This is a genomic window from Hyphomicrobium sp. 01T421 (assembly GCF_056398805.1).
Genome location: NZ_JBFTQC010000001.1, coordinates 1,865,001 through 1,921,494, shown reverse-complemented (window position 1 = coordinate 1,921,494; position 56,494 = coordinate 1,865,001). Strand labels below are relative to the sequence as shown.

Annotated in this window: 53 protein-coding genes, 2 rRNA genes and 1 riboswitch (2 of these 56 only partly in view); of the genes, 22 read left to right on the top strand and 33 right to left on the bottom strand. The window is 60.7% G+C overall.

What is annotated here, in order from left to right; all coding sequences use genetic code 11:
- The 6 genes from AC1DK3_RS08780 to argH all read right to left on the bottom strand — a co-directional run.
- Positions 1–778 carry the start of a TIGR02302 family protein gene (locus AC1DK3_RS08780; RefSeq protein ID WP_477191847.1) on the bottom strand. 1,868 nt of this gene lie to the left of the window's left edge, so only the first 778 of its 2,646 coding nucleotides appear in the window; it begins with the start codon at positions 776–778; the stop codon falls past the left edge of the window.
- A gap of 431 nt (positions 779–1,209) precedes the next feature.
- Entirely contained in the window at positions 1,210–2,070 is an 861-nt protein-coding gene (locus AC1DK3_RS08775; RefSeq protein ID WP_477191846.1) for a VWA domain-containing protein, read from the bottom strand.
- Between the two features lie 12 nt (positions 2,071–2,082).
- Complete coding sequence (locus AC1DK3_RS08770; RefSeq protein WP_477191845.1) at positions 2,083–2,436, bottom strand: helix-turn-helix domain-containing protein; 354 nt, start codon at positions 2,434–2,436, stop codon at positions 2,083–2,085.
- A gap of 62 nt (positions 2,437–2,498) precedes the next feature.
- The gene (lysA, locus tag AC1DK3_RS08765) at positions 2,499–3,764 is read right to left on the bottom strand and encodes a diaminopimelate decarboxylase (RefSeq protein WP_477191844.1); all 1,266 of its coding nucleotides are present in this window, start codon (positions 3,762–3,764) and stop codon (positions 2,499–2,501) included.
- Between the two features lie 82 nt (positions 3,765–3,846).
- A complete protein-coding gene (gene lptM / locus AC1DK3_RS08760) occupies positions 3,847–4,071 on the bottom strand; it encodes an LPS translocon maturation chaperone LptM (RefSeq protein ID WP_477191843.1) in 225 nt (74 codons plus the stop codon).
- Between the two features lie 60 nt (positions 4,072–4,131).
- Positions 4,132–5,541: an argininosuccinate lyase gene (argH, locus tag AC1DK3_RS08755; RefSeq protein ID WP_477191842.1), complete on the bottom strand. Its 1,410-nt coding sequence runs from the start codon at positions 5,539–5,541 to the stop codon at positions 4,132–4,134.
- Between the two features lie 40 nt (positions 5,542–5,581).
- Between argH and AC1DK3_RS08750 the strand changes: the two genes are divergently transcribed.
- Positions 5,582–6,229, top strand: coding sequence for a TlpA family protein disulfide reductase (locus AC1DK3_RS08750; RefSeq protein WP_477191841.1), 648 nt, complete (start codon positions 5,582–5,584; stop codon positions 6,227–6,229).
- Positions 6,230–6,304: 75 nt separating this feature from the next.
- Here AC1DK3_RS08750 and AC1DK3_RS08745 read toward each other — a convergent pair whose 3' ends face one another.
- The 3 genes from AC1DK3_RS08745 to AC1DK3_RS08735 all read right to left on the bottom strand — a co-directional run bounded on the left by AC1DK3_RS08745 (position 6,305) and on the right by AC1DK3_RS08735 (position 7,600).
- Positions 6,305–6,979 carry a type II toxin-antitoxin system HicB family antitoxin gene (locus tag AC1DK3_RS08745; protein ID WP_477191840.1) on the bottom strand — a complete coding sequence of 225 codons (675 nt, stop codon included), beginning with the start codon at positions 6,977–6,979 and terminating at the stop codon, positions 6,305–6,307.
- Positions 6,980–6,988: 9 nt separating this feature from the next.
- Positions 6,989–7,177, bottom strand: a complete 189-nt coding sequence (locus tag AC1DK3_RS08740; RefSeq protein ID WP_477192891.1) for a type II toxin-antitoxin system HicA family toxin — start codon at positions 7,175–7,177, stop codon at positions 6,989–6,991.
- A 174-nt stretch (positions 7,178–7,351) separates the two neighbouring features.
- Positions 7,352–7,600: a hypothetical protein gene (locus AC1DK3_RS08735; RefSeq protein ID WP_477191839.1), complete on the bottom strand. Its 249-nt coding sequence runs from the start codon at positions 7,598–7,600 to the stop codon at positions 7,352–7,354.
- 240 nt (positions 7,601–7,840) lie between these two features.
- Here AC1DK3_RS08735 and dapD point away from each other — a divergent pair, with 240 nt between their 5' ends.
- From dapD to dapE, 3 genes are read left to right on the top strand one after another with little or no spacing between them, the layout of a single operon-like run.
- On the top strand, positions 7,841–8,683 hold the full coding sequence (gene dapD, locus AC1DK3_RS08730; protein WP_477191838.1) for a 2,3,4,5-tetrahydropyridine-2,6-dicarboxylate N-succinyltransferase: 843 nt from the start codon (positions 7,841–7,843) through the stop codon (positions 8,681–8,683).
- A 23-nt stretch (positions 8,684–8,706) separates the two neighbouring features.
- Positions 8,707–9,471, top strand: coding sequence for a hypothetical protein (locus AC1DK3_RS08725; protein WP_477191837.1), 765 nt, complete (start codon positions 8,707–8,709; stop codon positions 9,469–9,471).
- Complete coding sequence (gene dapE, locus AC1DK3_RS08720) at positions 9,471–10,643, top strand: succinyl-diaminopimelate desuccinylase (RefSeq protein WP_477191836.1); 1,173 nt, start codon at positions 9,471–9,473, stop codon at positions 10,641–10,643. The genes AC1DK3_RS08725 and dapE overlap by 1 nt, the downstream gene beginning before the upstream one ends.
- Before the next feature lie 206 nt (positions 10,644–10,849).
- On the opposite strand, the gene AC1DK3_RS08715 is transcribed toward dapE, so the two are convergent.
- Together AC1DK3_RS08715 and AC1DK3_RS08710 are read right to left on the bottom strand one after the other, a co-directional pair.
- The gene (locus AC1DK3_RS08715) at positions 10,850–11,203 is read right to left on the bottom strand and encodes an HU family DNA-binding protein (protein ID WP_477191835.1); all 354 of its coding nucleotides are present in this window, start codon (positions 11,201–11,203) and stop codon (positions 10,850–10,852) included.
- 257 nt (positions 11,204–11,460) lie between these two features.
- Positions 11,461–12,600, bottom strand: a complete 1,140-nt coding sequence (locus tag AC1DK3_RS08710) for a 2'-deoxycytidine 5'-triphosphate deaminase (protein WP_477191834.1) — start codon at positions 12,598–12,600, stop codon at positions 11,461–11,463.
- A gap of 136 nt (positions 12,601–12,736) precedes the next feature.
- A riboswitch (SAM riboswitch) is annotated at positions 12,737–12,815 on the top strand.
- Between the two features lie 72 nt (positions 12,816–12,887).
- Here AC1DK3_RS08710 and metZ point away from each other — a divergent pair.
- From metZ to AC1DK3_RS08690, 4 genes are all read left to right on the top strand, one after another.
- Positions 12,888–14,099 (top strand): O-succinylhomoserine sulfhydrylase, encoded by a 1,212-nt coding sequence (metZ, locus tag AC1DK3_RS08705; RefSeq protein WP_477191833.1) that lies wholly within the window; start codon positions 12,888–12,890, stop codon positions 14,097–14,099.
- A gap of 10 nt (positions 14,100–14,109) precedes the next feature.
- Complete coding sequence (apaG, locus tag AC1DK3_RS08700) at positions 14,110–14,562, top strand: Co2+/Mg2+ efflux protein ApaG (protein ID WP_477191832.1); 453 nt, start codon at positions 14,110–14,112, stop codon at positions 14,560–14,562.
- Positions 14,563–14,577: 15 nt separating this feature from the next.
- Positions 14,578–15,747 (top strand): acetylornithine deacetylase, encoded by a 1,170-nt coding sequence (gene argE, locus AC1DK3_RS08695; protein WP_477191831.1) that lies wholly within the window; start codon positions 14,578–14,580, stop codon positions 15,745–15,747.
- 207 nt (positions 15,748–15,954) lie between these two features.
- Complete coding sequence (locus AC1DK3_RS08690) at positions 15,955–16,518, top strand: EF-hand domain-containing protein (protein ID WP_477191830.1); 564 nt, start codon at positions 15,955–15,957, stop codon at positions 16,516–16,518.
- A gap of 36 nt (positions 16,519–16,554) precedes the next feature.
- On the opposite strand, the gene AC1DK3_RS08685 is transcribed toward AC1DK3_RS08690, so the two are convergent.
- The 3 genes from AC1DK3_RS08685 to AC1DK3_RS08675 are packed head-to-tail and all read right to left on the bottom strand — an operon-like array spanning position 16,555 to position 19,697.
- Complete coding sequence (locus tag AC1DK3_RS08685) at positions 16,555–17,526, bottom strand: Hsp33 family molecular chaperone HslO (protein WP_477191829.1); 972 nt, start codon at positions 17,524–17,526, stop codon at positions 16,555–16,557.
- Between the two features lie 15 nt (positions 17,527–17,541).
- On the bottom strand, positions 17,542–18,525 hold the full coding sequence (gene argF, locus AC1DK3_RS08680; protein ID WP_477191828.1) for an ornithine carbamoyltransferase: 984 nt from the start codon (positions 18,523–18,525) through the stop codon (positions 17,542–17,544).
- Positions 18,522–19,697, bottom strand: coding sequence for an acetylornithine transaminase (locus tag AC1DK3_RS08675; RefSeq protein ID WP_477192890.1), 1,176 nt, complete (start codon positions 19,695–19,697; stop codon positions 18,522–18,524). Before AC1DK3_RS08675 ends, argF begins: the two co-directional genes overlap by 4 nt.
- Positions 19,698–20,360: 663 nt before the next feature.
- Between AC1DK3_RS08675 and AC1DK3_RS08670 the strand changes: the two genes are divergently transcribed.
- Positions 20,361–20,924 carry a GcrA family cell cycle regulator gene (locus tag AC1DK3_RS08670; protein ID WP_477191827.1) on the top strand — a complete coding sequence of 188 codons (564 nt, stop codon included), beginning with the start codon at positions 20,361–20,363 and terminating at the stop codon, positions 20,922–20,924.
- A 251-nt stretch (positions 20,925–21,175) separates the two neighbouring features.
- On the top strand, positions 21,176–22,189 hold the full coding sequence (ppk2, locus tag AC1DK3_RS08665) for a polyphosphate kinase 2 (RefSeq protein ID WP_477191826.1): 1,014 nt from the start codon (positions 21,176–21,178) through the stop codon (positions 22,187–22,189).
- A gap of 34 nt (positions 22,190–22,223) precedes the next feature.
- On the opposite strand, the gene AC1DK3_RS08660 is transcribed toward ppk2, so the two are convergent.
- Entirely contained in the window at positions 22,224–23,081 is an 858-nt protein-coding gene (locus AC1DK3_RS08660; RefSeq protein WP_477191825.1) for a hypothetical protein, read from the bottom strand.
- Entirely contained in the window at positions 23,078–24,790 is a 1,713-nt protein-coding gene (locus AC1DK3_RS08655) for an AAA family ATPase (protein WP_477191824.1), read from the bottom strand. The genes AC1DK3_RS08660 and AC1DK3_RS08655 overlap by 4 nt, the downstream gene beginning before the upstream one ends.
- 116 nt (positions 24,791–24,906) lie before the next feature.
- On the opposite strand from AC1DK3_RS08655, the gene AC1DK3_RS08650 reads away from it, so the two are divergent.
- Positions 24,907–25,404 carry an MmcB family DNA repair protein gene (locus AC1DK3_RS08650; protein ID WP_477191823.1) on the top strand — a complete coding sequence of 166 codons (498 nt, stop codon included), beginning with the start codon at positions 24,907–24,909 and terminating at the stop codon, positions 25,402–25,404.
- 64 nt (positions 25,405–25,468) lie between these two features.
- On the opposite strand, the gene AC1DK3_RS08645 is transcribed toward AC1DK3_RS08650, so the two are convergent.
- Both AC1DK3_RS08645 and AC1DK3_RS08640 read right to left on the bottom strand, forming a co-directional pair.
- Entirely contained in the window at positions 25,469–26,035 is a 567-nt protein-coding gene (locus AC1DK3_RS08645; protein WP_339081214.1) for an ActR/PrrA/RegA family redox response regulator transcription factor, read from the bottom strand.
- 158 nt (positions 26,036–26,193) lie between these two features.
- Entirely contained in the window at positions 26,194–27,591 is a 1,398-nt protein-coding gene (locus AC1DK3_RS08640) for an ActS/PrrB/RegB family redox-sensitive histidine kinase (RefSeq protein ID WP_477191822.1), read from the bottom strand.
- Positions 27,592–27,725: 134 nt separating this feature from the next.
- On the opposite strand from AC1DK3_RS08640, the gene AC1DK3_RS08635 reads away from it, so the two are divergent.
- Complete coding sequence (locus tag AC1DK3_RS08635) at positions 27,726–28,337, top strand: SCO family protein (protein WP_477191821.1); 612 nt, start codon at positions 27,726–27,728, stop codon at positions 28,335–28,337.
- 182 nt (positions 28,338–28,519) lie between these two features.
- Positions 28,520–29,311, top strand: coding sequence for a M48 family metallopeptidase (locus AC1DK3_RS08630; protein ID WP_477191820.1), 792 nt, complete (start codon positions 28,520–28,522; stop codon positions 29,309–29,311).
- Here the strand turns inward: AC1DK3_RS08630 and AC1DK3_RS08625 are convergent.
- Positions 29,291–31,666 carry a transglycosylase domain-containing protein gene (locus AC1DK3_RS08625; protein ID WP_477191819.1) on the bottom strand — a complete coding sequence of 792 codons (2,376 nt, stop codon included), beginning with the start codon at positions 31,664–31,666 and terminating at the stop codon, positions 29,291–29,293. The two genes, AC1DK3_RS08630 and AC1DK3_RS08625, sit on opposite strands and share 21 nt — an antisense overlap.
- 275 nt (positions 31,667–31,941) lie before the next feature.
- Here AC1DK3_RS08625 and AC1DK3_RS08620 point away from each other — a divergent pair, with 275 nt between their 5' ends.
- Positions 31,942–33,732, top strand: a complete 1,791-nt coding sequence (locus AC1DK3_RS08620) for a cation:proton antiporter domain-containing protein (RefSeq protein ID WP_477191818.1) — start codon at positions 31,942–31,944, stop codon at positions 33,730–33,732.
- A gap of 81 nt (positions 33,733–33,813) precedes the next feature.
- Entirely contained in the window at positions 33,814–34,284 is a 471-nt protein-coding gene (locus AC1DK3_RS08615) for a DUF4112 domain-containing protein (protein WP_477191817.1), read from the top strand.
- 234 nt (positions 34,285–34,518) lie between these two features.
- Here AC1DK3_RS08615 and gyrB read toward each other — a convergent pair whose 3' ends face one another.
- The 7 genes from gyrB to rpsT all read right to left on the bottom strand — a co-directional run bounded on the left by gyrB (position 34,519) and on the right by rpsT (position 43,541).
- Positions 34,519–36,972, bottom strand: coding sequence for a DNA topoisomerase (ATP-hydrolyzing) subunit B (gene gyrB, locus AC1DK3_RS08610; RefSeq protein WP_477191816.1), 2,454 nt, complete (start codon positions 36,970–36,972; stop codon positions 34,519–34,521).
- Between the two features lie 147 nt (positions 36,973–37,119).
- The gene (gene recF, locus AC1DK3_RS08605) at positions 37,120–38,310 is read right to left on the bottom strand and encodes a DNA replication/repair protein RecF (RefSeq protein ID WP_477191815.1); all 1,191 of its coding nucleotides are present in this window, start codon (positions 38,308–38,310) and stop codon (positions 37,120–37,122) included.
- Positions 38,307–39,107, bottom strand: coding sequence for a TIGR02391 family protein (locus AC1DK3_RS08600; RefSeq protein ID WP_477191814.1), 801 nt, complete (start codon positions 39,105–39,107; stop codon positions 38,307–38,309). The genes recF and AC1DK3_RS08600 overlap by 4 nt, the downstream gene beginning before the upstream one ends.
- A 16-nt stretch (positions 39,108–39,123) precedes the next feature.
- Positions 39,124–40,242, bottom strand: a complete 1,119-nt coding sequence (dnaN, locus tag AC1DK3_RS08595; RefSeq protein ID WP_477191813.1) for a DNA polymerase III subunit beta — start codon at positions 40,240–40,242, stop codon at positions 39,124–39,126.
- 329 nt (positions 40,243–40,571) lie between these two features.
- Complete coding sequence (gene dnaA / locus AC1DK3_RS08590; RefSeq protein ID WP_477192889.1) at positions 40,572–41,990, bottom strand: chromosomal replication initiator protein DnaA; 1,419 nt, start codon at positions 41,988–41,990, stop codon at positions 40,572–40,574.
- Positions 41,991–42,201: 211 nt separating this feature from the next.
- Positions 42,202–42,645, bottom strand: coding sequence for a rhodanese-like domain-containing protein (locus AC1DK3_RS08585; protein ID WP_477191812.1), 444 nt, complete (start codon positions 42,643–42,645; stop codon positions 42,202–42,204).
- Positions 42,646–43,274: 629 nt separating this feature from the next.
- Entirely contained in the window at positions 43,275–43,541 is a 267-nt protein-coding gene (rpsT, locus tag AC1DK3_RS08580) for a 30S ribosomal protein S20 (protein ID WP_092862473.1), read from the bottom strand.
- 291 nt (positions 43,542–43,832) lie between these two features.
- Between rpsT and AC1DK3_RS08575 the strand changes: the two genes are divergently transcribed.
- A complete protein-coding gene (locus AC1DK3_RS08575) occupies positions 43,833–44,417 on the top strand; it encodes a hypothetical protein (protein WP_477191811.1) in 585 nt (194 codons plus the stop codon).
- A gap of 42 nt (positions 44,418–44,459) precedes the next feature.
- Positions 44,460–45,077 (top strand): hypothetical protein, encoded by a 618-nt coding sequence (locus tag AC1DK3_RS08570; RefSeq protein ID WP_477191810.1) that lies wholly within the window; start codon positions 44,460–44,462, stop codon positions 45,075–45,077.
- A gap of 9 nt (positions 45,078–45,086) precedes the next feature.
- On the opposite strand, the gene mutM is transcribed toward AC1DK3_RS08570, so the two are convergent.
- Positions 45,087–45,968 (bottom strand): bifunctional DNA-formamidopyrimidine glycosylase/DNA-(apurinic or apyrimidinic site) lyase, encoded by an 882-nt coding sequence (gene mutM, locus AC1DK3_RS08565; protein WP_477191809.1) that lies wholly within the window; start codon positions 45,966–45,968, stop codon positions 45,087–45,089.
- Between the two features lie 89 nt (positions 45,969–46,057).
- Between mutM and ubiE the strand changes: the two genes are divergently transcribed.
- From ubiE to ubiB, 3 genes are all read left to right on the top strand, one after another.
- Complete coding sequence (gene ubiE, locus AC1DK3_RS08560; RefSeq protein ID WP_477191808.1) at positions 46,058–46,894, top strand: bifunctional demethylmenaquinone methyltransferase/2-methoxy-6-polyprenyl-1,4-benzoquinol methylase UbiE; 837 nt, start codon at positions 46,058–46,060, stop codon at positions 46,892–46,894.
- Between the two features lie 126 nt (positions 46,895–47,020).
- The gene (locus AC1DK3_RS08555) at positions 47,021–47,314 is read left to right on the top strand and encodes a hypothetical protein (protein ID WP_477191807.1); all 294 of its coding nucleotides are present in this window, start codon (positions 47,021–47,023) and stop codon (positions 47,312–47,314) included.
- 262 nt (positions 47,315–47,576) lie between these two features.
- Positions 47,577–49,169, top strand: coding sequence for a 2-polyprenylphenol 6-hydroxylase (ubiB, locus tag AC1DK3_RS08550; protein ID WP_477191806.1), 1,593 nt, complete (start codon positions 47,577–47,579; stop codon positions 49,167–49,169).
- Positions 49,170–49,181: 12 nt separating this feature from the next.
- Here the strand turns inward: ubiB and AC1DK3_RS08545 are convergent, their stop codons facing one another.
- Complete coding sequence (locus tag AC1DK3_RS08545; RefSeq protein ID WP_477191805.1) at positions 49,182–49,502, bottom strand: carboxymuconolactone decarboxylase family protein; 321 nt, start codon at positions 49,500–49,502, stop codon at positions 49,182–49,184.
- A gap of 113 nt (positions 49,503–49,615) precedes the next feature.
- Here AC1DK3_RS08545 and AC1DK3_RS08540 point away from each other — a divergent pair, with 113 nt between their 5' ends.
- Positions 49,616–50,086, top strand: a complete 471-nt coding sequence (locus AC1DK3_RS08540) for a nuclear transport factor 2 family protein (RefSeq protein WP_477191804.1) — start codon at positions 49,616–49,618, stop codon at positions 50,084–50,086.
- 73 nt (positions 50,087–50,159) lie between these two features.
- On the opposite strand, the gene AC1DK3_RS08535 is transcribed toward AC1DK3_RS08540, so the two are convergent.
- Both AC1DK3_RS08535 and AC1DK3_RS08530 read right to left on the bottom strand, forming a co-directional pair.
- Positions 50,160–50,990, bottom strand: a complete 831-nt coding sequence (locus AC1DK3_RS08535) for an FTR1 family iron permease (protein ID WP_477191803.1) — start codon at positions 50,988–50,990, stop codon at positions 50,160–50,162.
- Positions 50,991–50,996: 6 nt separating this feature from the next.
- Complete coding sequence (locus AC1DK3_RS08530; RefSeq protein WP_477191802.1) at positions 50,997–51,386, bottom strand: cupredoxin domain-containing protein; 390 nt, start codon at positions 51,384–51,386, stop codon at positions 50,997–50,999.
- Between the two features lie 231 nt (positions 51,387–51,617).
- On the opposite strand from AC1DK3_RS08530, the gene AC1DK3_RS08525 reads away from it, so the two are divergent.
- Positions 51,618–52,445, top strand: a complete 828-nt coding sequence (locus AC1DK3_RS08525) for a hypothetical protein (protein ID WP_477191801.1) — start codon at positions 51,618–51,620, stop codon at positions 52,443–52,445.
- 9 nt (positions 52,446–52,454) lie between these two features.
- Here the strand turns inward: AC1DK3_RS08525 and AC1DK3_RS08520 are convergent, their stop codons facing one another.
- The 3 genes from AC1DK3_RS08520 to AC1DK3_RS08510 form a co-directional block, all read right to left on the bottom strand.
- Positions 52,455–53,339 (bottom strand): hypothetical protein, encoded by an 885-nt coding sequence (locus AC1DK3_RS08520; RefSeq protein ID WP_477191800.1) that lies wholly within the window; start codon positions 53,337–53,339, stop codon positions 52,455–52,457.
- A 103-nt stretch (positions 53,340–53,442) separates the two neighbouring features.
- Positions 53,443–53,557 (bottom strand): 5S ribosomal RNA (gene rrf / locus AC1DK3_RS08515).
- 226 nt (positions 53,558–53,783) lie between these two features.
- Positions 53,784–56,494, bottom strand: a 23S ribosomal RNA gene (locus AC1DK3_RS08510) (it continues 92 nt past the right edge of the window).

The window sequence follows — 56,494 nt, the reverse complement described above, 5'->3', positions numbered from 1 at the left end:
TCTTCGATTTTTCGGGAGGCACGATGACCGGCGCAGTTGCGCCATCGGTCAAGACTTCAAGCGCGATCCCATCCGCGCCGAAGCCGACACCCCGAAGCGTCAGCAGGCTGCGATCGGGCACCTCGAAAAATTTGATCCTGTCCTTGCCGTCGTCGGCATTTTGCTGCGAGCCATCGGCCAGCAGCACCGGCGGCAGCGCCGTATAAGGCGGCGGCGTGACCCAGGCATCGACACGCGCCGGCGGTCCGGACTCGCCAGTACCGAAACGGAAAGCGGCAGCCAGGCGATCGCTCAGGCTTCCTGTCGCCAGAACCGCGATCGGCACGAACATGACGAGCAAAAGCCCGCGGACGGCCCAGGGATCGAAGCGATCGGTTCTGGGCGCCGGACGCCCGACCCGGAGACGCGAAATCGCCCGCGCCAGTCGTTCCCGATGCGCCTGCCAGATCGCAAACGTGGTGGCGTTCTGGGCGCCGGACGTCAGCGTGTCCTCGTAGGACGTCGCGGGACGGTGCGGAACGTTGGAGCGGCGCTCGATCCGCCGGATCGCGTCTTCCCGCGTCGGCCAGGGAATGCGAACCGCGTAAATGCCAGCCGCGACGGCTGCCAAGGCGAAGGCAGCCAGAAGAATTTTATGAGGGAGCGGGTCTAGGTAAGGCCACAGGCCGAGGAACGACAGCATGACGAACACGAGCGCCACGCCGATCAGCAGCCAGAGCCGCGGCCAAAGTCGCTCGAAAAACAGCGCGATCGTGCTGAGACGGACCTTGCGTGCCAAGGATCGCGAAATATCGGGACCGGGATCCCTGTTCTGGGGCTCTACCATGCGCGCCTAAAGTATCACGGGCCTCTGACCCCGCACGTTAACAAAATGCAACCATGAGGGGCCGAATGACCCGCCTATTCGGCTTTTCTACGGCCTTGTTGTGCACCGGAGACCAACTTGTACGTTAGAGACCAGCCGCGAGGGAACGTACCCGGCCGTTACCCACACTGCGTCATGCCGGCGAAGGCCGGCACCCAACAACGGTCCGCAATCAGCCTCAGCCGGGATGACGGTAGTGGGAGGGGTCTTGGAACGTGAAGGAGAACGACGAAGTCCTCCCTCGCAAGCCAGCGAACAATGAGGTCTTGAGCCGGGCGCCGGCATGATCCACCGACCTGATCCATCGACGCCCGCAATCACAATTACTTCCCTGGAGGGCCGCGTTATTCGCTCCACGCGTCGCCGCGCGGCTTCGACCAGGTGTCCTGATCGGCCGGTGGCGGCACCGGCGCCGCAGTCGGATTTTTGACGCGCTGGAAAAGCTTCTTCAGGCCGCTCGGCTGGTCTTCGTCTTCGTCGTCGACGAGTCCTTTGCCGCCGGTGGCGTCGCCCATAGCCATGCGAAGCTTGGGCGAGAACTTCGGGCTATCGACAAATGCCCGTCTGACGCCCGGAGTGGGAGCCGCCGAATAGGTGGCATTCACGTCAACCACCGCGGCCAATGAGGCTTGCAAACATACCTCGTCGAGAGCGATGCTTGCGACGTTGGCACTTTGAACACCCATGCGAATGCCCTCGCGCGCGCTCTCGAGCCCGGCGCCGAGAAATAGCACGAGCCAGCCGTTCTTCTGCCGTTCCTCGAGAAGCGCCTTGATACTTTCGTAGGTATGTTTGCGGCTCGAATTCTCGAGCCCGTCCGTCACGACGACGAGGATGGCTTTGTCGTCGACAGCGCGTTTGTCGAGGCCGTCAATACCGCGGCCGACGGCGTCGAGCAGCGGCGTGCCACCGCGCGGCTCGAAGTCGGCCGGCGAAATATCGGCTGCCGCAGATAGGGTCGATTTCCGGATGATCTCGTAAGCTTCGGTGTCGAAAATCGCGAGTTCGAAATCGGCGTCCTTCAGATTGACGTCGTTGCGACCCTTCGCGAGATAGGCATTTACGCTTTCGATCGTTGCGGCGCGGCAGTCTTGCATCGACCCCGAACGGTCGAGCACCATGGTGATTGCGGTTTTGGTCGGTTGGGCTTTGGCCTGAGTTTGAGACTGAGCTTGGGACTGATCTTCGGGAGTGGCTTCCGTCATGTCGTCGTCCTTTCAGCTTTCCCAGATGTCCTTGTCGCTCTTGAGCATCCGGGTAATGGCCGCCAGTTTTCCCTCGGACGCGCGCAATCGCGTCTGGAGGTCGGCAGCGTCAGTGTCGACGTGACTCGCGAAAAGCTCAGCAGGATCGAGGCGAACCTCTTCGCAGGCGGCGAGGAACTGCCTGAGCGTCATCTCTGTCGCGCCGTTCTCGATGCGCGAATACTGGCTGTTCGACAGTCCCATCGCTTCCGCGACGGTCGATTGCGTCAACCCGGAAAGCTTGCGCGCTTCCGCTAGACGCCCGCAGATCTCTGCGAGGCGTTCGTCAATGCTTCTGGGTTTCGGGCGTTTCGACACGTATTGCATTTAGTGCAACATGCAATTGCGTCAAGTGCAAGTCGACGGCCGGGCAAAAATTTATTTTTAGCTTACAGCCACGGCGGCAGATGATCCGCCCCGATTAAGTCGTCGTAGGTTGGCCGTGGCCGGACGACGGCATAGCGGTCGCCATCGACCAGCACTTCCGGGATGAGCAAGCGGCTGTTGTAAGTCGACGACATCACCGCCCCATACGCGCCCGCCGACATGACGGCGAGAAGATCCGTCGGCGCGACCGGAGGCAACGTCCTGTCTTCCGCCAGAAAATCGCCCGTCTCGCAAACCGGCCCGACGATATCCTGCTGCATCGGCGACATGTCCGAGCACGCTTCGTTGACCGGCCAGACGTCGTGATAGGCTTCGTAAAGCGTCGGCCGGATCAAGTCGTTCATCGCCGCGTCGACGATCGTGAACGTCTTGTCGTCGCCTTCCTTCACGTAGACGACCTGCGTAACGAGAACGCCCGCGTTGCCGACGATCATGCGGCCGGGCTCCAGAACGAGCTTCAGACCGAGGCCGCCGAGCGTTTCCTTGACGACCGCCGCGTATTCATCGGGTGTCGGCGGAATATCGTTCGCGCCCCGATACGGGATGCCGAGACCGCCGCCGATATCGAGATGTTCGAGCGCGATACCGTCAGCCTTGAGATCGCGCGCAAGATCGGCAAGCAGTCGAAACGCATCGCGGAACGGCGCGAGATCCGTGATCTGGCTGCCGATGTGCATATGGATGCCCGAGATCTTGATGCCCGGAAGTTTGGCGGCTTCCGCATAGAGCCGCCGCGCGTCCTCATAGGGCACGCCGAACTTGTTTTCGGCTTTGCCCGTCGAGATTTTCGCGTGCGTTTTGGCATCGACGTCAGGATTGACGCGAATGGCGATGGACGCGGTACGGCCAATCGCCGTCGCGACGTCGCTCAGCGCGTTAAGCTCCGGCTCGCTCTCGACGTTGAAACCGTGAATGCCTTCTTCGAGCGCGTAGGCCATCTCACCGCGCGTCTTGCCGACGCCGGCGAAAATGATCTTCGATGCCGGAACTCCCGCGGCCCGGGCACGCCGGAGTTCGCCTTCCGAGACGACGTCCATGCCGGCGCCGAGGCGGGCCATCGTCGTCAGCACGGCCTGATTGGAGTTCGCCTTGACGGCAAAGCAAATGAGCGCGTCCTGCCCTTTGAACGCCCGCGCCAGAACCTCGTAATGACGCACGAGCGTCGCGGTCGAATAGCAATAGAAGGGCGTCCCGACCTCCGCCGCGATGCGTGCGAGGCTCACGTCCTCGGCATGAAGGATGCCGGACTTGTACTGAAAGTGATGCATGGGAAGCGCTTCTAGCGGATGAGAAAGACCCGCGTCACCGGAAAAGACGAGGAGGCTTCAAAAAACCGGCCGAGCGAACCGGCTAGCGTAGCAGCGGATCTAACAAGAACGATTCGTGCGGCTTCTGCGGAGCATCCGAGTTCTCGCCGGCGGCATGCGCATCGGGCGATTTCGCGTCACCGGCCGCCTTGGCGGCAGGCGGCGGCTCGACAGGCCCTTTAACGCCGCAGCCCGCAAAACCGGCGCAAGCCGCGCCGACCAGCGCCACTGCGACCCAGGATTTCGTGCTGCGTGAGAGCACGGCCATGCCAAAAATACTCCAAAACCGTTCAGCCCGCTCGAATGGCAGGCGCTGAGAGAAAGACTTTTAGACCTTCCCTCGTGCCTTTTCCAACCGCCTCAGCCACTGGCGAGCCATTTTGGCGACGTTCTGTGGCGCGGTTCCCCCATAACTCGTCCGGCTCTTGACCGAGTTCTCCACAGACAGCACCGAAAATACGGCTTTCGTGATGCGCGGCTCGACGGCCTGCATGTCCGTTAGGCTCAATTGATCGAGATCGACGCCCTTCGCTTCCGCCGCCTTGACGATCGTCCCAGTCACATGATGGGCGTCGCGGAACGGCATTTTGAGCTCCCGGACGAGCCAATCGGCAAGATCGGTCGCCGTCGAGTACCCGCGCCCGGCGGCAGCTCGCATAGCCTCGGCATTGGGTTCGAGATCCGTAATCATGCCCGCCATCGCCGCCATCACGAGACGCAGGCTCGAGAACGCGTCGAACGTCGTCTCCTTGTCCTCCTGCATGTCCTTCGAATAGGCGAGCGGCAGCCCCTTCATCACGATGACGAGGCCCTGGAAGGCCGCCGCGATCCGCCCGACCTTGGCGCGCGCCAGCTCGGCGGCATCCGGATTGCGCTTCTGCGGCATGATCGACGAGCCGGTCGTGAAACGATCCGACAGTTTCACGAAGCCGAACAGCGGCGTCATCCAGATGACGATCTCTTCGGCAAGGCGCGAGAAATGCACAGCCGTGATGGTCGCCGCGGCAAGAGCTTCGAGCGCGAAATCGCGATCGGAAACGCCATCGAGCGAGTTCGCCATCGGCCTGTCGAAGCCAAGCGCCTGCGCCGTCTGCTCCCGGTCGATCGGGAACGACGTTCCGGCGAGCGCCGCCGAACCGAGCGGAGATTCATTGAGACGCTTCCGCGCATCCGCGAACCGGCCCCGGTCCCGCGCGATCATTTCGACGTACGCCAGAAGATGATGACCGAACGTCACGGGTTGCGCAGGTTGTAGATGCGTGAAGCCCGGCATGACGGTCGCGGCGTGCGCCTCGGCCTTCCCGGCGAGCGCCTGCTGCACGTTTGCGAGAGCTTCATCGATCCCGTCGATGGCGTCGCGCACGAAAAGCCTGAAATCGGTCGCCACCTGATCGTTCCGCGACCGCGCGGTATGAAGCCGCCCCGCAGCCGGCCCGATCAGCTCTTTCAGCCGGTTTTCGACGTTCATGTGCACGTCTTCGAGCGCGCGGGAGAATTCGAACGTCCCCGCGTCGATCTCCGCCTTGATCTTGTCGAGGCCTTTTGCAATCTCGCGAGCATCGGATTTGGTTATGATGCCGGCGTCCGCCAGCATCGCGGCATGCGCCTTCGAGCCGCGAATGTCTTGGGGCGCAAGCTGCTTGTCGAAGCCGATCGAGGCATTTATCTCCTGCATGATCTCGGCAGGAGACATTGCGAAACGGCCACCCCACATGGTGTTGGCTGGCTTGTCGGTCACGAGCGACTCCGTATCAGAGAAGAGAACAAGGTTACCAAAAATGACAGCGAACGGCGCGGGAGGCCCGCAGAAAGCCCTTTGGACTGTGGCGCTATCGGCGTTGGTCGGGTTCGGCGCCGTATACGTTATCGGAGGCGGGTTGGGCAACGCCGGACCTGAAAAATCCGTCACCGCCGCCCAGGATTTATCGCCGCCCAAGGCCGAACCATCGGCCGGATCGTCCTCCAAGCTCGGAGAAATGGCGGCATTCGTCACGAAGAAGACGCCCGAGCCCCTCCCCGACATCACCTTTCAGGATGCAAACGGCAAGGACGTCAAGCTGTCGAGCCTGAAGGGCAAGACCATCCTTCTCAATCTCTGGGCAACGTGGTGTGAGCCCTGCCGCGAAGAGATGCCCGCGCTCGACCGTCTGCAGAAAGCACTCGGCGGCGACAAGTTCGAGGTCGTGGCGCTGAGCCTCGACCGCAAGGGCTATGACGCTTCGCGCAAGTTCCTCACCGATATGAAGGTCGATAATCTCACGCTCTATGTCGATCCGAGCGCCAAGCAGGGCATGGCGCTGAAGCTTCTAGGAATGCCGACCACGATCCTCATCAACAAGGATGGATTGGAAGTCGGACGGCTGGCAGGCCCCGCGAAATGGGATTCCGACGACGCCAAAAAGCTTATCGAGGCGGCGACGAACTGACCACCTCGAGCAGCTAATCAAAAATGAATTGACGTTCGGCGCCCCGAACGGACGGACGGACGAACGGACGGCGAATTATTTCTTCTTCGTCTTCTGTGTCAGCGCCGAAGCCGCAACCGACTTGGCAGCCTTGCTCGCCTTCGGATCATGCAGGATTTTCGACGCGGCCGACGCGACCTTCTTGCTCGTCGTCTCTTTCGGGCTGCCGGTCTGCGTGAGTGCCGAAGCCGCGACCGTCTTCTCAGCCTTGGTCGCCGTTTTGCTCTTCAGCACCATCGAGGCTGCCGAGGAAACCTTCTTGCTGGTGACTTCCGATTTTGTTTGTACGCCGACCTTCCGGCTGACGACCGCACCTACCTGCTCACCAAGGCGAGCTGCAATCGCCTCGGAAACGAACTCAGAGCGATTCATGCCTACAGCTCGAGCGGTCCTGTCGATCCCAGCGACCAAGTTCGTATCCAGCATAAGATTATACCGAGCCTTCCGACTCGCATTGATCAATGGAATAGCAATGAAGAATGCACCGTTAGCGACATCAGTCTTGATCGAAGGATCATCAAGAAGATCCGATACCGATCGTGACTGTGGAAGCTCATCCTGGTCACTGGCGAAAAGGGTCAATGCAAGTTGAGCCTGCACGAGCAGGTCATCTTCCGAGTCCGCCGCGGAAAAGCATCCTGGAAGATCCGGAAAGCTAATGCCGAACGAACTATCAGGGTCTTTATGCACAATTGCGAAATATGTGTTCATACCCGACTCCTACAACCACCCCACATGCTTCGCGATTGCCCGAGCCGTACCGGTCGGCAAATCCCGCCTTGGATGCGGCACTATAACTGTCTTGCGGGTGTCGGGATGTCGAAGCTTGTGATGCGAGCCTTCGATGCTGACCAATAGCCAGCCTTCCTGCTTGAGCCGCGCCAATATCTGTCGGCTGTTTCGCTCAATATGCGCACCGCTCATAATTCGTGTGTATATATATACACACCCTTAGCTTGTCAAGGGATAGCCGAACATCAAAAGCTTATCGAGGCGGCGACGAACTGACCACCTCGAGCCGCTAATCAAAAATGAATTGACGTTCGGCGCCCCGAACGGACGGACGGACGACCGGACGGCGAATTATTTCTTCTTCGTCTTCTGGGTCAGCGCCGAAGCCGCAACCGACTTGGCAGCCTTGCTCGCCTTCGGATCATGCAGGATTTTCGAGGCGGCCGACGCGACCTTCTTGCTCGTCGTTTCCTTTGGGCTGCCGGTCTGCGTGAGTGCCGAAGCCGCGACCGACTTCTCAGCCTTGGTCGCCGTTTTGCTCTTCAGCACCATCGAGGCTGCCGAGGAAACCTTTTTGCTGGTGACTTCCGATTTCGCCATGGACGTCGCTTCCTTGTTCCGGGGCCGCGGAAGTGCGGTCCGGAGAGCATGCACCATGCCCGATTCGAATTCACCGTGTAATGACGACCGGCACCTGTTTTCATCCGCATTATACGCTTAACCTGACCCAGGATGCTGAGACACACCAATCGGCCCAGTGCTCCGAATTGACACCCCGCGCCCGAGAGGCGACAAGCGCGTCTCAAACACCAAGCCGCACAGCATCGGAGACGCTTTCCCATGGCCCACGACGACCTCAAGAAAACAATCGAAACGGCGTGGGAAGCTCGCGACGGCATTTCGTTCGACACGAAAGGGCCCGTCCGCGACGCCGTCGAAACCGCCCTCAACCTTCTCGACAAAGGCGAGGCACGCGTCGCCGAGAAGACGGACGGCACCTGGGTCGTCAATCAATGGCTGAAAATGGCGGTCCTTTTGTCGTTCCGTCTCAATGACATGGAAATGATCCCCGGCGGCCCGGCAGGCAGCTTCTACTGGGACAAGGTGCCCCCGAAGTTCGCGGGCTGGACCGAAGCAGACTTCCGCAAGGGCGGCTTCCGCGTGCTGCCCGGCGCCATCGTCCGCCGTTCCGCTTACATCGCGCCGGGCGCCGTTTTGCTCCCCTCGTTCGTCAACCTCGGCGCCTACGTCGGCAGCGGCACGATGGTCGACACCTGGGCGACGGTCGGAAGCTGCGCTCAGATCGGGAAAAACTGCCACATTTCCGGCGGTGCCGGCATCGGCGGCGTGCTTGAACCCCTCCAGGCCGGACCCGTCGTCATCGAGGACAACTGTTTCATCGGCGCCCGCGCCGAGGTTGCCGAAGGCGTCCAGGTCGGCGAAGGCTCTGTCCTCTCGATGGGCGTCTACATCGGCGCCTCGACGACGATCATCGATCGCGCCACGGGCGAAAAAATGTTCGGCAAGGTGCCTCCCTATTCCGTCATCGTATCGGGTACGATGCCGGGCAAGCCTCTCCCGAACGGGGAACCGGGTCCAAACCTCTACTGCGCCGTGATCGTCAAGCGCGTCGACGAAAAGACTCGCAGCAAGACAAGCATCAACGAGCTTCTCAGGGACTAAGGGGAAGCTCAGGGATTGAGTGGATGCAGGTGAAAACGCCGTCGAAATACCGGACGCTTGATCCAAGGCTCATTACGGCGAGCCTCGATCAACTTGCCCGGCGTATCGACGAGCGTTTCCCCGGCGCAGGCCTTGCGAACGTCTGCCGCGACCTGCTCGCGCTCGCCAGGGAGACGGCAACCGCGGCGCAGGAAATCAATCGGCCGCACTTTTTCCTGCGCTTCATCATCTGGCTCGCGATCACGGCAGGCGTTGCCCTGCTGATCGTGGTCGCCCAGCTCATTTTAGGCGGTACAAAGGCTAACGACGACCTCTTCGGCACGCTGCAGGGCATCGATTCCGGCTTCAACATCGTCGTGCTGATGGGCGCGACGCTGTTCTTCGTCTCATCGCTCGAAGCGCGCTGGAAACAGCGGAAGGCCCTCTTCGCACTCCACGAGTTCCGCTCCATCATCCACGTCATCGATATGCATCAGCTGACGAAAGACCCGAGCATGCTGGCGGCCGTGCACACATCGAGCTCGCCGGACCGCAGCCTGTCGCCGTTCGAACTCGTGCGTTATCTCGACTACTGCTCCGAAATGTTGTCGCTCACTGCCAAGCTTGCGGCACTCTACGCCGAGAAGCTCAGCGATCCCGTTGTGGTCGATACGGTCGGCGACCTCGAACGGCTGACCTCGGATCTTTCAGGTAAGATCTGGCAGAAGATCACGATCGTGCAGAGCCTCGAAGGCCGCGACATTCCGTTGCCTTCCGCCGGTCAGCTAATTGGAAGTCAAACTGCATAATGACCCTAATTCCGACAAATCCCGTCGCGCTCTCACAAGCGCTCATTCGCTGCGAAAGCGTAACGCCCGACGAAGCAGGCGCACTGACGCTTCTGCAGAACGTGCTCGAACCTGCAGGCTTCACCTGTCATCGCCTCGTCTTCTCCGAACCCGGCACGCCCGACGTCGATAACTTGTACGCGCGCCTCGGCACGGGCCGGCCGCACCTCTCCTTCGCCGGACATACCGACGTCGTGCCAGTCGGCAACGAAGCAGCCTGGACCGTGCCGCCGTTCGCCGGCGAAGTCCGCGACGGCATTCTCTACGGCCGCGGCGCAGTCGACATGAAGGGCTGCATCGGGGCGTTCGTCGCGGCTTCGATGAAATACATCCACCACTATAACGGCCTGCCGCGCGGCTCCCTGTCGTTCATCATCACGGGCGACGAGGAAGGCCCGTCGATCAACGGGACGATGAAAATCCTCGATTGGTTGAAGGCCCGCGACGAAGTCATCGACGCTTGCCTCGTCGGCGAGCCGTCAAATCCCAACGCTCTCGGCGACGAAATTCGCATCGGACGCCGCGGCTCGCTCAACGTCGATCTGACCGTACACGGCATTCAAGGCCATTCCGCCTATCCACAAATCGCCGACAATCCGGTGCCGAAACTGGCGCGCATCATCGACCGCCTTTCGACAACGAAGCTCGACGACGGAACGGAAAACTTCCAGCCGTCGAACCTCCAAGTAACGGTGATCTCCGTTCCGAACACCGCGACGAACGTCATACCGGGACGCGCCATCGCGAAGCTCAACATCCGCTATAATGACGGCTGGACGCGCCCGGCGATTGAAGAGTGGGTGCGGAAAACGGCGGCAAGCGCCGCATCCGAAGTCGATGCCAAATACGATCTGGCATTCTCGGGGACAGGCGACGTTTTCCTGACGAAACCGGGCCCTCTCGTCTCGACGCTCAAAGACGCCGTCAAATCCGTCACCGGCCGCACGCCCGCCTTGACGACCGGCGGCGGAACTTCCGATGCGCGCTTCATCAAGGACGTCTGTCCCGTCGTCGAATTTGGCCTCGTCAACAAAACCATCCATCAGGTTGACGAACGCACAAGCGTCGCCGACCTCGAAACGCTGACCGAAATCTACGGCCGCTTCATCACCGACTTTTTCCGCAACGGTTGAATATAGGCGTCATCCTCGGCCGAGCGCGCGAGCCTTCGTTTCGGGCGGCCGGCGCGCGGAACGCGTGTCGCCCGAAACAAAACAAATACCTCAACCCGAAACAAGGCCCGCGCTGGCGGCCGGCTCCGCGAAGCGGAGTCGCCAGCGCCAACAAAAAAGGCCGCCATCGCTGGCGGCCTTTTCGAATTACCCCGCTGGAGCGATCGTTAGACCGACTCTTTCAGCTCTTTCGCGGCGCGGAAGGCGATCTTCTTCGAAGCCTTGATCTTGATGGCTTCGCCCGTTGCCGGGTTGCGGCCCATGCGCGCCGGACGCTTGCGAACCTGCAGAACGCCGAGACCGCCGATGCGGATGCGAGCGCCCTTCTTGAGGTTCTTTGAAATCTGAGCGACGAGATCTTCGAGCAGTGCAACCGACTGCTTCTTCGGGATCTCGTGAGCTTCCGCGAGCGTCGCGGCAATATGCTTCAAAGTAACGGTTTCAACTTTAGCCGCGGCTTTAGCCGGAGCCTTAGCTGGTGACTTGGCTGATGTCTTAGCTGGCGCAGCTGCCTTTGCCATTGTCGTCCCTCTTATGCGAATCGGTTTGGTATCAAACACTACATCGTTGAAACCCAAAAACATGCGTTTTTCAGGCCTTTTTCGAATGAAGCCGGCGAAAAGAGCAGCATTTGTGGCCCGAAAGCAAGCGTCATCATGGGGGTTACACGCAAAAAAGCCGTCGAAACCGCAGTTTTCCGTGCAGTTTTATGCAATGAGCGCGCTGAACGAGGGATAAAAAATCGAAACTTCGCCGCGGCATGCGCCGTCCAAAGATATTATTTGAAATGCTTTGAGAGTTTCAGACCCTGGCCCTGGTAGTTCGATTTCAGCCCCTGGCCGTAAAGAGTTTCGGGCGTCTCGGTCATCCGTTCGTAGATAAGTCGACCGATGATTTGCCCGTCTTCGAGAATGAACGGCACCTTGTGCGAACGCACTTCGAGGACGACGCGCGAGCCATTGCCCCCTGCCGCTGCGTGTCCGAAGCCCGGATCCATGAAGCCCGCATAATGCACGCGAAATTCGCCGACGAGCGGATTGAACGGCACCATTTCTGCCGCGTGCGTGGGCGGCACATGCACAGCTTCCTTGGAAGCCAGAATGTAGAACTGATCGGGATCGAGAATGAGCCGCTGCTTATCCTTGACGAAGATCGGGTCCCAGTAATCGCCGACCGGATACGTGCCGACTTTGTCGACGTCGACGACGCCGGTATGCCGCCGCGCGCGAAATCCGACCAGGCCCGTTGCGTCGCCCGCAAGATCGACGGTGAGCGCAATGCCGCCGGAAATGTCCGCGTTCTCCGCCGAGACGAGACGCTCGCGAAGCTGCAATTCGCGCAGCGCCGCATCGCTATCGGCGGCAGGACCGTTGCGAAAGCGGATCTGCGACAACCGCGATCCTTTGCGAACGACGATCGGAAACGTCTGAGGACATATCTCCGCGTAAAGCGGTCCGTTATAGGCGCGGGGAATTTGATCGAACGCTCCGACGCCGTCGGCGATGACGCGCGTGAAAACGTCGAGCCGGCCCGTCGAGCTTTTCGGGTTAGCCGACGCTTCGACGTCGGCCGGCAACGCGAGCGACTCGAGCAGCGGCACGATATAGACGCAGCCCGTTTCGAGAACCGCGCCTTGGCTCAAGCTGATCGTGTGCAACGCTAGATCGTCGAGATTGGTCTGGACGCGGCCGCCGGGCCTTGGAAGAAAACTCGCGCGCACCCGGTACGCGACAGCGCCGAGCCTGAGGTCGAGGCTCGCGGGCTGCACTTGTCCCTCGGCGACCGGCTCCGCGATCGCGATCTCGCCGTCTGCAATCATCCGGGAAATCGCTTGCGCCGGTAGAATGCCGACACCTCGCTCCCGCCGCTTCGACGCCGGATGAGCTTTCTCGGATAACGCTTTTTCAGATTTCGTCATGGCGCCGGTCTACCCCTTCGGCATCGTCTAAAGTACACCAGACCCTTCGCCAAGCGCGACAATGTCTGCAATAACCGTTATTCGCGCCCCATCGACGCCGCCTCTTGACGCCGCAGAGTACGGGGGGTAATTCCGCACCACACTTCGTGGTCCTTTGGCCGGCCGGCTTGCAGCCACGTTAAACAAGTCGCTAAAGAGGCCGTGTGCGCTCCCGGTTTCCCGCGCCCGGCCTTTCGTCAGCCGGTGCCTATGGACCGGGATTTTTATTGCGCGAAAGGCCGTTTCCAATGGCGAATGACGAACAGTTCCCGTCCAATAACCCGGCTTGGCGGCCCGCCACGGCGCTCGTCCATGGCGGCATCACCCGGTCCGAATGGGGCGAGACTTCTGAAGCCCTCCATCTGACGCAGGGCTTCGTCTACAAAAGCGCAGAGCAGGCCGAGGCGCGCTTCAAGCAGGAAGACCCGGGATTCCAATACACGCGCTTCGGAAACCCGACGATCTCGATGTTCGAAGATCGCCTGACGATTTTCGAAGGCGCAGAAGAATGCCGCGCCACCGCAACGGGCATGGCCGCCGTTACCGCCTCGATGCTCTCATATATGAGAACCGGCGATCACGTCGTCGCAGCGCGGGCGCTCTTCGGCTCCTGCCGCTACATCGTCGAGACGCTCTGTCCGCGCTTCGGCATCGAAGCGACGCTCGTCGATGGGAAAGACCTCGACGCCTGGCGCAACGCTGTTCGCCCGAACACCAAGATGTTCTTCTTCGAGACGCCATCCAATCCGGCTCTCGAGCTGGTCGACATCGCCGCAGTTTGCAAGATCGCACGCGATAACGGCATCCTGTCCATCGTCGACAACGTATTCGCGACGCCGATGCTGCAGCGGCCGTTGGCGCTCGGCGCCGACATCGTCGTCTATTCGACGACGAAGCACATCGACGGCCAGGGCCGCTGCCTCGGCGGCGCCGTTCTCGGCAAAAGCGAATTCATCACAAAATACGTACAGGAGTGGGTACGCCAGACCGGCCCCTCTATGAGCCCATTCAATGCCTGGGTCATGTTGAAGGGCCTCGAAACGCTGCCCATTCGCGTCAAGGCTCAATGCGAAACGTCTGCCAAAATTGCAGACCTTCTGGCAGGCCTGAAGGGCGTGACCCGGGTGATATACCCGGGACGGGCGGATCATCCCCAGGCGGCGCTTGCACAGAAGCAGATGCCGGGCGGCGGCCAGATGATCGCATTCGAGGTCGAGGGTGGTAAACAGGGCGCCTTCCGGTGCCTCAATGCGCTCCGTTTGATCAGGCTTTCGAACAACCTGGGCGACGCGAAAAGCCTCGTCACGCATCCCGCGACGACCACCCATTTCAAGCTCACGCCGGAGCAGCGCTCGGAACTCGGCATTAGTGATGGTATGATCCGTCTCTCGATCGGACTTGAAGCGGTCGAAGATTTAGCAGACGATCTCACTAATGCGGTGAAGAGGGTCACGGGGTAACGGGGATAATATGAGTAAAAGTACGCCGACTTCGTCATCGAGAAAGGCCGCTTCGGCTGCCGCCTTCCATCCCTATGAAGCGACGACGCGCGGTATCCGCATCCGTGTCGAACCGCGCTACATGGAAGATCAGTCGTCTCCCGAAGATAGCCACTTCGTGTGGTCTTACGCCGTCGAGATCAGCAACGACGGCGGCGAGACCGTCCAGCTCAAATCGCGCATGTGGCGGATCACGGACGCACTCGGCCGGACCGAAGAGGTTCGCGGCGCCGGCGTCGTCGGCCAGACGCCGGTGATCGCACCCGGCAAGTCGTTCCAATACACGTCGGGTTGTCCCTTGAAGACGCCTCAGGGTATCATGGTCGGCAGCTATCAGATGTCGGACGAGACGGGAAAGCTTTTCGACGTCGCCATTCCCGCCTTCTCGCTCGATAGCCCCTATACCCGACGCAGCATGAACTGAACCCGGCGATAGCCGATGAGCGCAGCAAGAGGCCCAATCCTTACTCCCGTTGAATTGCTCGCGCGCCTCGTGGCCTTCGACACGACGAGCTACAAGAACAATCTTGGCCTGATCGCGTTCGTCGAAGATTATCTTCGAGGCCACGGCGTGCCGTCGCAACGGATCGTCAGCGACGACGGCCAGAAATCCTCGCTCTACGCAACGATCGGCCCGGCTGACGAAGGCGGCATCGCTCTCTCCGGCCACACCGACGTCGTACCCGTCGATGGGCAGGATTGGACGAGCGACCCGTTCACGCTGAGAGCGGAAGGCGGCCGGCTCTATGGCCGCGGCTCTGCCGATATGAAAGGCTTTCTCGCAGCTTCGCTCGCGGCCGTTCCCGATTTCAAGAAGCGCAAACTCAAGAAGCCGATCCATCTCGCCTTCTCCTATGATGAGGAGGTCGGCTGCATCGGCGTTCGCCCGATGATCGCCGAACTCGGCAAGGCGCTTCCCAAACCACGCATGGTGATCGTCGGCGAGCCGACGAGCATGCAGGTCGTCGACGCCCACAAAGGTCCAGTCCGCTGGCGCGTCGACGTCAAGGGACGAGCGGCGCATTCGAGCATGGCGCATCTCGGTGTGAACGCGGTCACCTACGCGACCCGCTTGATCAGCGAACTCGACCGCGTGGAAACCGAGCTGAAGCAGCGCGTCATCGACGTTCGCTTCGAGCCACCCTATTCGACTCTGCAAGTGACGACGATCGACGGCGGCACGGCCACCAATATCGTTCCCGTGCATTGCAGCTTCGTTTTCGATATCCGTGCGTTGCCGGGATTGAACCCCGACGAGATCGAGGATCGGTTGCGCCGCTATGCCGAAACGCATTGCCTCCCCGAGATGCGCGCGATCGCCTCGGAAGCCGGCATCGACATCGAGCGCGTCAATGCCGTTCCACCCTTTGGCGCCGAACCGTCATCCGAGGTCGTCGCGCTCGCTTTGAAATTGACGGGCCAGAACCAAACGTATGGCGTTTCATACGGCACCGAGGCCGCCCTCTTTCAGGATGCGGGCGCGCCATCTGTCGTCTGCGGTCCGGGCGATATCGCTCAGGCGCACACAGCCGACGAATGGATCGCCGAAACCGAGATCGCAAAATGCATGGGCTTTCTGGATCGCCTCGGCGCCTGGGCAGAGACCTAAGGCCGCAACTCATCTCGCAATGCAGCGAAAATCCATCCACCGCAGGGAGTTAGACGAGGCCAGACCGAGTGTGACTTGCCTACGACATACCGTGCGACAATCTTGCGGACCCACCACTTTCTTCTCGGAACGCCGTGCTTCCGGCCCACTCTTGTGCGTACCAATCACCCGAGCAGCCGAGCCTTTGCAATCTTCAGAGACGGGCCAATGACCAAACGCTTTCACGTTCTCAATACCTCGGTCTGCGCCATGTCCGCAGCTCTTGCACTCGCCGGATGCTCGACGGCTTCGGTGCCAACCATCGGCTCGATCAATCCTTTCGGATCGAAGCAGATCTCGGAAATCGATCGCGCCTATCTTCAGGCCGCCGGAAGCTGGGATCTCAATCACGATAACGTCGTGACGTGCAACGAGTGGAAGTCCTACGCGGAAGATCTCTTCAACAGCGCCGATACCGACCACGACGATTCCCTCGACGCGACCGAGTGGAACAACCTGACCAAGATCGACAAGATGTTTGTCACCGCAGACTTGCGTTATTTCGATCAGAACGGTGATGGCAAAGTTACGCGTCAGGAATTCGTCGACAAACCGAACCCCGCGTTCGTCCTGATGGACAAGAGCGGCGCCTGCAAGCTCGATGGCGCTCAGATCGCCAGCGCCCGCTCCAAGACTGAATACGATACCTCGGGCAAGGCCCCGCAAAACAGCGACCCGCGTGAGGCGGACGGCCAAGTCGGCAAGGCCGCAAACGGCGGTCTCGGCAAATAACTGAAGGCGGTTGCGCGGCTGGCTCGCAGGCTAAGATCAGCCGCCGGCCGCTCTCAATTCATCGAGCGAGAAAACATATCGCGCCGTGCAGAACTCGCACGTGACGACGATCTTTCCGTTGTCGTCGAGCATGTCGGATAGTTCGTTGGCGCCGAACGCGAGCAGCACGTTTTCGACCTTCTCCCGGCTGCACCGGCAGAATGAGGAAAGCGGAATGACCCGCTCGATCACAACGGCTTCCTCATGGAAGAGCCGGAGCAATAGCCGCTCGACGGTCAGGCCGGGATCGAGCAGCTCGAGATCTTCGACCGTCGCGGCCAGCATTTCGACGCGCTTCCAGTCATCGTCCTGCTCGACAACGCCTTCTAGCGACGCGCCGACGTTTTGCACCATCAAGCCGCCGGCCCGCCTGTGCCACCGCGTTTCCGACTGGGCCGCTTGACGCGGCGCCACGTAATGCTCGGCGACCGCCGTCCGGATGAATGTCGGCAGGCTCTCGCGCTGCTGGAAATACGCAGCCGCCGTCGCCGAGAGCGGCGCCGCCTCGAAAGCGAGCACGCCTTGATAGCGCTCCTGTCCGGGACCGGAATCGAGCGTGATCGCGAGATGACCGTTGCCCAGCGCCGCCGCCGTATCGTGGCGCGTCCCGCTTCGAGCGATCTCCGCGATCTTCTCCGCATCGTAGCGCGCGTACCCCCTGAGCCGGCCGCTCGCGGTGTAATCGGCAACGAGAATGGAAACCGGACCGTCCGAACGCGTCAGCAGATTGAGATTGCCACCTTGCGGCAATGCCGATCCGCACAGAGCCGCCAACGCCAGCGCTTCCGAAAGCGCCCGGCCCGGAAGGTCGGGCATTGCATGCGGCGCGACGATCTGATCGAGCGTCGCCCCGAGTCGCACCAGCCTCCCGCGGATATTGGAGTTCTGCGTGCGAAACGCGACGACGACATCGTCCGCCGGGATGGCAACTGGCGTCGTGGTCGATCTGGGAGGCGAGTCAACCGGCATCGGCGAGACGATCCCTCAGGCGCCGAAGCACCATGCAAGAATGGCTTTCTGAGCATGCAGCCGGTTCTCGGCTTCGTCGAAAACGACCGACTGCGGACCTTCGAGAACGTCCTCTGTCACTTCATGCCCGCGATAGGCTGGCAGACAGTGCATGAAAATCGCGTTCTTGGCTGCCATGCCCATGAGCTTCGCATCGACGGCGTAAGGCGCCAGCATCTTCTTCCGCCGCGCCGCATCGGACTGGCCCATCGAAACCCACGTATCGGTGACGACGCAATCGACGTCTTTGACCGCGTGCACGGGATCGGTGCCGATCTCGACATCGCCCTTTTCGCGCCGGACCCACGCGATCGCTTCCTCTTCCGGAAAGAGTTCTTTCGGGCACGCGATCTTGAGCTTGAATCCGAAACGAACAGCGGCATGCATCCACGAAACCGCAACGTTGTTGCCATCTCCCACCCAGGCGACCGACTTGCCCTCGATCGAACCCAAATGTTCTTCGAACGTCTGGATGTCGGCCATCACCTGGCAAGGGTGGCTCTTCTCGGTCAGGCCGTTGATGACGGGGATCGTCGCGTAACGCGCGAGCTCTGCGAGCGTCGCATGCTCATTGGCACGGATCATGATGCCATCGGCATAGCGCGAAAGAACGCGCGCGGTATCGGCGACGGACTCACCGCGGCCGAGCTGCAGATCGGTATGGTTGAGCGTCAACGCGCCGCCGCCGAGCTGGCGCATCGCGATATCGAATGAAACGCGCGTACGCGTCGACGGCTTCTCGAAAATCAGAACGAGAACCAGATCCTCGATGTCCTTCGGACGAAGCGCAGCCGGCACGCGTTTGCCGGCTTTTTTCATCGCATGGGCCGCATCGATGATGCCCCGCAGCGTCTTGCTGTCGAGATCGGAGATGTCGAGAAAATGCCGGACGGCCGGGGCAGTTTTTTTCGTGGTCATGACTTGCGGAGCTTTCTCCAGCTCTTTCGAATAGCCGGTCATCGGGACGTCTCGCGAGCGACGCGGGTGAGAGCGCGAGAGAGGGCCCTGAGCCCTTCGCCGATCTCGTCCTCGGTCGCAATGAGGGGTGGAAGGACGCGGACACTGTTGTCGCCGGCGCCGACGATGAGGAGCTTCTCCTCGTTGGCGGCCTTGACGACCTGCGGCGGCGCAACGTGGGCCTTGAGCTTCAGTCCCATCAACAGACCCGCGCCGCGAACCTCTTCGACGAGTTCCGCGTGCTGATCCCTGAGGCCCTCGAGACCCTGCTTCAGACGCAATGTCTTTATCTGCACGGCTTCGAGGAAACCGGGCTCCGAGATAACGTCGAGAACTGTCGAAGCGACGGCCATCGCCAGCGGATTGCCGCCGAACGTCGAGCCGTGCGTGCCAGGCGTCATGCCCTTGGCTGCGTTCGCCGTCGCCAACACGGCGCCGACAGGAAATCCGCCGCCGAAGCCCTTGGCGATCGCCATGACGTCCGGAGTGATCCCCGCCCATTCGTGCGCAAAGAGTTTGCCAGTCCGCCCGACGCCGGTCTGAACCTCGTCGAGGACGAGCAGCAGCCCATGCTTGTCGCAAAGCTCACGAACGGCTCTGAGAAATTCGGGCGAGACAGCCCTGACGCCGCCCTCGCCCTGAATGGGCTCGAGCATGATCGCGGCCGTCTCCGGTCCGATTGCGGTTTCGAGCGCTTCGAGATCGCCGAGGTCGACATGATCGAAGCCCTCGGCCGCCGGGCCGAAGCCTTCGAGATACTTTTCGTTACCGGCAGCAGCGAGCGTCGCGAGAGTCCGCCCATGAAACGCGCCGCGAAAAGCAATGATGCGCTGGCGATTGGGCTCGCCCGATACATAATGATAGCGCCGCGCGACCTTGATCGCGCCCTCGCAGGCTTCCGCGCCCGAATTACAGAAGAAGACCTGCTCGGCAAACGTCAGCCGCGTCAGCTTGTCGGCGACCGTCTCCTGGCCCTCGACACGGTAAAGGTTCGACGTGTGCCAGAGCTTCTCGGCCTGTGCCTTTAGAGCCGCGACGAGTTGCGGATGCGCATGCCCCAGCGAATTGACCGCGACGCCGGACCCGAAATCGAGATAGCGCTCCCCGGTCTCGGCAGTCAGCCAGCAGCCTTCACCGCGCACGAAAACGATGTCCTGACGGGCGTAGGTGCCCATCACAGCCGTTGACGGTCCGCCGGTTTCGGAAGCGCTACGGGAAGCTTTCCCCAGCGCTGCAGGGGAAGAAGACATGATGCGTGGATTACCCTGAGCAGAAAATCAAAAAGCCGCCCAATTCCGGCGGCTCAATCACAACCCCTGATAACCCCTGCGCCTATTCCTGTCAATAAATGCTCGGATTTGACCATTGAGATCGCGGGCCGAATTGCCAATGCCACCGCCTTATGGTTGAAGTGGGGTAGGACATACACGAAAATCAGAGATATCCCCTGGCGCGAATCGTCTGTGGCGCGGTCGCCACTTCTTCCTGTCAATACCCCCTAGCTTGCAGCTCTGGCTTGTAGACGGGATTCAGCATGTTGTAACTTATCGTTGTCAGGCCACGAGATATGGCGGCGCCAGCCGCTTTTCCTTGGATGTGTATCGGCCCTGACCGCGCCTTGGGCAACCGCTTGTTAGCGGACCGCCCGTGTCTCGTGCGCGTTCCTGTTCTGCGTCTCCTCAAGTTTTTGCGTTTGTAACCGGTCGGGACCGTCGTCCTCAGCCGTCGCGTCGTGTTCGTTCGCGCGCGTTGGCTTGGGCTCGATTGCGGCCGGGTAACTGCGGGCACCGGGGGGTGCACCGCCGCTGTTCTGCGGCTCGAGAGGGAGCAATCTACGGATGTCTTGGACTGATGAGCGCGTGGACCTTTTAAAAAGGCTCTGGTCGGAAGGACTGAGCGCCAGCCAGATTGCAGGCCGCCTTGGAAGCGTGACGCGCAATGCCGTCATCGGCAAGGTGCACCGCCTCGGTCTGTCCGGCAGGGCAACGACTTCGCGAATGAAGTCGCACCGTCCCCGCACCCGATTGGCGAATGCGAAGAGACCGGTGAAGCAGCGCTTCGCGCAAGCCGGAAATCCTGCCGTGCGGGCACTCTATATCGACGCCGAAACTTACGTGGCGCCTGCGGAAGAGATCGAAATTCCGGTCGCCGAACGAAAAACCATTCAGACGCTGGGCGAGTGCAGCTGCCGCTGGCCCATCGGCGACCCGCAAACCTCGGAATTCCATTTCTGCGGCCGCTCCAAGGTGCCGTTGCTGCCCTACTGCGAGGTTCATGCCCGGCGCGCCTTCCAGCCCGTCGCGCCTCGTCGCCGCGATCGCCCGGAAATCGAAGCGCCGGTCACAGCGAGCCTGCCGGCTCCAGCGATCGCAGGCTCCGACCCGACCAAGCAGCGGGCCTGAGTTTGATTTGAGATTGATTTCTGAGATCCGGGAACCGGATCTCACATCACGTTTAACCACCGGCGTGCCGGGGGGCTTGGCCGGTGGAAGAAGAGAGAAGGCCAGCAGCTGCGGGGGTGGCTGCTGGCTTTCTCATGTCCGCTTCAGATCCGCCCGCTTCAGAAGAACTTGACCATCCGCCTCTCGCGATGACGCGCGGCGGCCACCCTGTGCTAGGGTGCGCCCGCTTTGCCCGGCAACGGAGACGGTAAATGGGTAAGAACAAGCACAAAGACAAAAAGCCCGGCGAGCCCCCGGGCGAATCTGACGAGTTCGAGCCGCTCACCGACGAGGCAGCGACCGTTGGCGGTCGCCACAACGGCCCCGAACCGTCCAACGACGAGTCGTCGGCCGATCACCAAGACTTAACTTCGCCCAAAGGCTTCTCGCTTGTTCCTCCGGAACTCCCGAAGGAAATCGCAGACGCAGCAATGCGCTCCGGCGGTTATCCCTACGACAAGCGCCTGAAGCCGAATGAGTACGAAGAGCAACTGCTGGCGCTTCAGGTCGAGCTGACGAAGTTGCAGAAATACAATCTCAAAGTCGGCAATAGAATCCTCTGCCTCTACGAAGGTCGCGACGGATCGGGAAAGAGCTCGTGCATCAAGGCCTTCAACGAGTACATGAACCCACGCAACACCCGCACCGTCGCTCTGCCGAAGCCGACGGAAACGGAACGCGGCCAGCTCTACTTCCAGCGCTACGCGGTACATCTGCCGAGCGCCGGCGAAATCGTCCTTTTCGACCGGTCTTGGTATAACCGCGCCGGCGTCGAGCGCGTGATGGGCTTTTGCACGCCGGACCAGCTCGCGGTCTTCCTCCGCGAAGCACCCCAGTGGGAAGGCCTCCTCGTCCGCGACGGCATTAAGCTATTCAAATATTATTTGACCATCGGTCGCGAAATGCAGCTCAAGCGCTTCTATGAGCGCGCGAAAAATCCATTGAAACAATGGAAGCTGTCGACAGTAGATCTCGCGTCGCTCGATAAATACGATGACTACACGCGCGCTGAAGTCGAGATGTTCCGCTTCACCAGCACGGCCACCGCCCCCTGGACCGTCGTTCGCGCCAACGATCAGCGCCGCGCCCGCTTGGAAACCATCCGTCACATCTTGCTGTCGATCGAATACGAAGGACGCGATCTCAAGGCCATCGGCAAGCATGACCCGTTGATCATCGGCTCGGGGCCTGAGTTCTTCCATCCGCAGGTTGAAAAACAATCCTGACGCCAAACCTGCGCCGCGTTGGGCGAAAGAGATCTTAGCGAACGAGAAGGATCGGCGTACGCGCGACGACGGAAGCACGCGCCAATTCGCGGCCATCGGCCAGCGCCGTACCGCCGAAAACGGCGATTGTTAAGCTCGGCCTCAGCCGCGCGATGAATTCCGTCAGCGCACCCGGAACGCCGAAGGTCGGGCGCGCATCCTCGAAAACGATGGGCAGGCTGGATTCAGACGCCAGCAGCCGCGATTGCCCTTCGATGTCTGCATATCCGTCCGCAGTATCGGCGGCGATCACGATATGCACCGGGGCCCGCGGCGCTGAAAGGCGCTCCGCCGCGCGCAGCATCGACGGCAGCCGATCGGCATCTTCGACGACGACCACGACGCGCGATTGCGTCGATCTCTGTTCGCCGCAGAGCAAAAACCCTGTCGCGCCGCCGACGTTGGCAAGCAGTGTCCCGATGACGGAATCGCTGTGCGAGGCAGGCATTCGCGCCAGCGCAACGATGTTCCAAGGTCCGCGCTCGTCGCACATCTCCGAAATCCGGTCGACGGCATCGCCCGCGGCCAGCGTGTGGCGCACCGTGACGCCGCGAGCCGCACCGGCCTTGTCGACCGCACGGCGGCAACGCGCGACGAGAAGTTCGAAACGCCGGTCGTATTCGACGAGAGCGCTCACCTCGGCGCGCGCGGCGTGTCCAACCATCCGGACAGGCACGCCGTCTGCGTCGCCTGCAGTTCCATCGGCAACGACAACCGTTTCGATCTCGGCCCCATAAGCGGCAGCCAGCAGAATGGGTGCTTCAAGCCGCGACGCTGGATAGTCGGCTGCGGGATCGAGCCAGAGGACGACCCGGCCCGAAAGCTCCGAAGCTTCAGCGACATGCGCGATCACGGCGTGGCGCCGTCGGCGCGCCGTGACAGCGCTTCAGTGAGATCGGCAGCCCGTATTTGCGACGCCGATTGATCTGCGGCGATTGCATCCGCCTCCTGCAGAAGGTGCAGAAGCGCGATACCGGCGAGCGACACGCGTCCGCCGCCGCGGCGAACCGCATCCTTATAGATCAGCGGCGCCACGGCCGGATTGAGCGGTCGAAGTCCGTGATCCGACGCCATCCGCGCAGCGCCCTTGGCGAAGTCGCCTTCGCTGAGTTCCGCAATCGGCACCGTCTCGGCAAACTTCGCGACATGCGGAAAGTGCCGCGCGACGCCGGGCTCGATGGCTTCGAGCTTCGACCACGATTGCGCGTCCGCGATGAGCACGATGGTCGCCAACAGCGGGATCGGATCGGCTTTTACGCCGACGCCCGCCGCGTTGACCGGCACGATCTCTTTGCTGCGAATGGCGGCGCTGAGCGCAAGCCACGTCGCGGGATCGGCAGCAAGCCGCCAGGCCTCGATGATGACGATGCCGGATCCCGCTCGCATCAAATGGCCGGGAAGAAGCACGGCGAAACCCAGCGCATCGCGGCTGATTTCGCCGAGAAGGTCGGTTGCCGACGCCGTCCGCGCGACGACGACATGGCTGCGCACCGATGGATCGGCGAAGTGCCCGTCATCGCAATCGAGAACGACGGGCGGGACAGCCTTTTCCGTGCCCGTGCCGCGCACCGCAAAAGTCATGAACGTTTCTTCGACCGCATCGAGAGCAGCGGCAAGCGAGGCATCGTCCGGATAGGATTTCTTGATCGCCGCAAGACCAGGGCGAACGGCGCGCAACGCCGTCTGCCGAAGCAGGGCGTCATGCTTCTCGCTCGCGCCGAATTCGGCTTCGGGCAGCGTCGCGACGATGGATTGCAGCTCGTCCTCGAACGCGGTGATCTTGGCTTCGACGTTCCGCTTCATCGAATCCGGAAGCGCACGAAAAACATCCGACCTGACGACGCGGCCTTCGTGCATCGGCGCGAGCACATAGCCGTCGAGCGATTTGACGACGGCAATGTTCTGCGCTTCCGCGCGTTGGCGCACCGGCTCGACCGCCTTTTCGCTGTGGTATCGCATCTCTTCCTCGAGCAGATCGAGGCTGATGCGATGCTCTTCGCTCTTGAGATAACGATTGAATGCGGCCCAGGCCTTGGCAGTAGCTCCGCGAACCTCGCGACGGATACGCATGCCCTCGCCCGCCGGCAAGGCGAAGCCCTTCGCGCGCGACGGTGCGTCGTGATCGACGACGTAAATCCAATCCGGAGCGGGCGACCGCGCCACATCCTTGGCGATCGCTTCGGCAAGTCCAAGTCGGCCAGTGCCGGGCTGCCCCATGACGACGAGATGCTCGCCGCGGCTTGCCTCGAGCGCGGTTCGAATTTTTGCGATGGCGCGTTTCTGCCCGAAGAAGTGCGTCTGTTCGATTGGTTTGATCGGCGCCAAGCTGTTCGCCGTCTTCTTCTCTGTGGTTTCACTCTGGCCGTCCGCCGTCGAAACATCGGCCAGACGATCTGCCAGTCGATCCGCGAGACGGTTCGTCATGAGTGTCACGACATTGGTTATTGGCTCGGTTGCGCTGCGCGAGCCCGCCCCCGAGGGCGAAGCTTTGGCTGCACCCTCCTCGCCGGCGGTAGCCGGAGCTTCGGCTTTTTTCTCCGCCCTGCTGCGCCAGAAAACCATTCGCACGATCTCTCCCCTGGAGACTCTAACGACCATCGCCGGCTTGTCGGGTGACGAGAAGGCCGCCCCCGCCGCCCGCTTGTCACCGACAGTCGCACGGGCATAATGGCGGCACCATGACCGACAACCCGTCATCCGTAACGAATCCTTACGCTGCGGCTGCTCCCGCAGAAAAGACCCGGGATTACGAACGCGCCCGCGCTATTCTGCGCGGCACGCAACGGCTCCTCCGCTCCCTCGACTTCGAAAGCGTCAGCGAAGTCTCGCTCGCCAACGGACGCCGCGCCGACATCCTGAGCATCCGTCGCGATGGCCAAATCTGGATCGTTGAAATCAAGTCGAGTATTGCCGACTTCCGCGCCGATCAGAAATGGCCGGAGTACCGCGACTATTGCGATGCGTTGCTCTTTGCAGTCGCACCGGATTTTCCAACGGAAATTCTACCCGCCGATACCGGACTGATATTGGCCGACGCCTATGCGGGCGAGATGGTGCGAACGCCGCCGCACCATCCATTGGCAACCGTTCGGCGCAAAGCGGTAACGCTTGCACTCGCGCGCACGGCATCGATGCGGCTGCACGCCGAACTCGATCCGGGCTTCGGAATAGAATGAAGGCCTGAGCGCCAGAACCTCAGCTTCAGAACCTGAGCGTCAGAATGAGCCCGAGCCTGCCCCGTTACTTCGGAGCGCGCTTCGCGAGGATGCGTTGCAGGGTGCGGCGGTGCATGTTCAAGCGGCGCGCCGTCTCGGAGACATTGCGATTGCAAAGTTCATACACGCGCTGGATGTGTTCCCAGCGCACGCGGTCCGCCGACATCGGGTTCTCCGGCGGCGGCGCCTTGGAATCCGTTGGCGCGAGAAGCGCATCCGTAACGTCGTCGGCGTCTGCAGGCTTCGCGAGATAGTCGACGGCGCCGAGCTTCACAGCCGTAACCGCGGTTGCGATGTTGCCGTAGCCGGTGAGAACGATCGCGCGCGCATCGGGGCGAGCCTTCGCCAACTCGGCGATGACGTCGAGTCCGGAACCGTCCTCGAGGCGCATGTCGACAACGGCGAACGCCGGAGCCTTTTCGCGAATGAGATCGACACCTTCAGCAACCGAATGGCCAAAGCGCACTTCGAAGCCGCGAAGCTCCATCGCGCGTGCCAGACGCTGCAAGAACGACCTGTCGTCGTCGACGATAACCAACGAGCGGTCGGCTGGTAATTCATCCTGCTTGAAAGACAGGTCTTCGGTAACCAAAGTAGCCTCCCGGATCACGTATTATCCGTTGCTTTTTTCATGACGGTACATAATCCATCGCCGCCTACCCGGCTGCAACCCCTTACGCAAGCAAAAAACAACCCAAAAGGTTACTATCGGAGCAAAAGAAGGTCGGCCATTCGCACCAAATTGCCAGATTAGGCGATTTGCGAGGCCGAAGCCCGCCGTCCAGGCCAGGCGAAGGCCCCCGGCGGAAGTTCGAAAGCGGCTCTTGGCCATGAGATCTGAACATTGGCTCCGTGCCGCGGCGGAGTTAGGTTTGAAAACGTAACCGTGGCGCCAGACCGCTCGAGGAGCGTCTTGGCGATAAAGAGACCGAGCCCCAACCCCGAGTGGCCGTGATCGCCCTTATCCTCGAAGCGCCGCGTCGTAACGTAAGGCTCGCCGATGCTGTCCATCATTTCGGGCGCGAAGCCCGGACCATCGTCGGTGATCGTGAAGTAGACGTGCGACCCGTTCCAGCGCGCCGTGATCTGCACCTCTGATTGCGCAAAGCTGATGGCGTTCTCGATAAGATTGCCGAGACCGTAGATCACGCCCGGGCGGCGATGCGCGACGGGCTCGATCCTCACCTCATCGTCGAGACCTGGCAACGAGCTTGCGGAAATGATGATGCGCTTGCCGGAGTTGCGGTGCGGAGCCGATGCCTCTTCGAGCAGTTCTATGACGCTCAGACTTGCGTGCATCGGATCCTGCGCGTCGGGCTTACGCGTGAGCTTCTGCAGAATTTCGCGGCAACGCCGGGCCTGGCTGTGAAGAAGTTGCAGGTCCTCGCGATACCGGCTGTCGCTGCCGAGTTCGTACTCGAGTTCCTTTGCGACGAGAGCGATTGTCGATAGCGGAGTGCCGAGTTCGTGCGCTGCCGCAGCCGCCAATCCGTCGAGCGCGTGCAGCCGCTGCTCGCTTGCCAGCACCATATCGGTCGCAGCCAACGCTGCCGACATCTGGCGGGATTCCTTGTTCAGCCGCCAAGTAAAGAAGGCCATGAACGCCATGGACGCGATCAGCGCCAACAGCTCGCCGACCTTGTAATCGGCGGGAAGTTCGAACCGTGTCCCTTCGCGCCATGGCAGCGGGTAGTGAAAGTCGATGAGCAGCATGCCGGCGCCAATCACGCCCGCTCCGAGGACGAGCGTGTAGCGCGGCGGCAAGGTCGCCGCTGCGACCGTGACAGGCGCGACGAGTAAAACCGAAAACGGATTTTGGATACCGCCGGTCAGATAGAGAAGGCCTGCGAGCTGAAGGACATCGTAGACGAGCAGACTGAACGCGAGCCGCGTGCTGAGGCGGTGGCGCACCGGAAACCGGATCGACAGAAACACGTTCAGCCACGCCGAGAGCGCGATCAGAACGAGACAGCTTCCGATGTTGAGCGGGAAGCCGTAGAGCAGCGTCACCGCCGCGATCGCTGCGAGCTGACCGAGAACCGCCATCCAGCGAAGACGGACGCTCGTCAAAAGACGAAGCTGACTCTCGCGTTCGTTTACGATGCCCTTGAGAACCGGCGCGGGCGCGCTATCAGAAGGCATACTCATGAATTGATGAATCCGGTTTCAGTGTCGTGACCGCAAGCCGCATATCGCTCGCGCTTGCACGCCTGCATTAGAAAGCCGACATGTTGTCAGCTTAGCTACATTCTTACCCAAAGGGCGATGGAGACATCAAGCTTATGAACCGTACGACGATTGGGATGATCTTCGCAGGCCTTCTAACTGGCGCTGCGCTTGCCTTTATTGCGCTGAAAGTGCCCACGCCTACGGTAAATGGCGAAGCCCAGGTTACCGGCAAAGCGGCCATCGGCGGCCCCTTCAGCCTCATCGATCAAACCGGCAAGCGCGTCACCGAAAAGGACTTCCTCGGACGCTACATGCTGGTATTCTTCGGTTTCACCAATTGTCCCGATATTTGCCCGGCGGGCCTTCAGGTGATGACGGCTGCGCTCGACAAGCTCGGCCATCGCGCTGACGATATCGTGCCGGTCCTCATCACACTCGATCCCGCGGAAGATACTCCCGAAAAGCTCGCGACGTATGTGAAAAGCTTTCATCCGCGCCTCGTCGGCTTGACGGGAAGCGACAGCGACATTGCCGCGGCTGCGAAAGCTTATCGCGTTTTTTACCAGAAAGTTCCGGACGACAAGGATCCCTCGCGCTACAGCATCGATCACTCGGCGATCTTCTATCTGATGGATAAGGATGGAACATTGCTCGCGCCAATCCCACACACGAACGACGTTGATCAGCTCGCTCTCGCGATCGACAAAGCAATTCTTAAGCAATAGCGGCGATTCGTTCCTGAGACCGGAGCGCCACACTTTCACATACTGCAATCGACTCCGGACATTGACGCTGGAGCAAGAAGCCGAACCTTGTTAGGTCTTCTTAGTGCTGCATTGATCCGGCACACACGAACGGTACTTCGTTGCATCGATAAGATGCGCGTCGGCTTTTGGGGGCAGAGCGCATGAGGATCATAAATGGACATCGCGCCATCGACCTGAGTTCAAAAACGCGATCGGTCCGCCTCGAAGATATCGGCGCACAGTTCGAAGTTCGTCGTCATCCAGGCGCACGCCGTTTGACGTTGCGCGTCAGTCGCACGCGCAGAGCCGTGATCGTCACGCTTCCTCTGCAGTGCGATCTCGATGAAGCAGGCACGTTTCTCAACCGGCACATCGATTGGGTTCGCGCCCGTCTCGACAGTCTGCCGAACCACGTTCCGTTCGAAGATGCAGCGGCGATGCCGCTCCGCGGCACGCCTCACACCATCTCCTTCACGGGCAACGCGCGCACGCGAGTGATCACCGTCGACGATCGCCAGGGTCGTCGTCCCTCGATCATCGTCCCCGGCGATAAAGAGCGCGCACCCGATAGGCTCACGCGGTTCCTATTCGACGAGGCGAAGCGCGATCTCGCGGCAACCGTCGCCAAATACACGCGTCCTCTCTCGGTCAAGGCGACGCGCATCGGCATCCGCGATCAGACGAGCCGTTGGGGATCGTGCTCCACGACGGGAGCGCTTTCATTTTCCTGGCGCTTGATCCTGGCGCCGTCCTTCGTGCTCGATTACGTCGCCGCGCACGAAGTCGCTCATCTCGCGGAAATGAATCACGGACCGCGCTTTTGGGCGCTCGTCAAAAAGATCTGCCCCGACTTTGAAACCGCCAAACAATGGCTGCAGGTTCTGGGTCCCGATCTTCATCGCTATGGGCCGCCGCACGGCCAGCCCGTAAACTCACCACCAGCTGGCGAATGACAAAAACCCGCTCTTCCCGGCAGGCGCAGCATTTGGCCCTGTGCCGGTAGCCGTTTTAACTTCGTCCGGCGTCCCAGAAATCGCGCGCGAAACGAAAGCTTCATCGATCTCGTCGGCGGGATGATTTTTCGCGTCTACTGACGGCTTGCTCACATCCGCCGCGAGCGTCTGGCTGCTGCCCGGCCGCGCTTGCGCATCCCGCCCTGGCGTCCAGGGCAAAACTTCCTTTGCCTCGACGACACGCGGCGGCCGCGTCGCTGTCGAAGCGGGAACAAGCGGACTGATGCCGAAGTCGGCCGCATCGGCGTCGGCGTTTCCGATGACGGTTCCCGGCAACGGCTCAGGCGCGAGACCTTCGTGCGCAACGCGCATGACCTGCTTCCAGATTTCGGCTGGAAGCGTGCCGCCGGTTGCGCGGTTCATTGGCTTTCCGTTGTCGTTGCCGACCCACACGCCCGCGGTCAGATGGCTGGTGTATCCTATGAACCAGGCATCGCGAAAATCCTGGGTCGTCCCGGTCTTGCCGGCGACGGGTTGATCGGCGAGCGCGGCCCGCCGTCCCGTGCCGTAAACGACCGCCGCGTTCAGCATGTCGTTCAACGCACCAAGTCGATCCGCCTCTGCGACCCGCGTATGGGCGGGCGGCTTGCTTTCGAAAAGCACGCGGCCCTGAGCCGTCGCGACGCGGACGATCACGTGCGGCTCGACGACATCGCCGCCGTTCGAAAACGCCGTATAGGCCCCGGCTAACTCGAGCAGCGTGACTTCCGACGTTCCGAGTGCGAGCGCCGGTCCTTCGCGCAATTCGGATTTCACCCCGAGGCGCTCCGCAAGATCGGCCGCCGTTCCGCGCCCGATATCCTGGTTGAGGCGCACGGCCACCGTGTTGACCGACTGCGCCAAGGCGCGGCGCAGCGTGATGGGGCCAACGTACTCGTTCTTATCGTTCTTCGGCGACCAGCCGCCGATCGTGATCGGAGCGTCGTTCGCAACGGTCGAGGGCGACATCCCGCGCTGCAACGCAGCGAGGTAGACGAACGGCTTGAACGCAGAGCCCGGCTGGCGCTTCGCCTTGATGGCGCGATTGAACTGGCTGTCGGCATAATCGCGTCCGCCGACGAGCGCGCGAATGCCGCCATCGCCATCGAGCACGGCGACGGCCGCCTGGCTTGCACCGAGCGCCGCCCCCTTCTGCGCGAGGCTATCCGCAACGATTTCCTGGGCGCGCCGCTGCAGTGTCTTGTCGATCGTCGTTTCGACGACGAGATCGGTATCGTCGCCGCCGGTGATCGCCTCCACCTGCTCCAGCACGTAATCGACGACGTAACCGGAATCGACGGATGCCTTGGCCATCTTCTGCTCGTTGAAGACCAGCGTCTGCGCCAGAGCTTGCGTCTCTTGTGCTTCCGAAATGAAACCCGCGTCGAACATTTTCGAGATCACGACACGTGCACGCGCACGCGCCGCCCCCGGACTCGCGGCCGGCGAATATTTCGATGGCGCTTTGAGAAGCCCGGCGATGAGCGCCGCTTCCGGCAATGTCAGCTCGCGAGCGGACTTGTCGAAATACCGGCGGCTCGCCGCTTCGATGCCGTAAGCCCCGCCGCCGAAGTACACCTGGTTCAAATAAAGCTCCAGGATATCGGACTTCGACAGTCGCACTTCGAGCCACAACGCCAGACCAAGCTCCGCGATCTTTCTCGTCAGCGTCCGGTCCTGTGTCAGGAATAGGTTTTTCGCCAACTGCTGGGTCAGCGTCGAGCCGCCCTGAGCAAACCGCCCCGCGCGCAAGTTCGCGAACATCGCGCGGATCATCCCAACGGGATCGACGCCGTAATGATCGAAGAACCGTCGGTCCTCCGTCGCGACGACGGCGGCGGGCACGACTTTCGGCAGCTGATCGAGGGAAACGTACTCGCGCGGCGCGCCCCGCTCAGTCAACGTCGAACCGTCACGCGCCAGAACGCGTACGAGCGGCGCGTGCGCGGTGTTGCGGATCGCGAGCGGATCGGGAAATACGACCGTGTAATAGACCATCATCACGGCGAAGGTCAGCATCAAGAGGCCCGCCCCGAGCACCCCAGCGCCGAACGCCAACCTGTATTTGAGTTTCAGCCGGCTGAAAAATCCGCGCCGCATAGGGACCGTTGGCGCCAACTGCTGTTGCGGCGGCTGTTGCGCGTTGAGTTGCGACAGGTCGGCCATCAGCTCGTCCGACCGGAAGGCCTGCGTCGCAACGGACTGAAACGATCCGGGCAGCGTCATCTCAACCGGCGCTGCGGGACGGCGGCCGCCGAACAGCAACCCGCGGACGAGCCACAGTGCAAAACGCAAAGCTGCAGCAATGGCGCGCAATACGGTCAAACCTCGAAGGCTTAGTTGGTCCCTTGCCGTCCAGCCCCGGAAAAGCCTGATCTGAAAAGGGTAGCGGGATAATTCCGCTCATTATTATCGGACGTTGACTAAGGTCGCGTTAAACGCGAACCCGCGTCGTCGGCCGAAGCCCGAACTCATCCGCTGAGTGAGTTGTAGACACTGCAAATGAGCAACGTAGGCGAACAGAAATAATATGCCCTGTGGCATCTGTCTTCACGGGCCGCCATAGTAGTGTGACTTAACAAGGAGAATCGATGTCCGTTCCGGTCGACCTAGCTAGTTACAAGGATACGCTTTTAGTTCTCGGCACTGCCGGTGTCATCGTTCCTGTCTTGCATCGCTTCGGCGTCAGTACGGTTCTTGCTTTTCTTCTATCCGGCGCATTCCTCAGCCCAGGCGGCCTCGGAGCCCTCGTCCCCCACCTGCCTCAGCTTTCCTATCTAACGATTACCGACCCCGAACGATTATCCAAATTCGCCGAGTGGGGGGTGGTTTTCCTTCTCTTCATCATCGGCCTCGAACTTTCCTTCGAACGTCTCTCGACGATGCGGCGCTTGGTGTTCGGCCTCGGCGGCTCGCAGGTCGTCGTCTCGGCCGCCCTCATCGGGCTGGTTGCCTATGCGCTCGGACAGCCTCCGGCCATTGCGCTCGTTATCGGCGCCGCCCTCTGCCTGTCCTCGACAGCCATCGTCATCGAGTTGCTTGCCTCTCAAAAGCGGCTCGCGACGTCTGTCGGAAGAACCACCTTCTCGATCCTCCTCTTTCAGGATCTCGCGGTCGTCCCGATCCTCATCCTCGTCGGCATTCTCGAGCCGGGAAATGACGTGTCGATCGTCACCAAAATTTTGACGGCGCTCGCACAGGCAGCCGTCGCGCTGATCGCGATCGTCGCCGTCGGCCGTTTTCTGCTTCAGCCCCTATTCCGCCTTGTAGCTCAGACCCATAACGCCGACCTCTTCATTGCAGCGACTCTGTTCGTCGCGGTCAGCACGGCCTTCATAACGGCCGCCGCCGGTCTATCCCTGGCCCTCGGCGCGTTCGTCGCCGGCCTCATCCTCGCGGAAACCGAATACCGCAGAGCCGTGCAAGCGACCATCGAGCCGATCAAATCGCTGCTGCTCGGCGTGTTCTTCTTTTCAGTCGGCTCGCAGCTCGACATTCAATCGCTGATAGCCGAGCCCGCCGCGATCCTGGCGACGACGGTCGGCCTGCTCGGACTCCAGGCGATCATCATCTACGTATTGGCCCGCCTCTTCAGCGTCTCGAAATCGGCTTCGATTGAATCGGCCCTCCTGCTGGCGCCGGGCGGCGAGTTCGCCTTCGTGATCCTGACGCTCGCGCACGCGTCCCAACTCATCAATCAAGAATTGATGAGTATCCTGCTCACCGCCGTATCGATCACGATGGCGTTGATACCAGCGTGCGCCAAGCTTGGCCGCAAGTTCGCCAAACGGTACGTCCCGCCGCCGACGATCGATCCGGAATTGACCGTTACGCCCGTCAGCGACGGAACCGTCAAAGCGCTCGTCGTCGGTTACGGCCGCGTCGGACAATTGATCGGCGACATGCTGGCCGAGCACAAGATCTCCTACATCGCCGTCGACCGCGCGCCAAATCTCGTCGCCAATGCGAGGCGAGAAGGCAAGCCCGTGTACTACGGCGACGTGACGTACGCGGAATTCCTCGAGCATTGCGGTCTCGATACGGCCAAAGCGGCGATCATCACGATCCATAAGGAAAGCGAGATCGACGCCATCGTGCAGTCTTTGCGCAAGAGCCACCCGAATCTGCTCATCGTCGCACGCGCCAAGGACGCAAACCACGCGCGCCATCTCTACGAGATCGGTGTCAACGATGCCGTGCCGGAAACGATCGAGGCGAGCCTCCAGCTCTCGGAGGCAGCCCTCGTCGGTCTCGGCGTTCCGACAGGCCCCGTCATCGCCTCCATTCACGAGAAGCGCGATGAGTTCCGCACTGCGCTTCAGAGAGCGGCCAAAAAGGCGGGAACCGAGACGCGCGCATTTCCTCGAAAGCGCTCTAGCTGAGCGCTCTCGGCGCGCGCGTACCGCCGCAGGCCTTGTGCCGGAACTTGTCGATCCCACATCACGTTTCCGATTGGAGACGTAATGGCGGAGCCAATGTCGACAATGTTCGAAAGAATGGACCGAAGCCGCTTCGAAGGGGAATTCACAGGCTCCCTTCCGGCGGGTGATTTCGACGAAAGCTTCGCGCGCATCGAAGCCTTGGCAAAGGTCCTCGACAGCGCCATCCGCATTCCAGGCACCAGTGTCGTCATGGGTGTCGACGCCGTTCTCGGCCTCGTTCCCGTCATCGGCGACGCAATTTCAGGCGCGATCGCGAGCTACATCATCTGGGAAGCGCGTCGCCTCGGCGCGCCACGCTGGCTGATCGCGCGCATGGCGATGAATACGGCGCTCGATACCGCCGTCGGCAGCATCCCCATTTTCGGCGATATGTTCGACGTTGCCTACAAATCGAACCTGAAGAACGTCGCCCTGCTGAAGCGCCACGCCGACAAGCATGGGCACCGTTACGGCCGCCGCACAATCGAGACGACTTATTCGGTCGCTGACTGAGTTCTCACAAAAATTGTCATCCCGCCCGAAGGAGCGAAATTGAGCGCTCCGCAGAGCCGGGACCCAAAACGCTATCAACTCGTCATCCCGGCGGAGGCCGGGATCCATCCAGGCTGATGACTTGCGATGAACGGATGCTTGGACGGATCCCCGCCTCCGCGGGGATGACGTCCGGAGACGGGCAGCAGACAACCGGACTCGGTAATTCAACGGCTAGAATGCGCTCCGCGTCGCCTAAACGTCCAAGTTCGATACGTTGAGCGCGTTTTCCTGGATGAACTCGCGCCGCGGCTCGACGACATCGCCCATCAGCTTGGCGAAAATCTCGTCGGCCTCCGCGAGATCGCCGACCTTGACCTGCAGCAGCGTGCGCACGTCGGGATCGAGTGTCGTCTCCCAAAGCTGCTCGGGGTTCATCTCGCCCAGACCTTTGTAGCGCTGCAGATCGAGACCCTTGCGGCCCACCTCGTACACCGCTTGGAGCAGCGAACGCGGACCGGTGATGATCTCGATCTTATCTTTGCGCTTGAGCTTCGCCGGCGTGTCGTAGAGCTCGACCAGATGTTCGTGACGCTCGTTCAAGCGCCGCGCATCGAGCGAACCCAACAGCGCCCGGTCGAGTATCTGAACCTCGGTGACGCCGCGAACCTCGCGCTTGAAGACATACCCGTCGTTGCCGTAGCTGCCTTGCCATCCCGTTTCCATCTCTTCGGCGATGGAGTCGAGACGTGCAGCGATCCTCTGGGCAATCTCGTCGGCCCTCTGAGAATCGGGCGTCGAAAGGATCGACGCGTCGAACACCCCGCCGATGGCGCCTTGCTCGACGACATTTCGATTATACCGAGAATGCAGCGCGTTGATGCCACCCGCGATCTGCCGCGCCTGCTCGACGACGTCGCGCAAATCCCGGCCCGCCCGCTCCGTACCGTCGCCGCCGATCAGCACGGCGTCGACGAGGCCCTGATCGATCAGGTAATCCTCGAGCGCCCGCTCGTCCTTCAGGTACGAATGCGACTTTCCTTTCGCCACTTTGTAGAGCGGCGGCTGCGCGATGTAGACGTGGCCCTTTTCAACGAGCTCCGGCATCTGCCGGTAGAAGAACGTCAACAGCAGCGTGCGAATATGCGCGCCGTCGACGTCGGCGTCCGTCATGATGATGATCTTGTGATAGCGAAGCTTGTCGAGCCTGAATTCGTCGCGCCCGATGCCGGTGCCGAGCGCGGCGATGATGTTCGTCACCTGCTCCGATGACAGCATCTTGTCGGTGCGAGCCCGCTCGACGTTCAGAATTTTACCTCGGATCGGCAGCACAGCCTGGAACTCGCGCTTACGACCCTGCTTGGCGGAACCGCCCGCCGAGTCGCCTTCGACGATGAACATTTCCGTTTTCGACGCATCGCGATCCTGGCACTCGGCGAGACCGCCCGGCAGACGCAGCCCGTCGAGCGCACCTTTCCGCCGCGTCAGATCGCGAGCTTTGCGCGCAGCCTCACGAGCAAGCGCCGCCTCGACGATCTTGCCGACGATGACCTTCGCCTCTTTCGGATGCTCCTCGAACCAGGCGCCGAGCTGATCGCCGACCGCCGATTCCACGACCGGCTTCACTTCCGACGAAACGAGCTTGTCCTTCGTCTGCGAAGAAAACTTCGGGTCAGGCACCTTCACCGAAAGCACGCACGTCAAACCCTCGCGCGCGTCGTCGCCCGAAAGCGCCACCTTTTCCTTCTTCGCGAGGCCGGTTTCCACCGCATACTTGTTGACGATACGCGTCAGCGCACCCCGGAAACCCGCGAGATGCGTTCCGCCGTCGCGCTGCGGAATGTTGTTCGTGAAGCACAGCACCGTCTCGTGATAGCTGTCGTTCCACCAGAGAGCGGCCTCGACCGTGATGCCGTCCTTCTCGGAATGGACCATGATCGGTTCGGGAAGCGCCGACGACTTCGATCGATCGAGGTAACGGACGAAAGCAGCCGTGCCGCCATCGTAATTGAATTCCTGGCGCTTCACGTCGGCATGGCGCGCGTCGATCAGAACGATCCTCGCACCGGAGTTCAGGAACGCGAGCTCGCGCAAGCGATGCTCGAGCGTCGCGAAGTCGAATTCCGTTACGTTGTGAAACGTCTCTGTGCTCGGCAGGAACGTGACTTCGGTGCCGCGTTCCTCGCCGGCGTCGCCGATGACCTTCAACGGCGCAATGGCGTTGCCGTTGTGAAACTCGATGTAGTGCTCTTTGCCTTCGCGCCAGATCCGGCACTTGAGCCAAGACGACAGCGCGTTGACGACCGACACGCCGACGCCGTGCAGACCGCCCGAAACCTTGTACGAGTTCTGGTCGAACTTGCCGCCCGCGTGAAGCTCGGTGAACACGATCTCGGCAGCCGAACGCTTCGGCACCTGATCGTCGTCGCGCTTGATGCCGGTCGGAATGCCGCGCCCGTCGTCGCGCACCGTGCACGAGCCGTCGGGGTTCAGCGTCACCGTGCAGGCGTGCGCATGGCCAGCCAGAACCTCGTCGACGGCGTTGTCGACGACTTCGTAGATCATGTGGTGGAGACCCGATCCGTCATCGGTGTCGCCGATGTACATGCCGGGACGTTTCCGAACCGCGTCGAGCCCCTTCAGCATCTTGATGCTGTCCTCGCCGTAGTCATCCGGCGCAGGTGTTTTCTTGAGCGGTTGGGCGTTCATTATCGGGCTTTCTCAGCGGACGGAATTATGGTCCGTTTTTATAGCACAAACCGCCCCGAAACGCCCTAAAAAATCGTCATAAATCGAGGCCGAAAAGCCCTTGTTTTACAGTGTTTTGGATGTGGCCGTTTGTCCCGATCGGCGGACTTACGGAAGGGCCCCGATCTTTCCCACTTCCACCCCCCAGAATCGCGCCTTTTCCCGAAGCGCCGAGAACGCTTCCGCGTCCGTCCCGGTCATCCAGGCTTGCGCTCCGAGCCGGAGAATTTCTGCAAACAACGCAGCCCGCCGGTGGACGTCGAGATGCGCCGTGATTTCATCGAGGAGGAGGATGGGCGCCGCCCCCTCCTGCCGCTCCGTCAGCAGCTCGGCATGCGCCAGCACGAGCCCGAGAAGCAGCGCCTTCTGCTCGCCAGTCGAACACTGACGCGCTTCCAGCGCCTTCGGACCGTGTTCGACGATCAGATCGGAACGATGCGGCCCATCGAGCGTACGGCTCGCCGCACGGTCGCGTTCGCGCGTTTCGCGGAGCGTCCGCGCGTAGGCATCTTCCGCCTCGACAGCCGAAAGACGCTTGAGATCGTCCTCGATGGTTCCGACGAGCCGGAACGACGACCACGGAAACGCGGAATTCGGATCGCGCTCGCGGCGCGTCTCGACGATTGCAGCCATCGCCGCCACAGCTTCGAGGCGAGCAGCCGCAACCGCGACACCCGTCTCTGCCATCACCTGCTCGAAGCCGGATAGCTGCGCGTTGTCGCGCACGCCGTCGGCAAGCAGGCGATTGCGGCTCGTCATCGCCCGCTCGAACCGCCCGGCGATCGTCCGGTAGCTGTGATCGAAACAGAGGATCAATCGGTCGAGAAAACGCCGCCGCTCGGAAGCCGGACCCGTGAAAAGCCCGTCCATCGCCGGCGTCACCCAGACGATTTCGAGATAGTCGGCAAGGATGCCCGAACCCGACTGCGCCGAGCCGTCGATCCGAACGATGCGGCCGGTTCGTCCTGAACCCTCAGACCGCGCGCTCGTCCCAGCGCCCGCCACTAACCCCGTCCCGATATCCGCAGGGCCTGCGAGCGTATGAGCATGCGCCGCAATCGCGAAACCGCCGTCGCCCCCTGCGCGCGCCAATTCGATGAACGGCACACGCCGCAAGCCCGTGCCCGGCGAAAGCAACGACAGCGCCTCGAGCAGATTGGTCTTGCCCGACCCGTTCGCGCCCACGATCACCTGCGGCCCCGCATCGGTCGCAACGCTCGCCGACACATAGCTGCGAAAATTCGTCAGCGTCAGTCGCTCGACCCAGAGTCCGACACTGGAGCTTTCTATTTTTGTCAATTCCGTTTCGGACGCTTAGCCTCTTGCACGCGATACGCCAGCATGCTGAGGAAGTTTATATATTCGAGCGCCCGCTGCTCGGATCCCTCCGGAAACGAGTGACCGCCTGGATTGCGTATCGCTAATACGGCTCCCACAAAAAGATGCATCATACCTTCCTGCTCGTCTTGGTCCGTCTGATCGGACAAGTCGTTGAAGGCAAGTACGGGGTTGTTCTTCGAGAACGCCGCATACATTAGTTTCGCGCCATCGAGATCCAATCCCGAGCGCTCCTTTACGTAATGTACCAATGCCTTGCTCGCCGCAAACACTGCATCCCAGTGATGCCCATCTCTAAATCTGTGTTCCACCACGTCCAAGATACGAGGATGCAAATTGAAGGTGCCGAGGCCTTCGGCCAATTTCGGGCTCGATCCATTGCGTAGATCTTCTGCCTTTTCTTTTAATCGCTCGACGAGCCCCTTAAGTACGTTCAAAACAACTTTGCGCCCAGCGACAACACCAGCGAGGCGCTGACCTTCTGGCATATTAATGTATAGCGAGCCCGACCATATCTCTATGTATTGGTGTTCCTGGAATTCCGGCGAACCCTCTCCAAAAACGTCTCGGATAGTATTTCGGATGTTGCTTTCAATGATTTCAACGGAACCGTCTTTAGCGTGGAAGGCCACTTGAACGTCTAACCGCTCGAGTTCATCGATACGTTTGGCAATCTTAGCAATTGCCCGTTCAATCTCCTGCTCCGTCGTGAAAATATTCGGAACAGGTGGAGGAATAACGCTGGGCTTGCGAACCATTGTGCGCTCGGAAAATTTACACCCGCATCGGCATCAGAACGTAAAGCGCGCTGCCGTCGCCGCCGTCGCGAACCATCGTCGGCGAGCCCGGATCGGCGAGCAGAAACCGCGCGTCTTCGCTCTCGAGTTGATCGGCGATGTCGAGGAGATACCGTGCGTTGAACCCGATCTCGAGCGGACCGGACGAATAGCCGACGGAAATCTCTTCCGTTGCGCTGCCGCCTTCCGGATTGTTCACCGTCAGGATCAGCTTGTCCTTGCCGACGTTGAGCTTCACCGCACGACCGCGCTCGCTCGCAATCGTCGACACGCGATCGACCGCGCTCTTGAACGATGCGTTCGGCACTTTCATTTCTTTGTCGTTGTTGTGCGGAATGACGCGTCCGTAATCCGGGAACGTCCCGTCGATCAGCTTCGACGTCAAAACGACCGGCCCGATCTCGAACCGCACCTTCGTCTGCGACACGCCGACTTTGACCTTCGCGCTCGTGTCTTCGAGAAGCCGCGCAAGCTCGTGCACCGTCTTCCTCGGCACGATGACGCCCGGCATGCCTTCCGCGCCATTCGGCAAAGGCAATTCCACCTGCGCCAGGCGGTGACCGTCGGTCGCGACTGCCCGCAGCGTCTTGGTGCCGTTCGTCTCGGCAGGGTGCAAATAAATGCCGTTGAGATAGTAGCGCGTTTCTTCCGTTGAGATCGCGAAGCGCGTCTTGTCGATGAGCCGCTTCAAGTCTCCGGCTTCGATCGTGAACTCATGGCCGATTTCGCCGACGGCCAGATCCGGGAAGTCGTCAGCTGACAGCATCTGCAGGCTGAAGCGCGAATGACCCGACGTGATCGTCAGGCGCTCCTTGTCGCCCTCGCGCTTCATCTCGATCTCGGCGCCATCGGGAAGCTTACGCACGATATCGTGCAAAACGTGTGCAGGAACGGTCAGCGTGCCGGGCGTCGCAACTTTCGCGCTGACGCTCTCGCTGACCTCGCGCTCGAGGTCCGTCGCCTTGAACATCAGAACGTCGCCGGTCGCCTTCAGCATGATGTTCGACAGGATCGGTATCGTCGTCCGGCGTTCAACGACGCTCGTAACGTGGCTTAGCGCCTTCAAGAGTTCCCCACGTTCGATCTCGAGACGCATGTCTATCCTCAGCATTGACTATGAAATTGCGCGTGGAATGGCGGCCTGAAACCGCCGTGGCGTCACGCGCGAAGAACGGTTGGCCCGAAGCTTCCCCTTGAACGGAATCGCCCGCGGAGCAGGATCAGAGCCGAAAGATGGCATCTTTTCAAGCAAGATGTATTGGCCAGCCGAGAACTGGCCAAAGAACCGCCCGGATACGGACCGGAGACCGGCCAGGAATCCGCGCCGCGCGGCCTTTTTGCAGGCCAAAAACGGCAAAGCCGGCACTCCAGGGGGTTGGTGTGCCGGCCCTTCGTCGCATCAGGCCGCAAGGGGTGACTTTGCGGTCAGTGGTTGAGAAGCCTCTTCAGCTCCTCAAGCTCGTCTCCGAGGTTCGGATTCTTACTGATTTCGCCCTCGATTTTGCGGATCGCATGCAAAACGGTCGTGTGGTCGCGGCCACCGAAACGGCGTCCGATTTCCGGAAGCGACCGTGCCGTCAGATGCTTGGCGAGATACATTCCGATCTGGCGCGGCCAGACGACGGAACGATGACGCCTCTGCGACAGGAGATCGCCCTTCGACACACCGTAATGCCTCGAAATGATCCGCAGAATGTCTTCGATCTTGATCCGGCGCGGCTCGAGATTTTGAACGAGATCGCGAATGACGGTCTCGGCAATATCGAGCGTGATCGGCGTGCGCATATACTGCCACGTTGCATAAAGGCGCGTGACCGCACCCTCAAGCTCGCGGCCGTTCTCCGTAAGCCTCAGCGCCAGGAGATCGACGACATCCCGTGACAGCGAGAACGACGGATCCACTGCGCGCTTCTCGGCAAGCCGCTTGTCGAGCACCTTGAGACGCAGCTCGTGATCGAGCGATTGCAGCTCGGTAACCAGGCCGCGCTGCAGGCGCGAACGCATGCGTTCGTTGAGGCGCTCAATCTGATTGGGAGCCCGAGCCGACGCGACGACGACCTGTTTGCCGCCGTCGAGCAGCGCGTTGATGATGTGATCGAACTCCTGCTCCGTACGTTCGCCTTGCAGGAATTCGAGGTCGTCGATCAGCAACATGTTGATGTTGCGGAAACGCTCCTTGAAAGCCAAGGGATCGGAAGAGCGAAGAGCTTCGACGAACTGATAGCGGAAGCGTTCCGCCGTCAGATAAAGAACCTGAGCGTTCGGCGCGCGCTTCTTCACTTCCCAGGCGATAGCGTGAAGAAGATGGCTTTTGCCGAGGCCGACCTGCGAGTGGAGATAGAGCGGATTGTATCCCGGCGCGCCGGAAAGAACCGTTTCGGCAACTTGCGTAGCGCCCGCATGCGCCATGCGGTTCGAAGCGCCGACGACGAAGCTGTCGAAAGTATAACGCGGGTCGAGCGGCGAACCTTCAAGGCCGCCTGCCGAAGTCCTCTGCACCGGGAGCACCGGCGCGCGCAAAGCGGCGGGGCGCTGTGGAAGATCGGTGTGTGCAGCCGGCAGAGGCGTCGCTGCGGTCGCCGCATGGTTCGCGTCGTGAGAACGCGCCTCACCCGGCCGCTGCGCAACCGCGCCCGGCTGGCGCCAAACCACTTCGACGCGTTCGACGGTCGCGAACTCTATGCGCGAGCAGTGCAGCAGATGATCGGAATAATGTTCTTGAATCCAGTTGCGGACGAATTTCACAGGCACCGAAACCTTGACGATCCGCCCGTCGAAGCTTTCGAATTCCAAGCTCTTGAACCAGCTCGAATAGACCTCGTCGCCGAGCTGAACCTTCAGCATCGCACGAACCTTCTGACCGCGGCCCACTACCGCGCTCGTCGGAGTCTCGGCGCCCTGTCCGCTACCGACATCCTGAGACTCTGCTTTTTGTGCTGCCTGCATAGTATTTACTCCCCGCTGATAACGCGGGACGCCTAGAAGCGCCCCCCTCTTCACCGTCTGGCGTAACCCTCCGCCATTCGGTGCCGTCTATGCCGTCTGCGATTTCCCGCTAGCCCTGCACCCAATCGAGACCCGCAAATTTCCAACCGGAAATCCGTCCGCGGTGCTGGCTAGCGTCCAATGGTCCCTCAAAGCCCTCCATGACATTGCGACACCGGCGATACCCCGCCGCCGTCATCTGTTCTGCAGCCATCCGGCTGCGGCCGCCTGAGCGGCAAATGAAGAAAATCTCGGTGTCCTTCTCCACACCCCTGGCAGTCAGCGCTGCGTCGAGACGTTCGGTGAAGTCCGGGGCGGTCCGGCCGCCTGGAAATGTCTGCCATTCCATCAGCAAAACTTCCCCATGGACTGTGGAAAGATCCGGAATTCCAACGAACGCCCACTCGGCACGAGTACGAACATCCACAAGAACGGCCTTCGGATCGCCTTCGAGACGCTTCCACGCGTCGAGGACGGGTACGTCCTCGACTCCAGAAGCTTCCAGTTTTTCCACTTATCCCCTCACGTCACACGCAGTACTGATAAAGACCCGCGCAAGTATCCCCAGGTAAGGCCCGGAGAATCCCCAGCTGCTCTGGTCGCTGCCACAGCAACGCCAAAGGTTAGTCGCAGGTCTTTATCTATTTTGACGATGCGCTCGCGGTCGCCAATTCTATTGGCCCTCGAACGCTACGCTCGCCGAACTTACCTGTGCGAACGACCGCTTTTACCCCGCTGCCATCCACTGAGAAATTTACTAGCCCTTAACCTTCTTTTCGACAAGCGGCTCTGATCCCCATTATGGGCGTCCAGCGAGAAGAAAAGTTGTCCACAGGTGTTGGTGACAACGTGAGTCACTTCGCAAGCCCTGTGCATAAACGCCTGACTCATTCGGGATTTTCACAGTCGAAGAACTCGGGCACGCCGCGTGGTCGCAGCTGTCATCGACACGTCATTTTTTTTTGGCGCCGGCCGAGAACGGAGGCTGTGCCCCTCGCCGGTTCACACGCCCAGCGCGCATGATGGGCCCGATTTCAGCAGGTTAATGGCGTTAAAAAAAAACGGGCCCGAAATTGGACCCGCTCTTTACCGGTGCGAATATGCAACAGGGAGGAAAATTGGCCCCTGTTATTCACATGTACGTTACGCGCTCATGGCCTTGACACGCTGAGCGAGCCTGGAAACCTTCCGGCTGGCGGTGCGCTTGTGCATGACGCCCTTCTGGGCGCTGCGGACAAGCAGGGGCTCGGCGGCGGCGAGAGCGGCCTTGGCCTTTGCGGCATCGCCCGAAGCAATAGCCTCTTCGACAGAGCGAACTTCGGTTTTGACGCGCGTGCGGCGGCCCTTGTTCACTTCAGTGCGGCGGATCATCTGGCGCGCGGCTTTTTTCGCCGACGACGTGTTAGCCATAGGTTGTCCTTACGTTGCTACGAATACGCCCGCGCGTTAGCGGAAAGCTAGGCGAGGCGGTGGTTGAAGAAATCTCTCGTCGGCCCAGGATTGTTGGTCCAGGCACACGGTTTGCGGGGGGTATAGCCCTCGGAAAGTGATCGGTCAATGAATCAGCATGATGAAAATGCCCGATTCCTGGCGAAAACCAATGCCGCCGCCGGTCGCAGCGCTTTTCCCCGGCATTTGCGATAAGCCGGAACATAGACGACGATCACTGACACACTTACGTCTTGGGGGGGCTTCCAGAGAATGTTGTCTTGGACCGGTTGGCTATTTGCGCTGGCAGCAGCCATTTTTGCGACGATCTTGGCCGCAGCAGCAAACCAGCCGATGTTGCAAATGGCCGCCGTGGCCGCCGTCAGCATCGCAATTGTTCTCATCGCGATCCGTGAGCATCGGCAGCTCAATGACGTCGGTGCCCCCGCAAGCGCCGTTGCAAGTTCGACCGCCCGTTATCTCGCCCTGATATGGGCATGGGGCGGCCTGACGTTGCTGGTGACCTACCTGTTCGTCATCGAAGCCCATTGGGCCGAATGGTGGCAGTTCTTCCTTGGTTTCGCTTTTGCAGCCGTGGCAAGCCTCGGTTTCTCACTCCTGCTCGATCGCGATCGGGCGGCCGGACGCACCGACGCCACGCTCGTCAAGTTTGGGCGCATTCTGCTGAAAGCGCAGATCGTCGGCATGGTCGCTGGCGTCATCAGCCTCTTCGTCGACGAGAAATTTCCACGCGCCGAAACCCACGCTGATTGGGCCGGCTGCAACATCTTCTTCTTCGGCGCGCTCGCAATTGCAGCGATCAGCCTCGATGCGATACGGTCGCCCGCCAAAGCGTGATCGAAGACGAGACGCCTCTGACCACGGGGACATTCAACCGAAATGACTTTGCGCCCTTCGCTTCCCTGGCTGCTGACGACACTCGGAGTTGCCCTGATCGCCATGTTCTTGGCCGCAGGCGCTCTGCAGAAATTCGAAGCAGCAATCGCCGCTTCGGTCTTCGTATTCGTCATCGTGACGGCGGCAATACGAACGAACGCGCCGGTATGGCGGCGAACGCCGGACGTCGCCGAGATAACGCCGCGTGATGCGATGATCGCAACAATCCGGCTCGTGATGCTGAGCTTTCTGTGGTGCGGCCTCGCCTTCTTCGCGGTCTATCTCGGAACCAGCATTCGCTGGCAGCACGGCTGGGAATATGGCTCCGCCATGGTGCTGGTCGCTGGAGCCTACGCCTATTACCTGTCGCGTCTGCGAGACCCGCACGACGACTGGTCGAAACCGCAGGCCATCGAGCGCATGGTTCGATTTATGACCTATCAGGCTTTCGCCATCGGGGGCGGACTTGTCTGGCTCATAAGCTCGGGAAAGCTCGCAACGCTCCGCGGCGATTGGGCGGCAAACCAGCTTTTCCTTGCCGGCGGTTTCTCCGTGATGTGCCTGAGCGCCATTATCGTCAAGACCAACAGCGCCCTCGCCGAGCGTCACGCGGCGAACTGACGTCGCATCTCACCGCTGACAGCGCGGGCAATAGAATGTCGCGCGCCCCGAGTGGACGGCGCGGCGTATCTCGCCCCCGCACCCAGGTGTTTGGCAGACCGACCCGGCGCGGTCGTAAACCCCGAACCTCTCCTGAAACGCCCCGCGCTTTCCGTCGGCATGGCGATAATCGCGAAGCGTCGAACCGCCCGCATCGATCGCGCGTTCGAGCACGTCCCGGATCGCGGGCACCAGCTTGATGGCGCGTGCCGTCGGCGCCCCGCGCCGGTTGGCAAGGCTCGCGGCTGCCCTGTCCGGCGATAGCCCCGCCTGATAGAGCGCTTCCGAAACGTAGATGTTTCCAAGCCCCGCGATGACGTGCTGATCCATCAGAAAGGCTTTGAGATTGACCTTTCTTCCCAGCGCCTTGGACGCCAGATATTCCGCGGTCAAATCCTCGCCGAGCGGCTCGGCGCCGAGATCGCGAAAGAGCGCATGCTGCGCACGCTCCCTATGCGCCATCATCACCATGAAGCCGAAGCGTCTCGGATCATTGTAGATCACCTTCGTCCCATCCGAGAGATTGAGCACGACGTGATCGTGCGTCGGATCGGGGCCCGTCCCATGCGCGAACTGGCCCGGTGTATCGGCGATCCCGCCGTGGACGATGGTGAAGCGCCCGGTCATGCCGAGATGCATGACGAGATCCTCCCCGCTCGACAGCGACGCAATCAGATATTTCGCGCGGCGCTCGAGCGCGACGATCGACTGCCCGGCGACCCGCTGGGCAAATCTCTCAGGGAACGGAAACCGTAAATCGGGGCGCCGCGCATCGAGCGACTTAACCCGGCGGCCGACGAGAACCGGCGCCAGGCCGCGACGAACCGTTTCGACCTCCGGAAGCTCGGGCATAGCGGAAATATTACCTGATTTTGAGCCGGCGTTGAGGATGAGACGAGCCGACGATAGCGCGCCGGCGCGCGAGCGGCTATGCTGCGGATATGGATCAGAATTCGCAAACTACAAGCCAGAATACCGGCCAAGGCACGGGCCAGAATACGCCTGAGCACGCGTCCAATAAAACGTCGGAGAACACGGCGTCGTTCGGCTTCCGCGCCGTCCCCGAGACCGAGCGCCAGGGCCTCGTCAACAAGGTCTTCGCGTCCGTCGCCGGCCGTTACGATCTGATGAACGACCTGATGTCGGGCGGCTTGCACCGGCTGTGGAAGCGCGAGCTCATCACGATGCTCAACGCGCCGCGCGGCGCGACGCCGTTCAAGTTGCTCGATGTTGCCGGCGGCACCGGCGACATCTCCCTCCGCTATGCCGGCGACAGCGGACCGAACGCCACTGCCGTCATCTGCGACATCAGTCCCGAGATGCTCGAGGTCGGCCGCCGCCGCATCGCTGACGCAGGCCTCCAAAACCGCATTCAGTGCATCGAAGGCAACGCTGAAGAATTACCGTTCGAGAGCAGCAGCTTCGACGCCTACACGATCGCGTTCGGCATTCGCAACGTCACCCACATCGATAACGCGCTCGCCGAAGCCTATCGCGTCTTGAAGCCCGGCGGCCGCTTCCTTTGCCTCGAATTTTCCGAATGCCGCGTCCCGGTTCTCGACCGCCTCTACGACTTTCACTCATTCGAGATCATTCCGCGCCTTGGCCAATTGACGGCCGGAGACGCTGAATCTTATCGCTATCTCGTTGAAAGCATCCGCCGTTTCCCGACCCAGGAGAAATTCGCGGAACTCGTTCGCAATGCCGGGTTTTCCCGCGTCAGCTACCGCAATTTGACGGGCGGCATCGCGGCCATCCACGGCGGCTGGAAGATCTGACGGCAACAATCCAAAGGTGTTCTGGCTCAGAAGGTGTGTCTGCAATTGACGCCGCGCGAGACCGTTCATAGTTTTCCACGCAGGGACGGGAAGAAACTTTTTCTTCCCTAGGAGGAGGTGGGACACATGAAAACAATCACGCTTGCCTGTGCGTTGGCAGTAGCCGCCATTTCTTTTGGCGCCGGAACCGCGAACGCTGGATGCATGACGAAAGCCGCAGTCGCGACATCGGGCTCGGCGGATTCCGCGAAGTGGTTTGCCATGGAAACAATGGTGCAGAACGTCAGCTGGGGCCTCTGGCCGGGCTTCCTCGCGAACGGCGACGTCGCGGGCTACAAGGTCGTCAACAAGCAGTACAAGTGCAGCCCCGATGGCGGCATGGTCACCTGCCACGGCCGCGCGACCTTCTGCTCGAAATAATCGAATTCGAGTTTGCGATTTCGAGAGCGCCCGTGACCACACGCGGGCGCTTTTCGTTTTACCCGCCGTGCTGCCCCGAAACCTCGCTCGCGTTGTATGGCAACCTCGTCGCCGCGCTTCGCAATGGCGCAGGATATTTAACCGTCTTTACCCGATACATGAGGTTCGCTTGACCTAGACGCATTGCGGCGCAATGTGGCCTCAAGCCAGCTGTCGATCCACGAACCCCGGCCCACTGAATTAGGAACACGAAATCGAAGTCATGCCCGGAGCGATCCTTAACACGCTAAGACTCGCGCGCGCCGGGTTTGTGCTTGCACAGTATGGAGTTCGCTTCGTGCCGGCAGGCGTGCCCGTCCCGCTGCCGCTCAAAATTGCACGCGCGGCGACGCTCCCCATCGAATTCCTGTCGGCGCCCTTTCGAAAAAGCGTACCGCGATCAACCCGCGTCGCAACCGCGCTGACGAAGCTCGGCCCGAGCTACGTCAAGCTCGGACAGTTCTTGGCGACCCGCGCCGACGTCATCGGCCCGGAGCTGTCGGCGGATTTGCGCCACCTCCAGGACAAGGCCGAACCCTTCTCGATGGCGGAAGCCCGCGAGACCGTCGAGCGCGCACTCGGCGGCAAGCTCGAAGATCACTTCATCGAGGTTGGGCCGCCCGTCGCCGCTGCATCGATCGCCCAAGTCCACAAGGCCTACGTGCTCGAAAACGGCATCAGGAAAGCCGTCGCCGTCAAAATCCTGCGACCGAATATCGAGAAGCGCTTCAATCGCGACCTCGATAGCTACTATTTCGCGGCGCAGATGATCGAACGCTTTTATCCACCCGCGCGGCGTTTGAAGCCCGTCGCCGTCGTCGACAATTTGAAGCACACCACCGCGCTCGAAATGGACCTCCGTCTCGAGGCCGCCGCGATTTCCGAGATGACCGCGAACACCACCGAGGACGATGGCTTTCGCGTCCCGACGATCGATTGGAAACGCACGGCGAAGCGCGTGCTGACGGTCGAATGGATCGATGGCACGCCGATCTCACATCGCGAAACGCTGCAGGCAAAAGGCTTCGACACCTCCGCACTCGGCCAGACGGTGTTGCGCTCCTTCCTTCGCCACGCCATGCGTGACGGCTTCTTTCATGCCGACATGCATCAAGGAAACCTGTTCGTCGACGACAAGGGCATGGTCGTCGCCGTCGACTTCGGCATCATGGGCCGGCTTGGCCTCGCCGAGCGACGTTTCCTCGCCGAGATCCTGCACGGCCTCATTACGCGCGACTATCATCGCGCCGCCGCGATCCACTTTGAAGCCGGCTACGTTCCGCCCCATCACACCGTCGAGGAATTTGCGCAGGCGATGCGCGCCATCGGCGAGCCCATCCAGGGACGGACGGCGGAAGAAATTTCCATGGCCGACTTGCTCGGCCAGCTTTTCGCCTACACCGAAGTCTTCGACATGGAGACCCGGCCGGAACTCATCCTGCTGCAAAAGAGCATGGTCATCGTCGAAGGCGTCGCGCGTGACCTCGATCCGTCGCTCAACGTCTGGGTTGCAGCGGAGCCCGTCGCCAAGGAATGGATGGAAGCCAACCTTTCGCCGCTCGGCCGCCTCCGCGAGGCGGGGCGCGGCGCGGAATCCATCGGCGAAGTTCTGCTGAAAACGCCGGCCCTTCTCCAAAATCTTGCTCAGGCGATTACCGGCTATTCCGAAATGGCGCGCTCCGGCGTGCGCCTTGACGATCAGACGATCGAAAACATCGCGTCTCGCTCCAAGCGGAGCCGCGCCGCCGATGTCGCGCTCTGGATCGGCGCCCTGAGCCTCGCCGTCATTGCCATAAAGCTCTTCGGCTTTTTCTGATCCGGAACGCCACTACCGTTTCGCCTTGCGGGGCCCGACAAGGTGCGTGCCGTGCGCAATCGCGGCCGTCGCCCGCATCGCAGCAGCGATATAGACGACCTCTGCTATTTCAGCCTCGGTGACACCCGCATTCTCCGCATTGGTGCGATGAACTTCAAGGCTGTACGGACACTGCGTCGCAAGCGCCACACCAAGCGCGATCAGTTCCTTGTAGCGCCGCGGAATAGCTCCTGGCGCCATCGCCGCCCGGTCGAAATTTTCAAATGCAGCCATCGTTGGCGCCGAGAGATTACGAAGATGAGGCAGATTGGATAGATTGGCTATATCATACATTTTGCAGTCTCCCTCGATCGGTGTCACTCGACCTGCCGATTTGCAAAGAAGCCTCGTTACGTTTGCGTCGAAGGTCAAGCCGCCGTCGCAGGGAGAGAACCAAGGAGAGAAAGATGGCAGACGCTCGGCCGCCGCTACCGCCGTTCACACGCGAAACTGCAATACAGAAAGTCCGTGGAGCCGAAGACGGATGGAACTCTCGCGACCCTCATAAAGTGTCGCTCGCCTATACAGTCGACAGCCGCTGGCGCAATCGCGCCGAATTTCCCGTCGGCCGCGAACAGATCGTCGAATTTCTGACACGTAAATGGAACCGCGAGCTCGACTATCGCCTGATCAAGGAGCTCTGGACCTTCGCCGACAATCGCATCGCCGTCCGCTTCGCCTACGAATTCCACGACGACAGCTTTCAGTGGTACCGTTCATACGGAAACGAGAACTGGGAATTCGATCCGAACGGTCTGATGCGGCTGCGTTACGCCTGCATCAACGACCTCAGAATCTCGGAAAGTGATCGCAAATTCCATTGGCCGCTCGGATCCCGCCCCGCGGATCATCCGGGGCTTTCCGATCTCGGGCTTTAGAACGCAATCTTTAAGAGAACGATCGGCCTCTAAGCGAACGATCGGCGCCGCGCGATTTCCGGCGCCGATTTTTTTATCGCGAACTCACTGCGGGCCGGGTCGCCGGCGTCCGCACAATGAAGCCGAGAACGAAAATAGTGCCCGCAGTGATGCCGTAGGCGATCAGCTGCATGCCCGTTGGCTTGGCCATATAACCGATCAAGATGTGCAGGATCTGTCCCACCCAGCTCTTCTCGGACAGAAGCCACGACGTATCCCAAACCGGCGTGTCGAGAACATTGAGGAGACCGGCGCTAGAAAGCTGCGCGACCGCCGACGCGGCAAGGCCCGCAGCGAGCAGCGTCACCAGAACTCCGGTGACCGAGAACATGCGCTTCAACGGAATCGCGGCAAGCCCGAAATAAAGCACCATCGACACGGCTGCGCCGAGCGCCAGCCCAACCACCGACCCGAGCAGCAGTTGGCTTGCCGTTTCCGTTCCGCCCATGACGATGCCGGTCATGAAGAGCACGACCTCGCTACCCTCGCGCATGACCGCGATGGCAACGGCCGCTCCAAGTGCGAATAGCGATCGGCGTCCCGCGGTCACATCGTTTCCGAGTTGCCGCAACTGCTGCGTCATCTCACGCGCGTGCTGCGCCATCCAGACGACGTGCCAAGCCAGCATCACGACAGCAAAGAGCAGAATTGCCGCGATGAAAATTTCATGCCCGCGTCCATCGAATGCGTTCGAGATGCCGGCCGCAAAGAATGCGACAACGGCTGACCCGGCAATTCCAGCGAGAATGCCGAGAGACACCGCTCCGCCCCGCCCGATCACGCCACGCGAAGCGGCAAGCACCACGCCGATAATCAGACCGGCTTCGAGAACTTCGCGGAAAACGAGAACGAGCGCGGCAAGCATGGGCAATTACTCCGCTACGATGTGGCCCAACGCCGAATCCTGGTGAAATTCGCCGAAGAACATGTAGGTGCCGGGCTTCAGCGGCTTCAGCCTGATGATGGCGCTGCTGTTGCCGGCGATGATTTTTTCGAATCCGAGTTCGTAGCTTTCGAACTCTTCTGGGGTAGCGTCCAGGTTCTTGACCGTAATCTTGATCGGTTTCCCGACCGGCAGTTTCAGCGAGTCCGGCTGGAACTTGTGGTCTTTGATGGAGATCTCGACCGCGTGCTCTTCCTCGGCAGCCTGACCAACGGACGCGGAAATCCAAACTCCGCCAACGGCGACTGCAGCGACGGCGAGTGCGGAAATGAAAGCGCGAAAACGCGCGCCAATACGCGAGGAGAAAGAAGTGCCCATTGCAACTCCTAATAGGTCAGGATTCAAGGTCCCGAGATCAGGTTCAGCGGCCACGTAGACCCAAGTAGCCAATAATAGTCAAGAATTTTCACCCCCTAAGAGACTGGCGAGAATTTTACGAATTTGTGAGGTCGGGAAAGAGATTTCGAGCTTTTCCGGCGTTGCCATTTTTTGGCCAGGAGGATGCGGTGCATATGCAGCGCGGGAATAGGTATCCAACGAGGATTGGCTATGTACTCCCGCGCTTCCCATTCGACCGATGCATTTCCCTCCTACGAGCTGGGAGACGTGCTTTCACGGGCCGAAGAGCCCGAAGAAGCTTTCTATGCGGGCGAGCCGATCTCCACGCCGCCGCGAAGGCGCGGCAATCCGGTCCGGAAATTATATTTATTCTTATTCGTAGTGCTGGCCGCGGGTGCGGGTCTCACGCATTTTGGCGCCCCGGTGCAGCAGTGGATTTCCAGCGTCCAGCAGATTATCGCGACTGAGATGGCCGCGAGACAGCCGGCCCCGCCGCTTGAACCAGTGCCGGCGAACGATGTGGCGACTGCTGAAAATTCGTCTCCTCTGCCGCCGACGCCGCCGCCCGAGACACATTCTCAGTCGTTGCCCGAAGTCGTCATCGCGGAAGCACCAGGCGCCGGAACGGCTTCTCAATCTTGGGAGACGAACACCGATGCTGCAGCGGGCGGCGCATCATCGCCCCCGGCCACGCCAGCCGATCCCTATCGCAAGCGCGCGGAAGCCGCAGGACTTCATCCCGATCTCTCGCACGTGCTCTTGGCGCGCCTGACCGCAACGGATTATCGCAACGCTGCCTTCGCCATCGACAAGGCAGTGAAGACGGTCCCGGACGATGGGAATTTTGCGTGGCCTCGCTCCGGCAAGAGCGGCGTCGCCGTCTTCGATGTTCATTTCGTGCCGGGTGCCGGACGCGACTGCCGCCGCTATGTCGTGACCGTGACAAAGGATCGATGGACGACGACGGCGCTCCCGATGGAACGCTGCGGCGTGAAGCTCGCATCCCGCGGTCAGAAGAAAGAACAGTCCGTCGAGTGACGCGTGGCGTCAGGGCCCCTGCAGACCGAACGCCAGGCGCATCTTTTTGCGCAAGTTCGAGTCTTTGGATTTGTCGCCCGCTTTGCCGAGAGCCGGACCACCGTACGTCGCATACAAGAAATCGCGAACCTCGGGAGCCCGGTCGTATTGATGGACGGCAGCCGGAACCGCTCCCTTCGCAGTTACCAGAACCCCGTCCTTCACCTTGAGGAATTTGGTGTTCCGGCCTGAAAGCGTCGCGATCGCACCGTCATAAGGGATCACGACGGAAGACGGCGCGAGATTGAGACGGGCCACGACATTCGTCGTCGCCTGATCGACGCCCGAACGCATATGATGCCTGCGCCCGATCAATTGCCCGAGGAGCAGTTTCTCCCACAAGTACATGATCGCGTCGCCGTGCCGGGCGAGCACCGTGCCACTGCAAATGACTTCATGATGCCTGATGCGCTCGTACACGTCCGCGCCGAACGTTCTCCGGATCGCATTGCCGTTCCATCCCGCAACGTCGTGCGAGAAGCCTTCGCCCTCTTCGCAAAAAATCACCGGCGCATCCGGCAAAGCCTGAAAGATGTCAGCCTGAAATACGACGTCCCGCGTATCCGCCAGAAACACCCGCTCCACTTGGCCCGTGAGGGCCTGCAAAACAGCGACGTAATCGGCAACACGAGCGAAGTTCATATGCGGCCGGCCGAGGCCGGGCGAGCCTGGGTCCAACAGATAATCGACGCCCTCGGCTTCAAGTGCTTTGCCGAGTTCCGCGTCATCGTTGACGACGAGAAGAATACGGCAATCGTGAAATTTCCGCGCTGACCGAACAAACGGCCTCAAGTCAGCGATGCTGTAGTTACGCCCAATCCCGAGAATGAGATTCTTGCCGGTCCCGTGCTGCAATTTGATCTGCGGCTTTGCGCGAACGAGCTCGCTGCGCAGCCAGCGGGCATAAAGTTTCGACCAGATATAATCGAGCTAGAAAATTCACATGACGTCTCGGCAGACCTGGCAACGACCTACTCTCCCGCGTCTTAAGACGAAGTACCATCGGCGCAGGGGCGTTTCACGGCCGAGTTCGGAATGGGATCGGGTGCAGCCACCCCGCCATAATCACCAGGTCAGCGGAGACGTCATATGACTTCTATTTCTGGTCTATTTCTGGATGCTAATGCCTACGCCCATCGGAGCGGCTGAGCCTTTATGCGCCTCTAGGCGCAAGCGTCCGTCATGTCGAAGACATGCTTCGCATAGAGGACGCCGGCACAAGTGCCGCCCTGCCGGACCGCGTCGCGTTTTTGCGCGACAAGCGGTGTGAGGCAAAACGATGAGCATTGCTAAATGAGAGCAATCAAGCCAATCGAGTTATTAGTACCGGTAAGCTACACGCCTTGCAGCGCTTCCACACCCGGCCTATCAACGTGGTGGTCTTCCACGACTCTCGAGGGAGAACTCGTTTTGAGGTGGGTTTCCCGCTTAGATGCTTTCAGCGGTTATCCCGTCCGTACATAGCTACCCTGCTGTGCCGTTGGCACGACAACAGGTCCACCAGAGGTACGTCCATCCCGGTCCTCTCGTACTAAGGACAGATCCTCTCAATTCTCCTACACCTACGGCAGATAGGGACCGAACTGTCTCGCGACGTTCTGAACCCAGCTCACGTACCACTTTAAATGGCGAACAGCCATACCCTTGGGACCTGCTCCAGCCCCAGGATGTGATGAGCCGACATCGAGGTGCCAAACGACGCCGTCGATATGGACTCTTGGGCGTCATCAGCCTGTTATCCCCGGCGTACCTTTTATCCGTTGAGCGATGGCCCTCTCACAAAGAACCACCGGATCACTATGACCGTCTTTCGACTCTGCTCGACTTGTCAGTCTTGCAGTCAGGCTGGCTTATGCCATTGCACTCGACGATTGATTTCCGACCAATCTGAGCCAACCTTCGTACGCCTCCGTTACGATTTAGGAGGCGACCGCCCCAGTCAAACTGCCCACCATGCGCTGTCCCGGATCCGGATAACGGACCGCGGTTAGACAACCATAATCACTAGGGTGGTATTTCACATTTCGGCTCCGCCCGAGCTAGCGCCCAGGTTTCATAGCCTACCACCTATCCTACACAAGCAGTCACGATTGCCAGTGCAAAGTTGCAGTAAAGGTGCACGGGGTCTTTCCGTCTAACCGCAGGAACCCCGCATCTTCACGGGGAATTCAATTTCACTGAGTGTGTGCTGGAGACAGTGGGGAAGTCGTTACGCCATTCGTGCAGGTCGGAACTTACCCGACAAGGAATTTCGCTACCTTAGGACCGTTATAGTTACGGCCGCCGTTTACTGGGGCTTCGATTCAAAGCTTGCACTTCTCCTCTTAACCTTCCAGCACCGGGCAGGCGTCAGGCCATATACGTCGTCGTTGGACTTAGCATAGCCCTGTGTTTTAGGTAAACAGTCGCCACCCCCTAGTTTGTGTCCTGCCCTTCCGGTTGCCCGAAAAGACAGCCTGCTTCTCCCGAAGTTACGCAGGTAATTTGCCGAGTTCCTTCAGCACACTTCGCTCAAGCGCCTTGGTATTCTCTACCAGTCCACCTGTGTCGGTTTCGGGTACGGTCTACGTGGGGGCTATTTCCAGGGACACATTCGCTGCCTCGGCAATCCAATAAGCCTCGACAACTTGCTGCATCCGTCACACACCCACTGGCCCACGAATATTAACGTGGTTCCCATCGACTACGGCTTTCGCCCTCGCCTTAGGGGCCGGCTAACCCTGCGCAGATTAACTTTACGCAGGAACCCTTGGACTTTCGGCGGAAGTGTTTCTCACACTTCTTTCGTTACTCATGTCTGCATTCGCACTTCCGATACCTCCAGGAGCCCTCACGGGTCTCCCTTCACAGGCTTACGGAACGCTCCGCTACCGCGTACACAATCCGAAGAATGTGTACACCCGCGTCTTCGGTACACTGCTTTAGCCCCGTTACATTTTCGGCGCAGGAACCCTTGTTTAGACCAGTGAGCTGTTACGCTTTCTTTAAATGATGGCTGCTTCTAAGCCAACATCCTGGTTGTTATGGGATTCCCACATCCTTTCACACTTAGCAGTGATTTAGGGACCTTAGACGGCGATCAGGGTTGTTTCCCTCTTCACGACGGACGTTAGCACCCGCCGTGTGTCTCCCAGATAGTACTTCGAGGTATTCGGAGTTTACTTAGGTTTGGTAACCCTGTAGGGGCCCCTAGCCCATGTAGTGCTCTACCCCCTCGAGTATTCATCTGAGGCTCTACCTAAATAGATTTCGCGGAGAACCAGCTATTTCCTGCCTTGATTGGCCTTTCACCCCTTGCCACAGTTCATCCGAGGCTTTTTCAACAGACACCGGTTCGGTCCTCCAGTGGGTGTTACCCCACTTTCAACCTGACCATGGCAAGATCGACAGGTTTCGGGTCTAATCCGACGAACTGAACGCCCTATTCAGACTCGCTTTCGCTACGCCTACAGCTATCGCCTTAAGCTTGCTCGTCAGACTAAGTCGCAGACCCATTATACAAAAGGTACGTCGTCACCCTTGCGGGCTCCGACTGTTTGTAGGCATCCGGTTTCAGGTACTATTTCACTCCCCTCGTCGGGGTGCTTTTCACCTTTCCCTCACGGTACTGGTGCACTATCGGTCGGTAAGGAGTACTTAGGCTTGGAGGGTGATCCCCCCATGTTCAAACAGGATTGCACGTGTCCCGTTCTACTCGAGGATAAAGCTCTGCATTACCTGTACGGGGCTGTCACCCGCTGAGGCCCACCTTTCCAGATGGTTCCAGTTGTCATTGCTTTACCACTGGCCTAGTCCGCTTTCGCTCGCCACTACTCGCGGAGTCTCGGTTGATGTCCTTTCCTCCAGGTACTGAGATGTTTCAGTTCCCTGGGTTTGCTTTTAACCCCTATGTATTCAGGGCTAAATACCTCCTGATGACACCCTGAAATCCGCACCCGCTTTCACAGGTGCAAATTTCAAGATGTCGAAGGTGGGTTTCCCCATTCGGAAATCTTCGGATCAACGGCTGT

What these genes read in the sequence shown, in the direction of transcription:
- ubiE (WP_477191808.1), top strand. Translation starts at nt 46,058, where the DNA reads ATGGATCAGAATTCGCAAACTACAAGCCAGAATACCGGCCAAGGCACG.
- AC1DK3_RS08630 (WP_477191820.1), top strand. Translation starts at nt 28,520, where the DNA reads ATGAGGATCATAAATGGACATCGCGCCATCGACCTGAGTTCAAAAACG.
- lptM (WP_477191843.1), bottom strand. Translation starts at nt 4,071, where the DNA reads ATGGCCGTGCTCTCACGCAGCACGAAATCCTGGGTCGCAGTGGCGCTG.
- AC1DK3_RS08525 (WP_477191801.1), top strand. Translation starts at nt 51,618, where the DNA reads ATGTACTCCCGCGCTTCCCATTCGACCGATGCATTTCCCTCCTACGAG.
- dnaN (WP_477191813.1), bottom strand. Translation starts at nt 40,242, where the DNA reads ATGCGTCTCGAGATCGAACGTGGGGAACTCTTGAAGGCGCTAAGCCAC.
- AC1DK3_RS08575 (WP_477191811.1), top strand. Translation starts at nt 43,833, where the DNA reads ATGTTGTCTTGGACCGGTTGGCTATTTGCGCTGGCAGCAGCCATTTTT.
- AC1DK3_RS08570 (WP_477191810.1), top strand. Translation starts at nt 44,460, where the DNA reads ATGACTTTGCGCCCTTCGCTTCCCTGGCTGCTGACGACACTCGGAGTT.
- AC1DK3_RS08710 (WP_477191834.1), bottom strand. Translation starts at nt 12,600, where the DNA reads ATGACGAAATCTGAAAAAGCGTTATCCGAGAAAGCTCATCCGGCGTCG.
- AC1DK3_RS08735 (WP_477191839.1), bottom strand. Translation starts at nt 7,600, where the DNA reads ATGGCGAAATCGGAAGTCACCAGCAAAAAGGTTTCCTCGGCAGCCTCG.
- AC1DK3_RS08640 (WP_477191822.1), bottom strand. Translation starts at nt 27,591, where the DNA reads ATGAGTATGCCTTCTGATAGCGCGCCCGCGCCGGTTCTCAAGGGCATC.
- AC1DK3_RS08670 (WP_477191827.1), top strand. Translation starts at nt 20,361, where the DNA reads ATGTCTTGGACTGATGAGCGCGTGGACCTTTTAAAAAGGCTCTGGTCG.
- ubiB (WP_477191806.1), top strand. Translation starts at nt 47,577, where the DNA reads ATGCCCGGAGCGATCCTTAACACGCTAAGACTCGCGCGCGCCGGGTTT.
- metZ (WP_477191833.1), top strand. Translation starts at nt 12,888, where the DNA reads ATGGCGAATGACGAACAGTTCCCGTCCAATAACCCGGCTTGGCGGCCC.
- AC1DK3_RS08685 (WP_477191829.1), bottom strand. Translation starts at nt 17,526, where the DNA reads ATGCCGGTTGACTCGCCTCCCAGATCGACCACGACGCCAGTTGCCATC.
- AC1DK3_RS08750 (WP_477191841.1), top strand. Translation starts at nt 5,582, where the DNA reads ATGACAGCGAACGGCGCGGGAGGCCCGCAGAAAGCCCTTTGGACTGTG.
- ppk2 (WP_477191826.1), top strand. Translation starts at nt 21,176, where the DNA reads ATGGGTAAGAACAAGCACAAAGACAAAAAGCCCGGCGAGCCCCCGGGC.
- AC1DK3_RS08775 (WP_477191846.1), bottom strand. Translation starts at nt 2,070, where the DNA reads ATGACGGAAGCCACTCCCGAAGATCAGTCCCAAGCTCAGTCTCAAACT.
- AC1DK3_RS08635 (WP_477191821.1), top strand. Translation starts at nt 27,726, where the DNA reads ATGAACCGTACGACGATTGGGATGATCTTCGCAGGCCTTCTAACTGGC.
- AC1DK3_RS08555 (WP_477191807.1), top strand. Translation starts at nt 47,021, where the DNA reads ATGAAAACAATCACGCTTGCCTGTGCGTTGGCAGTAGCCGCCATTTCT.
- AC1DK3_RS08675 (WP_477192890.1), bottom strand. Translation starts at nt 19,697, where the DNA reads ATGGGCACCTACGCCCGTCAGGACATCGTTTTCGTGCGCGGTGAAGGC.
- AC1DK3_RS08620 (WP_477191818.1), top strand. Translation starts at nt 31,942, where the DNA reads ATGTCCGTTCCGGTCGACCTAGCTAGTTACAAGGATACGCTTTTAGTT.
- argF (WP_477191828.1), bottom strand. Translation starts at nt 18,525, where the DNA reads ATGACCGGCTATTCGAAAGAGCTGGAGAAAGCTCCGCAAGTCATGACC.
- AC1DK3_RS08770 (WP_477191845.1), bottom strand. Translation starts at nt 2,436, where the DNA reads ATGCAATACGTGTCGAAACGCCCGAAACCCAGAAGCATTGACGAACGC.
- AC1DK3_RS08655 (WP_477191824.1), bottom strand. Translation starts at nt 24,790, where the DNA reads ATGGTTTTCTGGCGCAGCAGGGCGGAGAAAAAAGCCGAAGCTCCGGCT.
- AC1DK3_RS08545 (WP_477191805.1), bottom strand. Translation starts at nt 49,502, where the DNA reads ATGTATGATATAGCCAATCTATCCAATCTGCCTCATCTTCGTAATCTC.
- AC1DK3_RS08540 (WP_477191804.1), top strand. Translation starts at nt 49,616, where the DNA reads ATGGCAGACGCTCGGCCGCCGCTACCGCCGTTCACACGCGAAACTGCA.
- mutM (WP_477191809.1), bottom strand. Translation starts at nt 45,968, where the DNA reads ATGCCCGAGCTTCCGGAGGTCGAAACGGTTCGTCGCGGCCTGGCGCCG.
- dapD (WP_477191838.1), top strand. Translation starts at nt 7,841, where the DNA reads ATGGCCCACGACGACCTCAAGAAAACAATCGAAACGGCGTGGGAAGCT.
- AC1DK3_RS08725 (WP_477191837.1), top strand. Translation starts at nt 8,707, where the DNA reads ATGCAGGTGAAAACGCCGTCGAAATACCGGACGCTTGATCCAAGGCTC.
- dapE (WP_477191836.1), top strand. Translation starts at nt 9,471, where the DNA reads ATGACCCTAATTCCGACAAATCCCGTCGCGCTCTCACAAGCGCTCATT.
- AC1DK3_RS08530 (WP_477191802.1), bottom strand. Translation starts at nt 51,386, where the DNA reads ATGGGCACTTCTTTCTCCTCGCGTATTGGCGCGCGTTTTCGCGCTTTC.
- AC1DK3_RS08715 (WP_477191835.1), bottom strand. Translation starts at nt 11,203, where the DNA reads ATGGCAAAGGCAGCTGCGCCAGCTAAGACATCAGCCAAGTCACCAGCT.
- gyrB (WP_477191816.1), bottom strand. Translation starts at nt 36,972, where the DNA reads ATGAACGCCCAACCGCTCAAGAAAACACCTGCGCCGGATGACTACGGC.
- apaG (WP_477191832.1), top strand. Translation starts at nt 14,110, where the DNA reads ATGAGTAAAAGTACGCCGACTTCGTCATCGAGAAAGGCCGCTTCGGCT.
- AC1DK3_RS08535 (WP_477191803.1), bottom strand. Translation starts at nt 50,990, where the DNA reads ATGCTTGCCGCGCTCGTTCTCGTTTTCCGCGAAGTTCTCGAAGCCGGT.
- AC1DK3_RS08615 (WP_477191817.1), top strand. Translation starts at nt 33,814, where the DNA reads ATGGCGGAGCCAATGTCGACAATGTTCGAAAGAATGGACCGAAGCCGC.
- AC1DK3_RS08690 (WP_477191830.1), top strand. Translation starts at nt 15,955, where the DNA reads ATGACCAAACGCTTTCACGTTCTCAATACCTCGGTCTGCGCCATGTCC.
- argE (WP_477191831.1), top strand. Translation starts at nt 14,578, where the DNA reads ATGAGCGCAGCAAGAGGCCCAATCCTTACTCCCGTTGAATTGCTCGCG.
- AC1DK3_RS08650 (WP_477191823.1), top strand. Translation starts at nt 24,907, where the DNA reads ATGACCGACAACCCGTCATCCGTAACGAATCCTTACGCTGCGGCTGCT.
- AC1DK3_RS08745 (WP_477191840.1), bottom strand. Translation starts at nt 6,979, where the DNA reads ATGAACACATATTTCGCAATTGTGCATAAAGACCCTGATAGTTCGTTC.
- rpsT (WP_092862473.1), bottom strand. Translation starts at nt 43,541, where the DNA reads ATGGCTAACACGTCGTCGGCGAAAAAAGCCGCGCGCCAGATGATCCGC.
- lysA (WP_477191844.1), bottom strand. Translation starts at nt 3,764, where the DNA reads ATGCATCACTTTCAGTACAAGTCCGGCATCCTTCATGCCGAGGACGTG.
- dnaA (WP_477192889.1), bottom strand. Translation starts at nt 41,990, where the DNA reads ATGCTGAAGGTTCAGCTCGGCGACGAGGTCTATTCGAGCTGGTTCAAG.
- AC1DK3_RS08600 (WP_477191814.1), bottom strand. Translation starts at nt 39,107, where the DNA reads ATGGTTCGCAAGCCCAGCGTTATTCCTCCACCTGTTCCGAATATTTTC.